The 57,671-nt window shown below is 67.8% G+C and carries 48 protein-coding genes and 1 tRNA gene (1 of these 49 running past the window's edge); 22 read left to right on the plus strand and 27 right to left on the minus strand.

The features are described from left to right. Together ACOGW9_RS11365 and ACOGW9_RS11370 are read right to left on the minus strand one after the other, a co-directional pair. On the minus strand, window positions 1–503 hold a 503-nt coding region (locus ACOGW9_RS11365; protein ID WP_419911308.1), incomplete at its 3' end, for a DNA-formamidopyrimidine glycosylase family protein. A gap of 6 nt (window positions 504–509) precedes the next feature. Further along, on the minus strand, window positions 510–968 hold the full coding sequence (locus tag ACOGW9_RS11370; RefSeq protein WP_419855182.1) for a hypothetical protein: 459 nt from the start codon (window positions 966–968) through the stop codon (window positions 510–512). A gap of 240 nt (window positions 969–1,208) precedes the next feature. Here ACOGW9_RS11370 and ACOGW9_RS11375 point away from each other — a divergent pair, with 240 nt between their 5' ends. Both ACOGW9_RS11375 and hemB read left to right on the plus strand, forming a co-directional pair. After that, complete coding sequence (locus tag ACOGW9_RS11375; RefSeq protein ID WP_419911311.1) at window positions 1,209–1,502, plus strand: hypothetical protein; 294 nt, start codon at window positions 1,209–1,211, stop codon at window positions 1,500–1,502. A 9-nt stretch (window positions 1,503–1,511) separates the two neighbouring features. Further along, window positions 1,512–2,492 carry a porphobilinogen synthase gene (hemB, locus tag ACOGW9_RS11380; protein WP_419911313.1) on the plus strand — a complete coding sequence of 327 codons (981 nt, stop codon included), beginning with the start codon at window positions 1,512–1,514 and terminating at the stop codon, window positions 2,490–2,492. Window positions 2,493–2,516: 24 nt separating this feature from the next. Here hemB and ACOGW9_RS11385 read toward each other — a convergent pair whose 3' ends face one another. The 8 genes from ACOGW9_RS11385 to dnaE form a co-directional block, all read right to left on the minus strand. Next, on the minus strand, window positions 2,517–3,191 hold the full coding sequence (locus ACOGW9_RS11385; RefSeq protein ID WP_419911315.1) for an aquaporin: 675 nt from the start codon (window positions 3,189–3,191) through the stop codon (window positions 2,517–2,519). Between the two features lie 154 nt (window positions 3,192–3,345). After that, the gene (locus tag ACOGW9_RS11390; protein ID WP_419911317.1) at window positions 3,346–3,732 is read right to left on the minus strand and encodes an AbrB/MazE/SpoVT family DNA-binding domain-containing protein; all 387 of its coding nucleotides are present in this window, start codon (window positions 3,730–3,732) and stop codon (window positions 3,346–3,348) included. Continuing rightward, window positions 3,614–4,477: a hypothetical protein gene (locus ACOGW9_RS11395; protein WP_419911319.1), complete on the minus strand. Its 864-nt coding sequence runs from the start codon at window positions 4,475–4,477 to the stop codon at window positions 3,614–3,616. Before ACOGW9_RS11395 ends, ACOGW9_RS11390 begins: the two co-directional genes overlap by 119 nt. Continuing rightward, entirely contained in the window at window positions 4,474–4,857 is a 384-nt protein-coding gene (locus ACOGW9_RS11400; protein ID WP_419911321.1) for a RusA family crossover junction endodeoxyribonuclease, read from the minus strand. Before ACOGW9_RS11400 ends, ACOGW9_RS11395 begins: the two co-directional genes overlap by 4 nt. 105 nt (window positions 4,858–4,962) lie before the next feature. Then, a complete protein-coding gene (locus ACOGW9_RS11405; protein ID WP_419911323.1) occupies window positions 4,963–6,138 on the minus strand; it encodes a zinc-dependent alcohol dehydrogenase in 1,176 nt (391 codons plus the stop codon). Continuing rightward, window positions 6,135–8,171, minus strand: coding sequence for a threonine--tRNA ligase (thrS, locus tag ACOGW9_RS11410; protein ID WP_419855187.1), 2,037 nt, complete (start codon window positions 8,169–8,171; stop codon window positions 6,135–6,137). Before thrS ends, ACOGW9_RS11405 begins: the two co-directional genes overlap by 4 nt. A gap of 171 nt (window positions 8,172–8,342) precedes the next feature. Next, window positions 8,343–8,522, minus strand: a complete 180-nt coding sequence (locus tag ACOGW9_RS11415; RefSeq protein ID WP_323671611.1) for a hypothetical protein — start codon at window positions 8,520–8,522, stop codon at window positions 8,343–8,345. Between the two features lie 168 nt (window positions 8,523–8,690). Further along, window positions 8,691–12,251 (minus strand): DNA polymerase III subunit alpha, encoded by a 3,561-nt coding sequence (gene dnaE / locus ACOGW9_RS11420; RefSeq protein ID WP_419855188.1) that lies wholly within the window; start codon window positions 12,249–12,251, stop codon window positions 8,691–8,693. Between the two features lie 155 nt (window positions 12,252–12,406). On the opposite strand from dnaE, the gene ACOGW9_RS11425 reads away from it, so the two are divergent. The 5 genes from ACOGW9_RS11425 (at window position 12,407) to ACOGW9_RS11445 (ending at window position 16,402) form a co-directional block, all read left to right on the plus strand. Then, on the plus strand, window positions 12,407–13,237 hold the full coding sequence (locus ACOGW9_RS11425; protein ID WP_419855189.1) for an HDIG domain-containing metalloprotein: 831 nt from the start codon (window positions 12,407–12,409) through the stop codon (window positions 13,235–13,237). A 77-nt stretch (window positions 13,238–13,314) separates the two neighbouring features. After that, on the plus strand, window positions 13,315–13,536 hold the full coding sequence (locus ACOGW9_RS11430) for an AbrB/MazE/SpoVT family DNA-binding domain-containing protein (protein WP_419855190.1): 222 nt from the start codon (window positions 13,315–13,317) through the stop codon (window positions 13,534–13,536). After that, a complete protein-coding gene (locus tag ACOGW9_RS11435; RefSeq protein WP_419855191.1) occupies window positions 13,533–13,901 on the plus strand; it encodes a type II toxin-antitoxin system VapC family toxin in 369 nt (122 codons plus the stop codon). Before ACOGW9_RS11430 ends, ACOGW9_RS11435 begins: the two co-directional genes overlap by 4 nt. A gap of 612 nt (window positions 13,902–14,513) precedes the next feature. Further along, entirely contained in the window at window positions 14,514–15,389 is an 876-nt protein-coding gene (locus ACOGW9_RS11440; RefSeq protein WP_419911327.1) for a Fic family protein, read from the plus strand. Between the two features lie 176 nt (window positions 15,390–15,565). Beyond that, entirely contained in the window at window positions 15,566–16,402 is an 837-nt protein-coding gene (locus tag ACOGW9_RS11445; protein WP_419855193.1) for a TerC family protein, read from the plus strand. Window positions 16,403–16,411: 9 nt separating this feature from the next. Here ACOGW9_RS11445 and ACOGW9_RS11450 read toward each other — a convergent pair whose 3' ends face one another. From ACOGW9_RS11450 to ACOGW9_RS11460, 3 genes are all read right to left on the minus strand, one after another. Beyond that, on the minus strand, window positions 16,412–17,872 hold the full coding sequence (locus ACOGW9_RS11450) for a flotillin family protein (protein ID WP_419855194.1): 1,461 nt from the start codon (window positions 17,870–17,872) through the stop codon (window positions 16,412–16,414). 36 nt (window positions 17,873–17,908) lie between these two features. Beyond that, window positions 17,909–18,457: a hypothetical protein gene (locus ACOGW9_RS11455; protein WP_419855195.1), complete on the minus strand. Its 549-nt coding sequence runs from the start codon at window positions 18,455–18,457 to the stop codon at window positions 17,909–17,911. A 94-nt stretch (window positions 18,458–18,551) separates the two neighbouring features. After that, complete coding sequence (locus ACOGW9_RS11460; protein ID WP_419911330.1) at window positions 18,552–19,043, minus strand: pyridoxamine 5'-phosphate oxidase family protein; 492 nt, start codon at window positions 19,041–19,043, stop codon at window positions 18,552–18,554. A gap of 67 nt (window positions 19,044–19,110) precedes the next feature. Here ACOGW9_RS11460 and ACOGW9_RS11465 point away from each other — a divergent pair, with 67 nt between their 5' ends. Next, window positions 19,111–20,550: a PQQ-dependent sugar dehydrogenase gene (locus ACOGW9_RS11465; protein WP_419911332.1), complete on the plus strand. Its 1,440-nt coding sequence runs from the start codon at window positions 19,111–19,113 to the stop codon at window positions 20,548–20,550. 89 nt (window positions 20,551–20,639) lie between these two features. On the opposite strand, the gene ACOGW9_RS11470 is transcribed toward ACOGW9_RS11465, so the two are convergent. From ACOGW9_RS11470 to ACOGW9_RS11495, 6 genes are all read right to left on the minus strand, one after another. Then, window positions 20,640–23,063, minus strand: coding sequence for a hypothetical protein (locus ACOGW9_RS11470; protein ID WP_419911334.1), 2,424 nt, complete (start codon window positions 23,061–23,063; stop codon window positions 20,640–20,642). Between the two features lie 52 nt (window positions 23,064–23,115). Further along, the gene (locus ACOGW9_RS11475; RefSeq protein ID WP_419911336.1) at window positions 23,116–25,458 is read right to left on the minus strand and encodes a hypothetical protein; all 2,343 of its coding nucleotides are present in this window, start codon (window positions 25,456–25,458) and stop codon (window positions 23,116–23,118) included. A gap of 61 nt (window positions 25,459–25,519) precedes the next feature. Continuing rightward, the gene (locus tag ACOGW9_RS11480) at window positions 25,520–26,281 is read right to left on the minus strand and encodes a succinate dehydrogenase/fumarate reductase iron-sulfur subunit (RefSeq protein WP_419856349.1); all 762 of its coding nucleotides are present in this window, start codon (window positions 26,279–26,281) and stop codon (window positions 25,520–25,522) included. Window positions 26,282–26,334: 53 nt separating this feature from the next. After that, a complete protein-coding gene (locus ACOGW9_RS11485; RefSeq protein WP_419911338.1) occupies window positions 26,335–28,290 on the minus strand; it encodes a fumarate reductase/succinate dehydrogenase flavoprotein subunit in 1,956 nt (651 codons plus the stop codon). Between the two features lies 1 nt (window position 28,291). Beyond that, entirely contained in the window at window positions 28,292–29,131 is an 840-nt protein-coding gene (locus tag ACOGW9_RS11490; RefSeq protein WP_419911340.1) for a succinate dehydrogenase cytochrome b subunit, read from the minus strand. A 101-nt stretch (window positions 29,132–29,232) separates the two neighbouring features. Next, complete coding sequence (locus ACOGW9_RS11495; protein WP_419911342.1) at window positions 29,233–30,486, minus strand: hypothetical protein; 1,254 nt, start codon at window positions 30,484–30,486, stop codon at window positions 29,233–29,235. A gap of 122 nt (window positions 30,487–30,608) precedes the next feature. Between ACOGW9_RS11495 and ACOGW9_RS11500 the strand changes: the two genes are divergently transcribed. From ACOGW9_RS11500 to ACOGW9_RS11510, 3 genes are all read left to right on the plus strand, one after another. Further along, window positions 30,609–30,679: transfer RNA gene (locus tag ACOGW9_RS11500), tRNA-Tyr, on the plus strand. A 160-nt stretch (window positions 30,680–30,839) separates the two neighbouring features. Beyond that, on the plus strand, window positions 30,840–32,279 hold the full coding sequence (locus ACOGW9_RS11505) for a sigma 54-interacting transcriptional regulator (RefSeq protein WP_419911344.1): 1,440 nt from the start codon (window positions 30,840–30,842) through the stop codon (window positions 32,277–32,279). 8 nt (window positions 32,280–32,287) lie between these two features. Next, window positions 32,288–34,324: a hypothetical protein gene (locus ACOGW9_RS11510; RefSeq protein WP_419911346.1), complete on the plus strand. Its 2,037-nt coding sequence runs from the start codon at window positions 32,288–32,290 to the stop codon at window positions 34,322–34,324. Between the two features lie 19 nt (window positions 34,325–34,343). Here ACOGW9_RS11510 and ACOGW9_RS11515 read toward each other — a convergent pair whose 3' ends face one another. Further along, window positions 34,344–35,054: a TetR/AcrR family transcriptional regulator gene (locus ACOGW9_RS11515; RefSeq protein ID WP_419911348.1), complete on the minus strand. Its 711-nt coding sequence runs from the start codon at window positions 35,052–35,054 to the stop codon at window positions 34,344–34,346. A 152-nt stretch (window positions 35,055–35,206) separates the two neighbouring features. Between ACOGW9_RS11515 and ACOGW9_RS11520 the strand changes: the two genes are divergently transcribed. From ACOGW9_RS11520 to ACOGW9_RS11535, 4 genes are all read left to right on the plus strand, one after another. Continuing rightward, window positions 35,207–36,331 carry an LLM class flavin-dependent oxidoreductase gene (locus tag ACOGW9_RS11520; RefSeq protein WP_419911350.1) on the plus strand — a complete coding sequence of 375 codons (1,125 nt, stop codon included), beginning with the start codon at window positions 35,207–35,209 and terminating at the stop codon, window positions 36,329–36,331. A gap of 18 nt (window positions 36,332–36,349) precedes the next feature. Next, window positions 36,350–36,718 carry an STAS domain-containing protein gene (locus ACOGW9_RS11525; protein WP_419911352.1) on the plus strand — a complete coding sequence of 123 codons (369 nt, stop codon included), beginning with the start codon at window positions 36,350–36,352 and terminating at the stop codon, window positions 36,716–36,718. 77 nt (window positions 36,719–36,795) lie between these two features. Beyond that, complete coding sequence (nhaA, locus tag ACOGW9_RS11530; protein ID WP_419911354.1) at window positions 36,796–38,169, plus strand: Na+/H+ antiporter NhaA; 1,374 nt, start codon at window positions 36,796–36,798, stop codon at window positions 38,167–38,169. A gap of 112 nt (window positions 38,170–38,281) precedes the next feature. After that, on the plus strand, window positions 38,282–40,390 hold the full coding sequence (locus ACOGW9_RS11535; RefSeq protein WP_419911356.1) for a sodium-translocating pyrophosphatase: 2,109 nt from the start codon (window positions 38,282–38,284) through the stop codon (window positions 40,388–40,390). A gap of 12 nt (window positions 40,391–40,402) precedes the next feature. On the opposite strand, the gene ACOGW9_RS11540 is transcribed toward ACOGW9_RS11535, so the two are convergent. The 5 genes from ACOGW9_RS11540 to ACOGW9_RS11560 all read right to left on the minus strand — a co-directional run bounded on the left by ACOGW9_RS11540 (window position 40,403) and on the right by ACOGW9_RS11560 (window position 45,121). Then, window positions 40,403–40,801, minus strand: a complete 399-nt coding sequence (locus ACOGW9_RS11540) for a type II toxin-antitoxin system VapC family toxin (protein WP_419911358.1) — start codon at window positions 40,799–40,801, stop codon at window positions 40,403–40,405. Next, complete coding sequence (locus ACOGW9_RS11545; RefSeq protein ID WP_419911360.1) at window positions 40,801–41,112, minus strand: type II toxin-antitoxin system Phd/YefM family antitoxin; 312 nt, start codon at window positions 41,110–41,112, stop codon at window positions 40,801–40,803. Before ACOGW9_RS11545 ends, ACOGW9_RS11540 begins: the two co-directional genes overlap by 1 nt. Window positions 41,113–41,180: 68 nt before the next feature. Then, window positions 41,181–41,918 (minus strand): hypothetical protein, encoded by a 738-nt coding sequence (locus tag ACOGW9_RS11550; RefSeq protein WP_419911362.1) that lies wholly within the window; start codon window positions 41,916–41,918, stop codon window positions 41,181–41,183. A 106-nt stretch (window positions 41,919–42,024) separates the two neighbouring features. Then, window positions 42,025–44,016 carry an ABC transporter permease gene (locus ACOGW9_RS11555; protein WP_419911364.1) on the minus strand — a complete coding sequence of 664 codons (1,992 nt, stop codon included), beginning with the start codon at window positions 44,014–44,016 and terminating at the stop codon, window positions 42,025–42,027. A 13-nt stretch (window positions 44,017–44,029) separates the two neighbouring features. Beyond that, window positions 44,030–45,121, minus strand: coding sequence for a quaternary amine ABC transporter ATP-binding protein (locus ACOGW9_RS11560; protein WP_419911366.1), 1,092 nt, complete (start codon window positions 45,119–45,121; stop codon window positions 44,030–44,032). A gap of 68 nt (window positions 45,122–45,189) precedes the next feature. On the opposite strand from ACOGW9_RS11560, the gene ACOGW9_RS11565 reads away from it, so the two are divergent. After that, complete coding sequence (locus tag ACOGW9_RS11565; protein ID WP_419911368.1) at window positions 45,190–45,879, plus strand: TetR/AcrR family transcriptional regulator; 690 nt, start codon at window positions 45,190–45,192, stop codon at window positions 45,877–45,879. Here the strand turns inward: ACOGW9_RS11565 and betA are convergent. Both betA and ACOGW9_RS11575 read right to left on the minus strand, forming a co-directional pair. Further along, the gene (gene betA / locus ACOGW9_RS11570) at window positions 45,795–47,504 is read right to left on the minus strand and encodes a choline dehydrogenase (RefSeq protein ID WP_419911370.1); all 1,710 of its coding nucleotides are present in this window, start codon (window positions 47,502–47,504) and stop codon (window positions 45,795–45,797) included. The genes ACOGW9_RS11565 and betA overlap by 85 nt on opposite strands. A 130-nt stretch (window positions 47,505–47,634) precedes the next feature. After that, entirely contained in the window at window positions 47,635–48,717 is a 1,083-nt protein-coding gene (locus ACOGW9_RS11575; RefSeq protein ID WP_419911372.1) for a glycine betaine ABC transporter substrate-binding protein, read from the minus strand. A 209-nt stretch (window positions 48,718–48,926) separates the two neighbouring features. Between ACOGW9_RS11575 and betC the strand changes: the two genes are divergently transcribed. The 6 genes from betC to tmk form a co-directional block, all read left to right on the plus strand. After that, window positions 48,927–50,420 (plus strand): choline-sulfatase, encoded by a 1,494-nt coding sequence (gene betC / locus ACOGW9_RS11580; protein ID WP_419911374.1) that lies wholly within the window; start codon window positions 48,927–48,929, stop codon window positions 50,418–50,420. Window positions 50,421–50,593: 173 nt separating this feature from the next. After that, window positions 50,594–51,967 carry an ammonium transporter gene (locus ACOGW9_RS11585; protein WP_419911376.1) on the plus strand — a complete coding sequence of 458 codons (1,374 nt, stop codon included), beginning with the start codon at window positions 50,594–50,596 and terminating at the stop codon, window positions 51,965–51,967. A gap of 304 nt (window positions 51,968–52,271) precedes the next feature. Beyond that, window positions 52,272–53,168 (plus strand): DUF368 domain-containing protein, encoded by an 897-nt coding sequence (locus ACOGW9_RS11590; RefSeq protein ID WP_419911378.1) that lies wholly within the window; start codon window positions 52,272–52,274, stop codon window positions 53,166–53,168. Between the two features lie 111 nt (window positions 53,169–53,279). Next, window positions 53,280–56,039 carry a type I DNA topoisomerase gene (topA, locus tag ACOGW9_RS11595; protein WP_419911380.1) on the plus strand — a complete coding sequence of 920 codons (2,760 nt, stop codon included), beginning with the start codon at window positions 53,280–53,282 and terminating at the stop codon, window positions 56,037–56,039. Window positions 56,040–56,073: 34 nt separating this feature from the next. Next, the gene (locus ACOGW9_RS11600) at window positions 56,074–57,552 is read left to right on the plus strand and encodes an MFS transporter (RefSeq protein WP_419911382.1); all 1,479 of its coding nucleotides are present in this window, start codon (window positions 56,074–56,076) and stop codon (window positions 57,550–57,552) included. Beyond that, a protein-coding gene (gene tmk / locus ACOGW9_RS11605; RefSeq protein ID WP_419911384.1) for a dTMP kinase crosses the window boundary here: on the plus strand, window positions 57,549–57,671 show its start. Its footprint extends 636 nt past the window's final position; only the first 123 of its 759 coding nucleotides appear in the window; the start codon lies at window positions 57,549–57,551; its stop codon lies off the right edge, out of view. The genes ACOGW9_RS11600 and tmk overlap by 4 nt, the downstream gene beginning before the upstream one ends.

A 57,671-nucleotide genomic window follows, 5' to 3' on the forward strand; every position in this document is an offset into this window, starting at 1 on the left:
CGCAGGAAGTTGTGCAGGCGGGCTGAGTGCGCCGCCATGAGCTCGGCCATCGCTGCGGCATCCACCTCGGTGGCTTCGGGCCCCAGGCGGGCGAGCGGTTCGGCCTCGGCGGGATCGCTGGCGATCACCCACACGCCGGCCCGCTTCTGCGTGCCCGGTTCGGTCAGCAGCAGCCCCAGCCCGCTCTCGAACTCGAAGCGGGCCAGCCCGTCACGGGGCCGGCGCGGCCGCTTGGCACCCGGTTCAAGCACCCGCAGCCGCCCGCCCTGCATGAGATGCACCACAAACGTCAGCCCATCCCCGGCATCGGGCGCGAAGCGCAGCAGCAGGAACTTGGCCCGCTGGCTGACGCTGCGCAGCGGCCAGCCGACGGCGTCATTCGGTGACGGGCTTGCAGTCTTGAGCGCAGTGAACGACAGCGGCTCCACCCGCTTCAGCACCTCGCCCGCAGCCAGCGCCTCGAGCCGTTCAGCGTGCGCCCGGATCTCAGGAATCTCCGGCACGAAGCGTCAGCCCCCGCAGTCGTCCGGCCCGCCGCCGGAGGCACTGTCTTCCTCCTCGGCGAGCGCTCGCCCCAGCGCCGTGTTCACCAGCGCCAACGCCTCGGAAGCCGCGATCAGCACCCGCACATCACCGCTCACCTTGATGAGCCCGGCCTGCAAGGCGGCCAGTGCACCCATGTCTCCCCGCCGCACGGCCTCTGCCGTCTCCCGGGACTGGCTCATTACAACCACGCCGTCATCACTGACGTCGAGACTCTCGCTTTTGCCGCCCGCCGCGTCAGCAGCATCGGGTAGCACCGGTTCGAGATGCGCCCGACCGCCGTCGATCACCAGCCGGTAGGCCACGACAGGCCCCCCGTTGCCGTCGCCGATCCGCTGCTCCACCGTGGCCCGCACCTCGGGCAGATTCACATCCGCCAGCACCTCGGACATCGCAGCGCACCAACCCTCGGACCCGATCTCCACGCCAGCGAACCTATGCCGCCCGCCACCGCATGTCACGCCAGCGGTCTGCCAACAAGCCACTGCGAGCGATCCGGGGACACGTCCGACTCGGCGATGCACGATGGGCCTGAAATTCAGTGGCGACGGCCCGCGGGCGCTCGCTACGGTGCACCGCAACGCATCAATGCGTACCCGTATCGCTGGCAGTTCGCCGGTCTCTGGGCGGAAATCCCGCCTGTTACCGTTCCGAAAGGAAGTCCTATGGACGCGAACTCATTCGTCATTCTTGCTGCAGTCGTGACGCTGTTCAGCTTCAACCTCACGGCCAGCCTGATGTGCTGCCGCTCACTGGGCCGGCGAGTCGACCGACTCGAACACCGCCTTGACCGACTTGAAGATCGCATGGATCGCTTCGAGCAGGTGCTCATGCAGCTGGTGGTGGACATGACGTTGGTCAAAGCGAAGCTGGGCATCGAGACTGCCACGCCCTCCGCTGTGCCGCAGCCTGCGCTTGCACCCCCGTCGGGCGGTTCTTCTGGCGCGGCAGCGCAATAGCATGGCGGGGTGACCTTTCCGGCTCGCCGCCTTCGTCGGTTGCGTCGCACCCCGGCGCTGCGCCGGCTCGTTGCGGAAACAACCGTCACGCCCAGCGATCTCATTGCACCGCTGTTCGTGCGCGAGGACGTCGCCGAGCCGCAGCCGATCGTCTCGCTGCCCGGCATCATGCAGCACAGCCAAGAATCGCTGCGCAAGGAAGTCAACGAGCTGGCCAACCTCGGCATCAGCGGGGTGATCCTGTTCGGGCTTCCTGCCCGCAAGGATCCGTTGGGCTCTGAGGCTTGGAATCCCGACGGCGTGGTGCAGGTGGCGTTGCGCAACCTGCGTGACGACCACGGCTCGGAGATGGCGATCATCGCCGACCTGTGCGTCGACGAGTACACCGACCACGGCCACTGCGGCGTGGTGACCGACAACGGCGATGTCGACAACGACGCCACGCTCGAGCTGTACCAGCGGGTGGCGCTGGCCCAGGCCGAGGCCGGGGCCGACATGGTGGGCCCCTCGGGGATGATGGACGGTCAGGTCGGGGCGATCCGCCAGGCGCTGGACGTCAATGGCCACGAGGATCTGCCGATCATGGCCTACTCGGCGAAGTACGCATCGGCCGAGTACGGACCGTTTCGCGATGCCGTGGACGTGACCATCGCCGGCGGGGGCGACCGCAAGGGCTACCAGCAGGATCCGGCTAATGCCCGCGAGGCCATGGCCGAGATCGAGCTCGACATCGCCGAGGGCGCCGACATCATCATGGTGAAGCCGGCGCTGGCGTATCTCGATGTGATTGCGGCGGCCCGGGCCCGCTTCGACCTGCCGCTGGCGGCGTACCACGTGTCGGGCGAGTACGCGATGCTCAAGGCGGCTGCCGCCAACGGCTGGATCGACGGGGCCGCCACTGCGGTCGAGCACCTCACGGCCATCAAGCGGGCCGGAGCCGACCTGACTCTCACCTACCTCGCCCGAGAGTTCGCCGAGACCCTCCAATAGCCGCCGGCCCCGGCCGCAGCCGGCTCAGCGGGACGGATGGGTCACCTGGGCGACGGCGATGGCGCCGAGTGCGCCGATGAACTGCGCCACGATGAACAGCGGTGCGCTGGCCGGGGCGATGCCGGCGAACGTGTCGGAGAACATGCGACCGACCGTCACCGCCGGGTTGGCGAAGCTCGTGGACGACGTGAAGAAGTACGCCCCGCCGATGTAGGCGGCCACGGCGAAGGCCACGAACTGGGTCTTGCCCGAGCGCACCACGCCGATGATGACGATCACCAGCCCGAACGTGGCGATGGTCTCGGACAGGAAGGCGGCCCCGCTGATGCGGTCCTTGGTCGACCAGAACACAGCGTCGAGCTCGAAGATCACGTTGGCGGCGATGACTCCCAGGATCCCGCCCGCAACCTGCACCACCACGTACAGCCCGGCCATGCGGTTGTCGAGGTCGCCGGCGATGCGCGCCCACAGCGTCACCGCCGGGTTGAAGTGCGCCCCCGACGTCGACCCGAACAGCAGGATCAGGCACGTCAGCGCACCCGCCGTGGCGATCGAGTTCTCGAGCAGCTGCAGGCCGACGTCGTCGGGGCTCAGCCGCTCGGCCATGATCCCCGAGCCCACCACGCTGAGCAGCAGGAACCCCGTCCCCACGAACTCCGAGGTCAGTCGGCTCGCGGTCGTATCCCGCAGGGCTGTCACCGGGACAGCCTGCCAGCTATGCGTGAACAGACACTGACTCGCGGGTGAACACCCGGTCCACACGGAGATCGAGATTCTTGACGCGGCCTACCGGCGGTGCACTAAGAGTCGTCGTAGACGTGACGGCGAACGAGCACGTTGGAGTCGATGGCGATCACGCTGAAGTGGCGCCCCTGGCGATTGCCTCGTCCATCTCTTCTAGCGTCACCGCAGGACCGTCGAACTGCAGCATTCCAAACAGATCGCTGACCGGCCGCACGGCCACGACCCGAACTGAATCGTCGTCGATGATGTAGCGCACCCTGTCGCCGGGCTGCAGTGACAAGCACTCTCGAACCCGGCGAGGCAACGTCGTTTGGCCCTTCGAAGTAATGGTCGACTCAGGCAAGCTGCCATCGCCAGATGCCTTACAGATAGAGAAATCACCCATTGTCGCGGCGGGCCCATACGAAGCTGTCGTCTTGGACGATCCTGACAGCTTCATCGATGTCTGCGCCGAGGGCGTCCTCAAATCGATCGCGCAGTACTTCTTCCGCGTCATGGGGGCCGTTGCCTTCGAGCCAGAGATATTCCCCGAGGTCGCTGACGAACGGGACGCCAAGTTCCTCGGGCGACGCGTAATTTTCCCTGAACCAGACAATCATGTCGTGTAAGTCCGCGTGGCGGCCTTCGGCGAGAGCAAGGGCGAATCGGCCGAGCCAGTCGAACTTCTCCGGAGTGGGAGCATCGGCGCACATTCCGTGTGCGATCGCGTCTCTCCGGCTTGCAAAGTCCTTGAGTTCAGCCGCTTGGTTGTCACTGAGCACACCATCGATCGTGAGTTGCTGAACCAGACCGCGTGGCGGTAGTGAGCGCTCGGGAGCAATCATCCGTTGATGAGCTACTGATAGCAGGGCGCCCTCCATGGCTGACCACAGCACCAAGCAGGCCGCATCGGGTGAAACCTCGGCCAGTTCCTGCGCCTCGCGCACCCGGCGATTCACAAGTGCGAGGTCCGGCTCAGGCGGCGGCCCCTCACGTTCATACGTAACGACGTCGAGTCGCCATCCGCAGTCGTCAGCAAAGGTCTTCTTGAGTCGTTCGAGCCGGCGGCTGGCATCGTCGCTCATGGGGGCCGCCTTTACTTCGACAACCACGAACTCATCATCCCTGCGAGCAACCGCATCCGCGATGAATGACTCGAACGGCTCCGGCAAGCGCTCGTTGAGGCTGACGTCGTAGCCATCCGCCTCGTACCTTGCGCGTGCACTCATGAGTGCCATGTGTTCAGCAGCCCTCACCGTCATGAGAATGTCACCTCGGGGTGGGCCGCTCCGACCCGGATGTAGACGAAGTCGCCCGTGGTCGAATTGAGCGCCGTCTCGAGCGTCGCTGGAGCGTCGATGACCGGCGGTGGACTCAACCGGTCGAGTTTGCGGGAACAGACGTCAACGACGGACTCATCGTCGTCGTAGACGACGTGCTGGAGAGCGTCTTGGATCGGTTTGATGATGTTGTCGGCGTCCAGATCTGTCGCACCTTCGAAGAAGAAATCGATGCGTAGACGGAGTGGCCCAGCGAGCAATGCAGTCTGCGCCGGCGCCGCGTTCCTCACCCTGGCTTGCCACTGCGGCCGCGAATCGGCGCGGTGGTTTCGCGGTGTTCCCTCAACGACGAACTCGATCATGGACGCGGGTGCCTACTCGCCATGAGGCGTCATCGTATGCAGCCTCGCTTTCGAGTTCATGTGAATTAATGGGCCTCATGCCCCAGGGCCGCTCTGTGAGGGCAGCTACGACTCGCGGAGGTCGAAGGCGATCTTGACCGAGCCTCGGGAGCCGGCGTTGGCGGCGTGTTCGAGGGCGTTGCGGTACTCCCCCAGCGGGTACAGCTCGGACACCAAGCGCTCCAGGTTGCAGTCGCGTACCAGCTTGATCGCGGCTTCGAAGGTGTGGCCCCCGTCGAGCCTCGGCTCGGTGCCATAGCAATAGGCGCCAACCAGCTCGGTCTCGCGGTGCCACAGGGCGGACAGGTTGAGCTCGACGTTGGCGGGCATGCCCAGCACCACCACGCGGCCTCGGGGGCGGGTGAGGGCGATGGCGTCGGTCAGCGATTCCGACGAGGCCACGGCGTCGATCGTTACGTGTGTGCCCGAGCCGAGCGTCTCGCCGATCACCCGGGTGCCTGCGGCCCGGCGCACGGCCCGGCCCAGCTCGTCGGGCGACACTGCCAGGTCGGCACCGAGCTCGCGGGCCAGGCGACGCTGGTGGCTGTAGCGGGCGCCCACCACGATCGCCGCGACACCGGTGCACTGGCGCAGCGCAGCCACCGCCACCAGGCCCATCGTGCCGGCGCCGATCACGGCCGCGGTGCCGCCGTCGGTCACGCCCGACCGCAGCGCAGCGTGAACGCCCGCCGCCGTCGGTTCGATCATCACCGCGGCCTCGTCGGACAGGTCGTCGGGCCCGAGCGAACCCAGCGAATGCAGCTGGGACTCGTGCGCAGCGAACATCTCCGACCAGCCGCCCCCGGTGGACACACACGAACCGGTCTGCAGACCCGCCTCGATCTGGCCCCCGATCAGGTGGCTGTAGTCGTCGCCGTCGGCGGGAGCAGCGTCGGGCCACGGCGGGGCATAGCCGTGGGCCTCGTGACCGAGCACCGCCTCGAGAACCACCCGTGTGCCGTCGTCGGAGTGGCCCACCACCTCATGGCCCGGCACGAACGGGAACGACACCAGCGGCTCGAAGTAGCGCGAGACCTTCCCATCCACCGTCGCCAGGTCAGACCCGCAGATGCCCGACAGGGTGGGTCGCACGTACTGCCAGCCGTCGCCGGGCAGCTCCGGCGGATCCATCTCGGTCAGCCGCAGCGGGCCGACACCCGCACCCGATCCCGGCTTCAGCTTCCCCGCAGCCATCGCCGCGGCAAACCGCAGCTCCTTGCGCTCGAAAACCAGCGCCTTCACGTCACGTCGCTTGCGAAACCCACATCAGTGGTCTTGTTGTCTACTTCGTCGGCCAGTCGGGCGATGAACTCAGCCAGCGGCACGTCGCGCCGTACCTTCTGGCCGCGGGGGTTCACACCCACCGTTCCCGCCGCCACGTCGTCGTCGCCCACCACAAGCACGTAGGGCACCTTGTCGAGCTTGGCCCGCCGGATGCGCGCGCCCAGCGGGTCGTCTGCCGGCACGGTCTCGGCCCGGAAGCCCGCCTCGCCGAGCTGGGCCGCCACCGACTCGGCAAACGAGTCATGGTCGGCCCGCACGCCCATCACCACCGCCTGCGTCGGCGCCAGCCACGGCGGGAACGCACCCGCGTAGTGCTCCACCAGCACCCCGAAGAACCGCTCGATCGAGCCGAACAGCGCCCGGTGGATCATGATCGGCCGGTGCACCTCGCCGTCGGCGCCGGTGTAGCGCAGGTTGAATCGCTCGGGCAGGTTGAAGTCGACCTGGATGGTGGACAGCTGCCACGAGCGCCCGATCGCATCGGTCACGTCGATGTCGATCTTCGGCCCGTAGAACGCGGCCTCTCCCGCCGCCTCCAGGTAGTGATGGCCGCGCCGATCCAAGGCATCCCGCAGCGCAGCCGTCGCCTGTTCCCAGCCCTCGTCGTCGCCCACGTACTTGTCGGGATCCTGCGTGGACAGCTTGAACTCGAAGTCGTCGAAGCCGAATGCGTTCAGCACCGACAGCACGAAGTCGAGAAGTCGTTCGATCTCATCGGCGAGCTGCTCAGGCGGCACATATATGTGACTGTCGTCTTGGGTGAACCCCCGGATCCGCATCAGCCCGTGCAGCGTGCCCGAGCGCTCGTAGCGGTACACGGTGCCCAGCTCGAACAGCCGCAGCGGCAGCTCCCGGTACGAGCGCTGGCGCTGGCCGAAGATCAGGCAGTGCATCGGGCAGTTCATCGGCTTGGGGTAGTAGACGCCGTTGTCCATCTCCATCGGCGGGTACATGCCCTCGGCGTAGAAGTCGAGGTGCCCTGAGGTCTCGAACAGCTTGGCGTTGGCCAAGTGCGGTGTGTAGACGAACTCGTAGCCGCCCGCCTCGTGGCGATCGCGGCTGTAGTCCTCCATGAGCTTGCGGATCACTGCGCCCTTGGGGTGCCACACGGCCAGCCCGCCGCCCAGCTCCGCAGGGAAGCTCAGCAAGTCCAGCTCGGTCACGAGCCGCCGGTGGTCACGTTTGGCGGCCTCTTCCAGCCGCTCGAGGTGCGCAGCCAGCTCGGCCTTCGAGCCCCACGCGGTGCCGTAGATGCGCTGGAGCATCTGGCGGTTCTCGTCGCCCCGCCAGTACGCGCCCGCCACCCGCATCAGCTTGAAGTGAGCCAGCCGCCCGGTGTCGGGCACGTGGGGGCCGCGGCACAGGTCGACGAACTCGTCGGTGTTGCGGTAGGTGGTGATCACCCCGCCTTCGGGGCCTGACGCGGGGTCGTCGGCCTCGCCGTCGAGGATTTCGATCTTGTAGGGGTGCGCGGCGAACAGCTCATCGGCCGCTGCCCGGCTGACCTCGGCGCGGATGAACGGCTGACGAGCGGCCACGATGGCGCGCATCTCGTCCTCGATGGTCTCGAGATCCTCGTCGGAGAAGGTGCGCGCCCGCCCGATGTCGTCGAGGCCCAGGTCGAAGTCGTAGTAGAAGCCGTCGGTGATCGGCGGCCCGATCGAGAACGTGGCGCCCGGGTACAGCCGCAGCACCGCCTGGGCCAGCACGTGGGCGGTGGAGTGGCGCAGCACCTCGAGCCCCTCGTCCGACGACCCGAACACCAGCGACACCGAAGCGCCGTCGGGCAAGGGCCGGTTCAGGTCGAGCTGCTCGCCGTCGGCAACGGCGATCAAGGCGTCCTTGGCCGCCCGCCGTCCCAACGACGCAGCAAGGTCGGCGCCGGTCGCACCTGCAGCCAGCTCCCGGGTCTGCCCGTCGGGCAGCACCACGGTGACCGCGGCACGCCCGCCGCTCGCGTCACCTGGGTTTGCGCCGTTGTTGCCGCTCATATGGACAGTTTCCCTGTCTCGGTGCCGCGTCGTCCAAGGAATTTCAGCATGCGGCGTTCTGCGCGGGCGTGATTCGTGCTCACCGACAACGATGGCCATCGGTCGCAGCCGGCTGAGCTCGAGGCAACAGCGCAGGCGACGTCCGTGGAGCGGGTGACATGCAGCTGGCGACTAGCCCCCGGTGCCGCCGGAGAAGACGATGTTGATCAGGATGATCAGGAAGAGCAACCCGCCGAGCACCCAGAGCTTGTCTGCGAACTCGAAGCTCTTGAACTTCGCGAACGGCACCATCATCTTGTGCGGGTCCTCGAGCGTCTTTCCGTCGACCTTGCGGGTATCGGCGTCGCTCATGCGTTCTCCTGAAGAAGCTGTTCAGCGGCCGATGCCGCGGCTCGGGGGACCGGCTGCTCGCGCAACCAACGGGCAAGACTAGTGGTCTGACTCGGTCATGGCTGAGGGATTGCCGACGGAATCCTGACGCTTGTGCACCGGTTGAGCGAGACCGCTCCACGCCGCCGGCTAGGTGCGCACGGCATCCGCGCCCAACAGCTCCCGCATCGGACCCGCCAGGGTGCGGGCATCCACCCAGCGCGACTCCGGAAGCTGCACCACCGAGTCGCCTACCCGGATGTGCACCGGCGCATCGCCGGGGTAGTCCGACAGCATCCGCTCGAACGCCTCCAGCCAGTGATCGTCGATGTCGACCCGCTCCACGTCGAGCGACACCGGCACGGGTCCCTTGCGCAGCTCCAGCGCCTCCACCTCGTTGGCCAGGAACGCCGTCTCGCCCTCGCCGCGACGATCGGGCCGGCCCCGCACCAGCACCACGGCGTCTTCCGCCAGCGTGGCGCCGGCGGCGGCGAAGCCCTTGGGGAACAGGGTGACCTCGATCGAGCCGGACAGGTCTTCGAGCATGAACCGGGCCATCGGGTCGCCGCCGCGCGTGTAGCGGCGCTGCAGGCTCTGCACCACGCCGCCCAGCGTCACCCACTGCTGGCCGCCGTCGGGGTTGGGCGGCAGGTCGCCCAGGCCGCTGATCTGGCAGTCGGTCGCGCGCCGAAGCTGCGCCTCGCCCCCGCGCAGCGGATGGTCGGACACGTACAGCCCGAGCAGCTCCTTCTCCCACGCCAGCGTGTCGCGCTCGGAGGCCTCGACGTCGGGCACCTCGATGCGCTCGTCGAACCCCGGCTCGCCGGCGTCGCTGCCGCCGCTGCCATTGCCGTTGCCGCCGCCGAACAGCGACTGCACCCCGGCGGCTGCCTCCTCACGCCGTCGCAGCGCGAACTCGACGATCTGCTCGAACACCCGGAGCAGCCCGCCCCGGCTGTGCCCGCACGTCTCGAAGGCGCCTGCCTTGATGAGCGACTCGGTGAACCGCTTGTTGAGCACCTCGCGCGGCACGCGCATGCAGTAGTCCTCGAAGTCGGCGAAGGGCCCGTTGGCGTCGCGCTCAGCGAGGATCGGCTCGGCCACCTTCATGCCCACGTTGCGCACCGCCGACAGCCCGAAGGGGATGGTGCTCCCGTCGGCGGTGAAGTCGAGCTCGGAGCGGTTGATGTCGGGCACCAGCACGTCGATCCCCGACTGGCGGCAGTCGGCTAGGTACACGCCCGCCTTGTCGATGTTGCGCTTCGAGCCGGTCAGCACGGCCGCCAGGAACTCGGTGCGGTGATTGGCCTTCAGGTAGGCCGTCTGGTAGGCGATCAGCCCGTAGGCGAAGGCGTGGCTCTTGTTGAACGCGTAGTCGGCGAACGGCTCGATGATGTCGAACAGCTGCTCCCCGAGGTTCTCGCCGTATCCCTTCGCCGCAGTGCCGGCGATGAACTTGGTGCGGTGCTCGGCGATCTGCTCGCGGTTCTTCTTGCCGCAGGCCTTGCGCAGGTCGTCGGCCTCGGCCATCGAGTAGCCGGCGATCTCCTGGGCCACCCGCATCATCGACTCCTGGTAGATCATCAGCCCGTAGGTCTCTTCGAGCAGCTCGGCGAGGTCGGGATGCGGCGGCGTGGCGGGCTGGCGGCCGTTCTTGCGGTGCGCGTAGCTGTTGTGCATGTCGGCGGCCATCGGGCCGGGCCGGTACAGCGCCACCAGCGCGCAGATGTCCTCGAACTGTGTGGGGCGCATCGACTGCAGCAGCGACCGCACCGGCGTCGACTCGAGCTGGAACACGCCCATCGTGTCGCCGGCGCACAGCAGCTTGAACGTGGCGGCGTCGTCGAGCGGCACCGCGTCGATGTCGAGCGCCGCGCCAGTGGTGCGCTCCACGAGCCGCACCGCGTCGTCGATGATCGACAGCGTCCGCAGCCCCAGGAAGTCCATCTTCAGCAGGCCCAGGTCTTCCACGCCGCCCATGTCGAACTGGGTGACGATCGGTGCCTCTTCGGGATCGGTGCCCGACTCGGGCTTGCGCTGGATGGGCAGGTATTCGGTGAGCGGCTCGGGGCTGATCACCACCGCGGCGGCATGCACCGAGTCCTGCCGGATGAGGCCCTCGAGGCCGCGGGCCACGTCCACCACCTCGCGCACGTCGTCGTCGGTGGCGTACATGGTGCGCAGCTCGGCAGCCGCTGCGTACCCGTCGGCGTGCTTCTCGTCGGGTTCGAGACAGGCAACCAGCGGGGTGTCGCGGCCCATGATCAGCGGCGGCATGGCTTTGGAGATGCGGTCTCCCAGCGCGTACGGCTTGCCCAGCACACGTGCCGCGTCGCGCACCGCCGCCCGTGCCTTGATGGTGGAGAAGGTGATGATCTGCGCGACGTGGTCGTGGCCGTATTTGCGGGCCGCGTAGCGGATCATCTCGTCGCGGTAGCGGTCGTCGAAGTCGATGTCGATGTCGGGCATCGAGATGCGTGCCGGGTTCAAGAACCGCTCGAACAGCAGGCCGTACTTGATCGGGTCGAGGTCGGTGATGCCCAGGCAGTAGGCCACCACGCACCCCGCCGCCGAGCCCCGGCCCGGCCCCACCCGGATGCCGCTCTCGCGGGCATGGCGGATGAGGTCCCACGTGATCAGGAAGTAGCTGCTGAAGCCCATGTCGGAGATGACCCGCAGCTCGTACGCGATGCGAGCAGCAGTGTCTTCGGACACGTTCGAGCCCCAGCGCCGTTTCGCTCCCTCGAATGCCAGGTGCCCCAGGTAGGCGTCGGCATCGGCGTGGGGAGCGGGCACCTCGAAGTGCGGCAGCAGCACCTGCCCGAATTCGATGTTGGTCTCGGCCCGATCGGCGATCGCCAGCGTGTTGTCGCACGCCTCGGGGAACTCGCTGAACAGCTCCCGCATCTCGGAGGCCGTCTTGAGATAGTGATGATCGCCGTGGAACTTGAAGCGGTCGGCATCGCTGCGCAATGACCCGGTCTGCACGCACAGCAGCGCGTCGTGCGCGAGGGCATCGTGCTGGTGCGTGTAGTGCAGGTCGTTGGTGGCGAGCAGCGGCGCGTTGAGGTCGTGGGCGAGCTGCAGCAGATGCGGGTTGTTGTCTCGCTGGGCGCCGATGCCGTGGTCCTGCAGCTCGATGTACAGCGAGTCGCGGCCGAAGATGTCCTGCAGGCGTCCGGCCCGGCGGCGGGCCTCTTCGTAGTCGTCGTTGAGCAGCGCCTGCTGCACGACGCTGGCGAGGCACCCGGTGGTGGCCGTGAGCCCCTCGGAGTGCTCGGCGAACAGCTCCCAGTCCATCCGGGGCTTGTAGTAGTAGCCCTCGAGGAAGGCCCGGCTGGCCAGCTTGAGGAGGTTGCGGTAGCCGGCGTCGCTGTGGGCGAGCAGCGTCAGGTGGTAGTAGAGCTTGCCGCTGCCCTTGCCGTCGTCGCCGGTGTCGTCGAGCTTGGCGTTCTTCGCCCGGTTCTGCTTCGGGCGCTCGTGGCGGCTCTCGAGCGCCATGTAGGCCTCGGTGCCGATGATCGGCTTGATGCCGAACGTCTTGCAGGCCCGGTAGAAGTCGAGGACGCCGTACATGTTGCCGTGGTCGGTGATGCCCAGCGCCGGCTGGCCGTCGGCCGCGGCCGCCGCGACCACCTCGTTGACGCGCGCCGCGCCGTCGAGCAGGGAGTACTCGGTGTGGGTGTGCAGGTGCACGAACGACGCTGCCACGCTGCCTCTCGCTTTCGTCTGAATCGGCCCGTCTGTCGAACATAGATCGGTCGGCCGGCTGCGCCATGAATGCCCGCGAGACTCGCCCGGCCGCGCAGCGAAACTCCCAGAAAATCGGGTTGGACGGACGCTCGCGGGGCTGCATCATGGAGGCCATGGCCCACCCGTCGCGCGCGCTGCCAGCACACGTCGCCGACGAGCTGGAGCTCGACGCCGGCGCTGTGCTGCCCTGCGACGAGCTGAATGCCGTGCTCGTGGTCGACGATCCGCGCCCGGGCCTGTGGGAGCTGGTCGACAGCGGCTGGGCCGACGAGCACCTTCCCGAGCTGCCCGCGCTGGCGCTGGAGCAGGACCCGATCCACCGCCACAAGGACGTGCTCGCCCACACGATCGCTGTGGTGGCCCAGAGCCCGCCCCGCCTGCGGGTGCGCCTCGGCGCCCTGTTCCACGACATCGGCAAGCCGCTGACTCGTGAGATCACCCCCAGCGGGGTGACGTTCCGCAACCACGAGGCCGTCGGGGCGAAGATGACCCGCCGTCGCATGCCCGAGATGGGCTACAGCGCTGACATCACCGAGGAGGTCGCTCGCCTGGTGCACCTGTCGGGCCGTTTCAAGGGGTACGACACCGGCTGGACCGACGCAGCAGTGCGCCGCTACGCCCGCGACGCCGGCCCGCTGCTGGGCGACCTGAACGACCTGGTCCGCAGCGACTGCACGTCGCGCAACGTGCAGCGGATCGAAGCCCTGCACGACGCGCTCGACCGCTTCGAGGTGCGCATCGCCCGGCTAGCCCGCGAGCAGGCCCAAAAGGAACTGCGCCCCGAGCTGAACGGCGACGAGGTGATGACCCACCTGGGACTGGCACCCGGACCCGACGTGGGCCGCGCCATGAAGTTCCTGTTGGAGCTGCGCCGAACCGAGGGCGAACTCGGCGACGCCGAGGTGCGCCGTCGCCTCGACGCCTGGTGGGCCGCCCAGCAGTGAGAGTCGCGAAAATCTTGTTCCCACACTAATCAACTCATTGGTACAATTGCCCTATGAGTGGGACATACACTATCGTTATGGGCAACCGCGGACGCATTGTGGTGCCGTCGGAAGTACGTGCACGTGCCGGTCTTGCGGAGGGGACGCCGATGGTGCTGGTGGAGTCCTCCGACGGTCTGGTGCTGCTGACGCGAAGTCAGCTGAAGGAACGTGTGCGGCGGAATCTGGCCGGGCTGGATCTGGTTGAGGGGTTGCTCTCGGAGCGCCGACGCGAAGCTGCACAGGAAGATGCGGCGTGAGCGCTGTGCTGGACGCATCTGCGCTCTTGGCATTCGTGCAGGACGAGCCCGGGGCAGATGCCGTGGAGGCGGCGCTGGACGACGCACCCTGCTGCGGCGCCGCCAACTGGTCGGAAGTGGCCCAGCGCGTCGTCTCCGCCGGCGGCGACTGGGATCTGACGAGAGCACTGCTGCTGAGCTACGACCTGCGCGTCGAGCCGGTGACTGCATCCGATGCCGAGTGGGCTGCGTATCGGCATCGTCGGGGCGAGGGCCTGTCGCTCGCGGATCGTCTTTGCTTGGCCCTCGGCGAGCGCTTGGGTCTGACGGTGCTCACCGCAGACAAGGCGTGGGGGTCCGCTGGGAGCATCGTGCAGATCCGCTAGCCCGCCGAACTACACGCCTGACATACCAATTGAGTTACAATTGATGTCAAATTAGTAGTTGGCTCATCCGCGTTGCGCCGATGCTGCCCTTCTTGTCCCGACGAAAGGCGCGCCGTGAAGATCCCACAGACACCTCCCGCTGCAGGCGCACTGCTGGAAGAGGTTCTGGCAGATGGCAGAGCAGACGGATTTCACCGGATCGTGGAGCAAGGCAGGCCCACAGACGCCAAAGGCCGTTACCTCCACTGGGACGAGATGCGCCGCAGGAAGCCGCCTGACGGACTCACGCACGAAGACTGGTGGCTGAGTATGTGGTTGAGCCGACGTGCCCTCTGGCGGCCCATGCCTCTCACGGGCATCGATGGAACTGAGTTTGGCATCTGCATGGTCGACGCCGTCTGGGAGTCGTTGCACCGCATAGATCAGGCCGCGGCAGGAGATGTACTGGCAGATGAGCCTTCTGTAGCCGCTGGGAATCGAGACCGGTACATCGTCAGCTCGCTCATCGAGGAAGCGATCGCTTCGAGTCAACTCGAGGGAGCCAGTTCGACTCGCTCTGAGGCGAAGCGAATGCTGCTCACCGACCGTCCGCCCCGTGATCGCAGCGAGCAGATGATCCTCAACAACTACCGAGCGATTTCGCGAGTGCGTGATCTGGCCCGGGACGAGCTGCCCCTGACGACCGAGACGATCTGCGAATTACACCGGGTTCTTGTCGTGGACGCCATAGACGATCCCGCAGACGCAGGTCGTATCCAGAGAGAGGACGAGACTCGCGTCTGGGTGTCATGGCCGGACGGCTCGCACGATGAGCAGCGACTGCATACTCCGCCTCGCGCAAGCGAATTGCCTGGGCGAATGGAGGCAATGTGTGCATTCGCCAACGGCGAGTCGGATGACGGATTTGTGCATCCAGTCGTGCGCGCCATCGTTCTGCACTTCTGGCTCGCCTACGACCATCCCTTCGTCGATGGAAACGGTCGACTAGCTCGTTCGCTCTTCTACTGGTCGATGTTGCGCTCGAAGTACTGGCTCGCCGAATTTCTCACGGTCTCCTCGATCCTGCGCCTAGCGCCAGCCAAATACGCACGGTCATTCCTGTACACGGAGACTGACAGCAACGACCTCACGCACTTCGTGCTGTACCAACTCGACGTCATTGAACGTGCAATCAAGGAGCTCCGCACGTATCTGCAAGCCAAGCGAGAAGAAGTCCGTGAGGTCGAAGAGATGCTCGCCGGGAGAGCCGAAGTCAACCACCGACAGCGTTCCGTGCTGGCGACGGCGCTGCGCGATGCCAACGCCGATTTTCTGATCGCAGGACATCAACGGAAACAGTCCGTCACGTACCAGACGGCCCGAACCGATCTGCTCGGACTCGCCGAGCTCGGCCTCCTGGCCATGCGGCGCGACGGCAAGTCGTACCGATTCCTGCCCGTGCCTGACTTAGTCGATCGCATTCGTGGCCTTGGCAAGTCTGAAGACTGACGGCAACGCGATTCCGGTCGAGTTGACTGCGGCGAATCACATGTGTGAAATACCAATTGATTTACAATTGATGTCAAATTAGTAGTTCATGGCTTGATAAGAGTCGACCGGTGCATCGAGTCGGGATCCCTGAGTAGCTGCGGGCGCGTCGGGCGCTCGCTCTAGCGTGTGCGCTCGTGGAATGGGTCGCGAATCCTGAGGTCTGGATCTCTCTGGTCACGCTGACGGTGCTCGAGATCGTGCTCGGCATCGACAACGTGATCTTCATCTCGATACTTGCCGGACGGCTGGGCGGGAAGGAAGCCGAGCGCGCCCGGGTGGTCGGCCTGTCGCTGGCCATGGGGATGCGGGTGCTGTTGCTGCTGGGCATCTCATGGATCGTGCGGCTCACGACGCCGCTGTTCTCGGTGTTCGGCCATGAGCTATCGGGGCGCGACCTGATCCTGCTGGGCGGCGGGCTGTTCCTGCTGGGCAAGGCCACGTTCGAGATCCACCACAAGCTCGAAGGCGACGGCCACGATGATGCGGGCGACCGGGCAGGCGCCACGTTCACCAGGGTCATCATCCAGATCCTCGTGCTCGACTTGGTTTTCAGCCTCGACTCGGTGATCACCGCGGTGGGCATGGCCGATCGGGTGGGCGTGATGATCGCCGCGGTCGTCATCGCCGTCGGCGTGATGCTGTGGTCGTCAGGACCGGTGATGCGCTTTGTGGGCAAGCACCCGACGGTCAAGATGCTGGCGCTGGCGTTCCTGCTGCTCATCGGCATGTCGCTCGTGGCCGAGGGCGCCGAGTTCCACATCCCGAAGGGCTACATCTACTTCGCCATGGGCTTCGCCGTGCTGGTGGAAGCGCTCAACCTGCGGATGAAGCGCAATCGCCAGGCCCGCACGCCGCCCGTCGAGTTCCACGAGCGCCGCATGCCCGAGTTCGCACCTGCTGAATCGGCACCTGCTGAAGACGGGGGCGACGGCGCCGACACGGCGCCCGGTGATCCAGGGGACGCTCCCTAGACGCGCTCCCTAGATGTCGGCGTCGCTGCCGCCGTCATCGGCCACCTCGGCCTCGGTGACGTGTGCGCCCGCTGAGCGTTCACGAAGCTGCTCAGCGATCTGACGCAGCTGCTCGACGGTGTCTGCGTTGTCGAGCTCGCCCAAGAATTCAGGCAGCCGGATGCCCGCCTGGCTGGCAACTTCGTGCAGCGGGGGGAGCGCCCCGATCAGACTGGAGATGAAGTTGGCGGTGGTGCCGTTCTCGCCATTGGGACCGCCGCCGGAATCCCACACGGTGATCTTGTCGATCTGCAGGTTCGAGATGGCCTTCACCTGCTCGGCCACGAGGTTCGGCAGTTGCTCGGCAACCAGCAGCAGCGCTGCTTCTGGCGCTGCACCGCCGCTGGCAGTCACCAGCGCGCCCAAGCCCTCGGCGCGGCGGGTCAGCAACGCCAGCAAGCCCAATGCCTCGGCTTCCATCAGCAGTCGCTGACCGTCGGCCTCGCCGGCCTTGACCAGCCTGATGCGGTCGGCCTCGGCCTCGGCCAGCGTGCGGACTCGCTCGCGTTCCACCTGAGCGGGCACCACGATGTCAGCGTCCTGCGCGGCCTTGTCGCGCTCTGCGCGCACCCGCTCGGCTTCTGCCTCAGCCATGAACGATTCCTGTTCGGCCTGGGCCTGGCTGACGCGTTCGGCAGCGTTGGCGGCACGTTCGGCTTCTGCTTCCTTCTGGCGCCGCTCGCTGGCAGATTCGGCGATCACCACGTGCGATTCGTTCTCGCCTTCGGTTGCAATGGCGTTGGCCTGTGCCACACGGATGCGCTGCTCGCGCTGGGCCTCGGCGGCGCCGATGTCGCCGTCGCGCTCCTGCTCGGCCACCTTGACCTTCGCCTCGCTGATGGCGCGGGCCGCTGCTTCGCGGCCGAGGGCGTCGATGTATCCCGATTCGTCGGTGATGTCCTGGATGTTGACGTTGATGAGGCGCAGCCCGACCTTGCGAAGTTCGAGCTCGAGCGACTCGGTGATGTTGGTGATGAGCTGCTCGCGGTCGGCGTTGATCTGCTCGATCGGCATCGTGGCAATCACCACGCGCATCTGGCCGAAGATGATGTCGCGGGCCAAGTTCTCGATGTCCAGCAGCGACAGGCCCAGCAGCCGCTCCGCAGCGTTCTGCATGACACCGGGCTCGGTCGAGACACCGACCGTGAACGTTGCTGGAGTATTGACCCGGATGTTCTGCTGGGAGAGCGCTCCCTGGAGCTTGATCTCGATGGGGATAGGCGTCAGGTCCAGGTATGCGTAGCCCTGCACGATGGGCCACACCATGGCTCCGCCGCCGTGCAGGCACCTCGCCGACTCGCCTTCCCCGCCGACGCGTCCATAGACCACGAGGATCCGGTCGGATGGACAGCGCTTGAAGCGCGACGAGATCCACAGCAGGGCGATGAGCAGGATGGCGAAGATGCCACCTGCGAGGGCGATGACGGCCATATTTGCCTCTCGTAGTGAGTGGTGGGGAAAGTCAGGCTAGTGAGGTGCCACGAGCACGGTCGAAGGGTCGACGACGCCGACGACGGTGATGGCAGTCTGCGCCGGCAGGCTCTCGTCGGACTCCGTCAGGGCATTGATGACCCGCATGCGTCCCTGCACCATCACTTCGACTTTGCCGGGTTTCGAACGGTTCGCAGCAACCGTGAGATAGACGGTGCCGTGTGCGCCCACGGCGGACTGGTAGTCGACCGAGCCGCTCTCGCCGAGCTTCGCAAACGAGCGCCACAAGAAGCCCACGGCAAGGAACACTGCGAGGCCGGCGGCGATGGCGACGCCGACTGACAGGGCTGTGGAGCGGTCTGCCTGCTTCATGAGGACGCCCGTCCAGCCGAATGCAAACGAGAACGCGGTCAACGTCCGGATCGAGAGGAACCCGCTGCTCGGGTCCTCGTCGCCGATGTCGACATCCGCTCCGATGCCGAATGCCAGCAGCGCAATCTGCACCAGCAGGAAGAAGCTGGAGATGAATGCGATCGCATAGAAGATCTGCAGATCGCCGGTCAGAGCCTGCCACCAGTCGCCCATGAACTGCCTCCCTGCGGGAACTCTACGTGTCGATACGGGCCGCCTGTCTGCGCGGATTGCCGCAGACGGTTCTGGCGGGAGGCGGGGGGAGGTTCTAGCTGAGGCGGCGTTCGGTCAGGCCGCCTGCGGGGGTCCACGTCTCGATGACGAGATGCTGGCCGTCGACGCGCACGAGCACGGCGTGAGCGATTCTCACGGTGAACAGGGCCATCGGAGTCGCGTCGTCGATCTCGTGATGGTGCCCGCGCATGAAGGTCTCGAGCTGGTCGGCGTCGGCCGGCACTGCCGTGCCTTCGATACGGGCATCGCCTGCTTTCAGCTCCCCGCTCTCGGGCGCTGAGTGCAGCCCGAACCTCCGATCGCGCCGCAGATCGGCGGCCTTGCGCGAGTTGCGGTCCATCCCCAGCCAGAGATGGCCGTCGCGGATCGGGGCTTCCATGCCGGACATGCGCGGCGAACCGTCGGCACGGATCGTCGCCATGACCGCGTGCAGGTGGCTCTCGAAGCGGCCCTGGATGCGTGCGGCCAGTGCCGGGCTGGCCTCCGCGAACGCTCCCCAGCTCGTCTCAGTGTCAGCCCCGCTCATCTGTCGGCCACCTCCGCTGGTTGCCCCGCGCGATTCTGCACCAGCGCTGTGGGTACGGTCAGCCACCGTGAGGTCGGCACGTGCGACGGTGACGCTGTTTGCGGCGACGCTCTTGGCGGGCGCGTGCGCGATCACGTCCGGCGATCCCGACGGAAGAACCGTCGTCGAGCAGGTCGACCCGGCGTTTGGCGGAACGACACCGGTCGTGACGGCGCCGCCGGCGCTGCGGACCGTCCCGCCCACCGGCACGACGGGCGGAGCGTCCGCCACGATACGTCCGGCGAGCACCGCGCCCAGCACCGACGGCACGGCCGGCATAGACGGCAGCGACGCCGCGGGCACCGCAGGCACGCAACCCGGATCGACGACACCGCCGCAGACGAGTGCGCCATCAGCCGACGGCAATGTCCCTTCGCTTGCTGAGACACGGTTCGAGTTGGTGCCGGTGGCCGAGATCGACTCGCCGGTCGCGCTAGCTGCTCGGCCCGGGACCGGCCAGCGGTACGTTGCGACGCTGACCGGGCAGGTGTGGTTGCTGGACCCCGCAGTTGGTCGCGACGACGATGGCGGCGCTGCCGCCGGGACCGCTCCGCAGGTCGTGGCCGACATCGGATCGAAGGTCAGCCAGGGCTGCGAGAACGGGCTGCTGGACATCACGTTCTCGCCCGACGGCGAGCAGCTCTATCTCAGCTACACCGACACCGCCCGCAACAGCCGGATCGCCGTGATGCCGATGACGGGCGAGACGCCACAGACCGGCAGCAGCCGGATCCTGCTGGCCCTCGATCAGCCCGCCTGCAACCACAACGGCGGCGAGGTGACCTTCGGCCCCGACGGAAACCTATGGATCGGCTTCGGCGACGGCGGCGGCGCGAACGACATCTTCGATCAGGGCCAAGACCGCGACACGCTGCTGGGCGCCATGCTGCGCATCGACCCCGACCCGCCGGGCGGCCGTGGCTACGGCATCCCCGCCGGCAACCCGTTCCCCTCCGGCAGCGCGCCCGAGGTGTGGGCGTATGGCGCCCGCAATCCGTGGCGCTTCTCGTTCGACCGGCTGACCGGCGACCTGTGGATCGCCGACGTGGGCCAGAACCGCATCGAGGAAATCCACGTGCTGCCCACCGCCGACGGCTGGTCGCCGGGGGCCAATCTGGGCTGGCCGCTGTTCGAGGGCAACGAGCGCTTCAGCGGGAGCGAGACGCCCGCCGATCTCGTCTTCCCCGTCTACACCTACACCCACGACGACGGCTGCTCGGTGACCGGCGGCTACGTCTACCGGGGCAGCGCCATCGCGGCGCTGGCAGGCACCTACGTGTTCGGCGACTACTGCACGGGCAATCTGTGGGGCCTCGTCCGCGGCCCCGACGGCACGGCCGAGCACATCGATCTGGGCGTGTCGGTGCCGCGCAACACGCTCGTGTCGTTCGGCGAGGACGCCGACGGCGAGCTCTACGCGCTCAGCGTCGCCGGCACTGTGTTCCGCCTAACGGCCGTAGAGCCCTAGAGGCCACGGCTTCGCCCTGCCTTTCCGCTCTAGTTCCCCATCCTCATGCGATTGGCCTCGCGGGCCGCTCGGGCCCAGGGCTCAACCTCCTACTCGGCGTCGGCCTCAGCCTCGGTCTCCGGCTTGATCTCGGGCTGCCAGTCGCCCCAGGTCACATCGGTGATCAGGCGGTGCATCCATCGGGGCTGGCCGGTCTCGATGCCCCACACGTTCACCCCGCGCCCGCGGTCGCGGAACCAGCCGATCAGCGACTCGATCGAACCCGAGGCGTAGATCAGGTGGCTGTCGGTCGGCGACCAGATGGCAACCCGCGTCGGCGCGGGCAGCTCACGCACGAGCTCCACGTCGCCGTCCGGCGAACCCGGTGTGTGCAGGTACAGCGCCTCGCGCTCGGGCACACCGTCGCCGTCGTCGTCGTGCTGGGCCACGTAGGCGACACGGTCGTCGTCGGACCACGCGAGCGAGCTGCCCGCCTCCGCCAGCGTCGTCACCTCGCCCGTGCCGTCGGCTCGCTCGGCGCGGGCGGCCAGGCCCACCACCTCGCCATCGTCGTCGCGCAGCATCTCGGTGTAGGAGATGTACGTGCCGTCGTGCGACCAGAAGATCCAGCCGTACACAGACGGGGAAACCTCGCCGATGAAGCGCTTCGAGCTCCCGTCGCGATGGGCCACCCACGACAGCTCGGGCAGGATGAAGTCGGTCACCGGCCGGTCGGTCTCTTCGCCGTACTCGAGGTAGTTGCTGTCGGGCGACCATCCCAGGAACTCCACGTTCTCAGCGATGCTCACCGGCTCGCCGTCTCCGTCCACCGAGCTGATGCGCAGCTCCGTCGAGCAGTCGTCGGGATCGAGTGCCTCGTACGCGAGGTGTTTCCCGTCGGGCGACCACAGGTTGACGATGAATATCTCCCAGGCGTGGTGGTGGATCGGGCCGATCTCACGTGTCTCGCTGCCGTCGGCAGACGCAAGCCACAGCACCCAGCTCTCATCTGCGGGGTCGGCGGGGCATTCGTGCGGTGTGGCGTAGAGGAGATGCCTGCTGTCGGGCGACCAGCGCACGATGATGGCGTCGTCGGCCAGCGTGACGGGCGGGGTGCTGCCGTCGGTGGGCTCGATGCGCGCCTGGTTGATCTCGTCGCCGGTCTCGGGATCGGTGTGCTCGGTGACGTACGCCATGTAGGCGCTGTCGCGCGACCAGAAGAAGTCGCGGAGGTCGCCGTACCGCCAGGTGTGCGCATCCATCTGACCCAAGCTCCGCTGCGGCGTACCGTCGGCGTCGAACAGCAGAGCCTCGAAGGAATCGAGGAGATTGTTGTCGTTGGTGTCGGCGTTGTTCCAGACGAGCAGGTGCTTGCCGTCGGGCGACCGCCACGGCCACGTGCCCTCGGGCACCGCCAGCTCAGCTTCGCCGTCGGGCGCTGCCACCAGCACCTGCTTCTCATCGTCGGCCCATGTCAGCCGCCCGTCGCTGTCGTGCCATTCCCAGCCGTTGTGGTCGACGGTGCGGAGCATGCGTTCGCTGCCGTCGGCCCGAACCGTGAACAGCGTGGAACCGATGCCCCGGATGCCCGATGCCTTGGTGAGCGCCAGGAACGGCGGCGGTTGGCTCCCCTCAGCGGCGGCGGGCAGGACCCGCTCGCCCCTGCTGATGGCTTCGAAGGTCGTGCGTGCAGCGCTGTTGAGCGTTGCCACCTCCACGGCAGGAGACGGTGCGTCGGTTGCGAGCGCAACGCGCTCCACCGAGACATCGGACTCGATCTCCTCCAGCACTGCCTCGACCGCTGCCTCCGCAGCCATGCCCGCTTCGTCGGCGAGTCCGGCGAAGATGATCCGCGCCGGCCGGTAGTCGGTGATCAGTGACACGGTGGCGTCAGACAGCCCGTCGGCGATGGTGCCGGGCGAGAAGTAGGTGACGGCGACGTCCTCGAAGCCTGCGGCGAACTCCCTCGCAGTGTCGATGTCGGCATCGTTCCAGCCGTCGGCCACGATCAGCACGACAGTGTCGAGTCCGACGCGGTCGGGCAAGTCCAGCCCGATGCGAGCGGCCGCAGCCGACGTCTCGGCGCGGGTAGCCCCGTCGAGCTGCTGCAGCACGCCCCACCGGTAGGCCGAACGCACTGCTGCGGAGAACTCATCCATCACCGCCGGCGGCACGGCGTCGGGGCCGCCGAGGACCATCACGCGATCGGGTGCAAATGTGGCGATGAGCTCTGAAAGCTCTTCGGGCACGCCGTCGGAGCTCAGGCATGCCGCGGCCGCGTTGCGGGAATGCCGGGCCAGCTCCACCGCTGCTGTCGTGTCGGCCGAGCTTTCGCAATTCGCGACCACCAGCGTCAGGTTGGGCCCGCTGCGCACGTAGTTCGCCGGCGGTTCCTGTGCTGCGGCGGGCGTCGCCAGCACGACCGCACCCAGCAGGGTCGCGAGCGCCATCGCCGCAGCGGCAACTCGTGCCCGCCCCCCGTGTCGCCGACCCGACAGGGCGTGCGGACTGGCTATTGCATGAGGCATGTTCATCGGGGCGGAATGCTACCGCTGGGTCGATTGACTACTGCTGCACTGCCAGCGCTCAGCGGGGCTGCCATTCACCCCAGGTGACATCGGTGATCAGGCGGCGCGTCCAGAGCGGTTCGCTGGTGGCCACCACCCAGGCATCCGACCCGCGCCGGCGGTTGATGAACCAGTCCAGCAGCAACTCCGTCGGACCCGAGACGTAGCCGAGATATTCGCCGCCCGGCGACCATCTCGCTCCCAGCGTGATATCTGTCAGCTCGTAGACGAGCGTGACGTCGGCGTCGGGCGATCCCACCGTGTGGATCCGCAGCGCTCGACGGTCGATCTCGCTGTCGCCGTCGGGGTCGTAGTGAGCGACGTAGGCCAGACGGCCATCGATAGGCGACCATGCGAGCAAGTTGCCTATCTCGGCGAGCAGGGTCGGACCGCCGATCCCGTCGGTTCGCATCACCACGGGCCGGGTTCCGCTGGGCTCACCCTCGGCGTCTCGCAGCACCTCGGAGTAGGCGAGGTGTTCGCCGTCGTGCGACCACAGCACGTGGCCGAAGACCGTCGGACGCGCCTCGCCGAGCTCGCGCCGGTCGCTGCCGTCGTGGCGCACCACCCAGGCGTGCTCTCGCAGCGGCACCCCCTTGCCCGCGATGCCGACCGTGATGCCGAATGCCAGGTGGGTGCCGTTGGGCGACCAGCCCATGAGCCGCCCGCCGTCCACCGCGCCGAGCGGTGAGGCCTCCCCGGTGGCCGATTCCACCTTCAGGTGTGTCGAGCAGTCCGACGGATCGAGCGACTCGTAGGCGAGGTAGCGGCCGTCAGCAGACCACAGATGCACGAATCGCCACTGGATGCGATCGATCGGACCCACCTCGCGAGGTGCGGCGCCGCCGGTGCCCGACACCCACAGGATCTGGCTGTCATCGCGCCCGTTGCCGTCGCAGTCGTTCGGCGTGGCATACGCGAAGCGGGAGCCGTCAGGCGACCAGCCGAGGAACGTGACGTCATCGCCGAGCGTGATCGTCGGCGCCGATGCATCGGTCGACCAGATGCGGGCGACCGATGTCGTCTCACCGGCCTCGCCTTCGGCGACCAGCTCGACATAGGCAAAGTGCTTGCCGTCGGGCGACCATGACGACAGGGGCAAGTCGGCATAGAGGAACGTGCGGTAATCGACAACGCCAATTCGCCGGAGACCGCGCCCGTCCGCGGTGGCAATGTGCGCTGTCGTGCGATTGCGGGCACCGAATGCGGAGGGTCCGGCGAAGCTGAAGGTGACGACATGGCTGCCGTCGGGTGACCAGGCCGGGTACTGGCCCGGCTCGAACAGGACGCTCTCGTCGCCGGCGAGCTCGGAGACTCGCAGCCGCCCGTCGAGGCCGGTCCAGCTCAATTGGCCGCTGTGGGGGTTCCACGCCCAGCCTCGGTGTTCTGTCGAGTGCAGCTGGCGCCCCGAGCCGTCAGCGCGAACCGTCCAGAGTCGGTGTCCGCGCCCTGAGCCCAGGGGGCCGCGCGCCGAACTCGCCGCCAGGACCGGTGCTTGCTCGCCGGTCACCGTCGTGCGCCGGTGCGTGCCCTCGACGATGGACGTGAAGATCTCGCGGGCCCGCTGGACCGATGGCGATGCCTCGGGCGTGAAGAAGCGAGGCTCGCCGGCCGCAGCGATGCGCTCGATCTCGACGACCAGATCGTTCGCGTCGAGCGCTGCAGCCAGCGCCATCTCGGTGGCTGCGCCGATCTCGTCGGGACGGCCCACCACGACGACGCGCGCCGGCCGGTAGTCGGCAAGAAGCGACGCTGTCGCGGCGGGGAGACCCTCGGTGATGGTGCGAGGCGTGATGTACGCAACAGCGGCATCGCCCGTGACGCCCGCTGCATCAGCAGCCGTGCGCACGTCGCTGCCGTTCCAGCCGTTCGCAACGAACAGCGTGACGGTGCCCGGGCCCGCGACCTCGGGCGATTCGAGGGCGGCGCGCGCCGCCAGCGCGGCGGTCTCGATTCGCGTGGCGCCGTCAAGGCGCTCGACGACCGTCCAGCGATATGCAGCACGTGCCGCTTCCGTCAGCTCGTCCATCGCCGCCGCCGGTATCGCCGTCTCGCCGCCCACCACGATCACACGGTCGGGTGCGAACTCGGCGATGAGCGCGGCGGTGTCCGGCGACAGGCCGCTCGGATCGACGCACACTTTCGCTGCGTTGCGAGCGTGGGCCGCCAGCGCCTCGGCGACCGCGTTATCGGCCGGAACTGGGCAGCTCGCCACGACCAGCGTCAGATTCGGCCCGCTGCGCACGAAGTTCGACGGCTGCTGTGCAGCAGCCGGGAGCGCAGGCACGGCGATTGCCAGCGCCGCAAGCAGCGCCACCGCCGCCTTGGCGGTTCTGGAGCGGGGCCGGTTATGGCGCGTCACGGGCGAAGTCTCTCCACGAACGCGGCACGATAGTCACGCGTACGATCAGCGCCTGACCGGCTCAGCTCTGGCCAGCAAGCTTGCGGTTCTTGATCTTGGCCTTGACGTAGTCGCGGTTCATGAACGCGATGAAGTCGAGGCTGATCTCCTTGGGGCAGGCCTCGGTGCACTCGCCGTGATTGGTGCACGAGCCGAAGTACTGCTCCATCGTCTCCACCATCGCCTCGGTGCGTTCCCAGCGCTGGGGCTGGCCCTGGGGGATCAGGTTGAGATGCGCCAGCTTCGCCGAGGTGAACAGCTGCGCTGCCGAATTCGGGCAGGCCGCCACGCACGCCCCGCAGCCGATGCACGCCGCTGCGTCCATCGAGGTGTCCGCGGCTTCCTTCGGCACCGGCGTCTGGTTGGCGTCGCCGACCGCCCCGGTGTTGACCGAGATGTAGCCGCCGGCCTCGATGATGCGATCGAACGAGCTGCGGTCCACCACCAGGTCGCGCACCACCGGGAATGCCTTCGCCCGGAACGGCTCCACCGTGATGACGTCGCCGTCGGTGAACTTCCGCATGTGCAGCTGGCAGGTGGTGGTGGCCAGCTCGTGCCCGTGCGCCCGGCCATTGATCATCAGGCTGCACATGCCGCAGATGCCCTCGCGGCAGTCGTGGTCGAACTCGATCGGGATGCCGCCCTCGTCGATCAGCCGCTCGTTGATGATGTCGAGCAGCTCCAGGAACGACATGTCCTCGCTGATATCCGGGGCGTCGAAGGTGTGGAACCGTCCCGGCGCATCGGGTCCGTCCTGGCGCCAGATGCGCAGCGTGAGGCTCAAGGTGCCACCGTGCGCCGGCTGGCTGGCCTGGCCGTTCTGGCCGTTGGTCCCGCTCACTTGTAGCTCCGCTGTGTCAGTGCCACTTCTTCGAACTCCAGCTCCTCGACGTGACGGGTCTGCACGGTGCCGGTGTCGTGCCATTCCCAGGCGGCGACGTGGGCGAAGTTCTCGTCGTCGCGTTGCGCCTCTCCCTCGGGCGTCTGGTGCTCGGCCCGGAAGTGCCCGCCGCAGCTCTCCTCGCGCAGGAGCGCATCACGGGCCATCAACTTGGCCAGCTCGAAGAAGTCGGCCACCCGGCCGGCCTTCTCCAGGCTGGAGTTCAGCGTTGTGCCCAATCCGGGCACCCGCAGATCGGCCCAGAACTCGGCCTCCAGCGCCGGGATCTCCGACAGGGCCTTCTCGAGGCCCTCGGCGGTGCGCTCCATGCCGATGTAGTCCCACACGATCTTGCCCAGCTCCCGGTGGAACCAGTCCACCGAGCGGGTGCCGCCGATCGACAGGAACTGCTGCGTGGCGTCGTTCACCTCCGACACTGCCTGGGCGAACACCGGGTCGCTGAGCGGCACCACCGGCTCGCCCAGGCGGGCCGCCAGGTCGTCGCCGATCGTGTACGGCAGCACGAAGTAGCCGTCGGCCAAGCCCTGCATGAGCGCCGAGGCGCCCAGCCGGTTGGCCCCGTGGTCGGAGAAGTTGGCTTCGCCGATCGAGTAGCAGCCGGGCACCGTGGTCATCAGGTGGTAGTCGACCCACAGCCCGCCCATCGTGTAGTGGATGGCCGGGTAGATGCGCATCGGCACTGCATAGGGATTCTCTCCCGTGATGTGCTCGTACATGTCGAAGAGGTTCCCGTACTTCGCCGCCACGGCGGGGTGGCCGTCGCGCTCGATCACCTCGGAGAAGTCGAGGTACACGCCATTGCGCAGCGGGCCCACGCCCTTGCCCTGGTCCACCACGGTCTTGGCGTTGCGGCTGGCCACGTCGCGCGGCACCAGGTTCCCGAAGGCCGGGTACTTGCGCTCGAGGTAGTAGTCGCGCTCCGACTCCGGAATCTGGTCCGGCGAGCGGGCGTCGTCGAGCTGTTCGGGCACCCAGATGCGGCCGTCGTTGCGCAGCGACTCCGACATCAGCGTCAGCTTCGACTGGAACTCGTCGCTGGCGGGGATGCAGGTGGGATGGATCTGCGTGTAGCAGGCGTTGGCGAAGTAGGCGCCGCGCCGGTGTGCCCGCCACGCGGCGGTGACGTTGCAGGCCATGGCGTTGGTGGACAGGTAATAGACGTTGCCGTACCCGCCGGTGGCCAGCACCACCGCATGGCCGGTGTGCGCTGCGATCTCGCCCGAGATGAGGTCGCGGGTGATGATGCCGCAGGCCCGCCCGTCCTTGGTGACGAGGTCGAGCATCTCGGTGCGCGTGTACAGCTCGACACCGCCGGCCGCCACCTGCTTGGCGAGCGCTTGGTAGGCGCCCAGCAGGAGCTGCTGGCCCGTCTGGCCGCGGGCGTAGAACGTGCGGCTGACCTGCGCTCCGCCGAACGAGCGGTTGTCGAGCAGGCCGCCGTACTCGCGTGCGAACGGCACGCCTTGGGCGGCGCACTGGTCGATGATGTTGAGCGACACCTCGGCCAGGCGATGCACGTTGGCCTCACGGCTGCGGTAGTCGCCGCCCTTGACCGTGTCATAGAACAGCCGGTGCACCGAGTCGCCGTCGTTGGTGTAGTTCTTGGCCGCGTTGATGCCGCCCTGGGCTGCGATCGAGTGCGCCCGGCGGGGCGAGTCGTGGAAGGTGAACACCTTCACCCGGTAGCCCAGCTCCGACAGCGATGCAGCCGCCGAGGCGCCCGCCAGGCCGGTGCCCACCACGATGATCTCGAAGCGGCGCTTGTTGTTGGGGTTGACCAGCTTCATGGAGAACTTGTGGTCGGTCCACTTGTCGGCCATCGGGCCGCCAGGCACGCGGGAGTCGAGCACGCCGTTGGATGCACCATTCGGGCCGCTGTGTGATTCAGCCATGTCAGTGCGCCTCCGCAGCTTCGCCCAGACACTCCAGGCCGGTGGTGTCGTTGACCGGGCAGTCCCGGTTGTCCTCGTCGACCAGCCCGGCCTGCACCAGCACCGGGAATGACAGGTTGCCCACGAGCACCACGCCGGCCAGCGCCGTGGCCAGGTTGCGGCGCAGCCCGTTGTAACGCGGGTTGTTCACGCCGAGGCTCTGGAACATGCTCCAGGTGCCGTGAAAGATGTGGACGGCCAGCGCCACGTTGGCCACGACGTAGATGATCGCCACCGGGATCGACGACAGCGACTCCACCACGTTGTGGTACGGATCGCCCCGCACGTAGGCGTCGCCCAGCCACCAGCCCCACGTCAGGTCGGCCAGGTGGAACAGCACGTACAGGCCCACGATGGGACCCGTCCAGCGCATGGTGCGCGAGGCGTAGTTGGCGGCGATGTAGTCGCGCTTGGATGCGTACTTCTTGGCGCCGCCCACAAAGCCCGCTCGCTCCGAGGCCAGACGGCTGCGCTCCTTCAGCGTGTAGGCCGAGTGCAGGTGCACCACGAACATCGCCAGCAGCCCGACCCGCATGATCCACAGCAGCAGCGTGCGGGGCAGCAGCCCGCCGCCGAGATCGCGCAGCGTCTCGGCGTACTCGTACATCCGCGACGGGCCCTCGTAGAGGTGCAGGTTGCCGATCATGTGGACGATGACGAAGCCCAGCAGCCCGATGCCGGTCCAGGCCATGACCCACTTGCGGCCGATGGCTGACTGGTAGATGTTCAGCGGGAATGGCAGCGGACGCTTGGACTTGAACACCGGTGCAGACCCGGCGGCCTGCGTGGCAGTCGGCGCCATGTGTTCCTCCCGTGCGTGGCGTTGTGCGGCGATCGGCGCGGTGAGCCCCGGGGGGCTGGTCGCGCCAGAGCCGTACGGTACTTGCGCGCCTGCCGCACTGCTCAGGTGAGAACGGGGCGGGTGGGGTCGGCTGCCTGCATGGCTTGGCGCACGGTGCGATCGGTCCATGAGCCGCGCCGTGGTGTGCGACGCCGGCTGCCGGGTGGATGCACTGGTTGCCAGGCGGCGACGCTGGGGTGGTGGCCTGCGTGATCGGCGGCTACTGCGGCGGCTTGTGCGGCGAGGGCGCGCAGGCCGCGTTCGGCGCCCATGAACACGCTGGGATCGAGTGTGACCTGCTGGCACAGCAGCTTGCCGTCGGCGTTCGCTGATTCGTAGACGCCCCGATGGCCCAGTTCGTGCTTGGCAACGCGCAGCGCGTCGAATCCGTCACGGAGCGGTTCGCCGTTCACTGCCAGCCTGCCGCGGCGGACCGACACGGTCCGGATGCCCGTCGAGAGCCTGACTGCGTGGCTGGACCGTCCGTCGATGGCGACGTCGATGTCGATGCAGTACAGCGCTTGGTTGCCCAGCCCAGCGGGCCACCACAGCGATGGCCGCTCGAGCGCGACCAGCCATTCCAGCTCGTTGCGCCCGCGCGCCAGCACAGGCTCGGACACGGCCAAACCATCGCCCGGCACAGCGTCTTCGCTCGCCGGTGTACCTGCCGCGGTACCTGCCGAACCCACCTCTGCCGGATCCGTCCCCGCCGAGGCGGTCCGCAGCACCGTGGTGGTGACTTCGCATCGATGCGTGCCGGCGCTGTCGACAGTTGCGGCGATGCGCAGCACTGCCCGGTCGGGGCTGGCCTCGATCACCAGCGCACGCACACGCTCGATGCGTGCCGGTCCGGTGCGGCTGATCCGTACCTGCGCGTCGTGGCTCTGGGGCACCCGAACAGCGCCGTGCGATGCCTCGACTGCAGTCAGATGCTCGCTGCGGCTGCGCAGCAGATGGCTCACCTCGAACGTGTGCTCGATGTGGCGTCCCCGCAGATCCCCGAGGTACGCGCCGTCGAGCCAGAAGTGGCCGAGCTCGCACAGCCCGCTCGCCACCAGCCACCAGCGCACCTCAGGATGCGCACCGGCATCGAGCTGTGACGCGAGATCAGCGGGCAGATCGAAATGACGCCGGTAGAGCACGCCGACCTCGTCGCCCAACTCGGGGTCGAGCCACCACCGGCCGGGACTCAGCGTGACCGCCCAGCCCCGCTCGTCGAGCGCCTGCTCGGCCACCGTGCGCCACTCGCCGGCCCCTGCGGTCCGCACCAGCCAGTCGCCCGTCAGCGCCCGGGCGTCTCCGCCCTCGGAGGTCAACGTGAAAATCACTGAAAGATATCGAAAAGAGCAAAGGAGAAAAATGCGAATATCATGCGAGACCCCCGCCCAGCTAGCCGAGCGGGGGTCTTCGAGGAGCGGAGCTGTACGGCTTCGTTCCAGGGGGCAGCCGGGTGGCCGGGAGGGGCTGTAAATCCATTCCCGAGGGGTTCGATTCCCCTTGCCTCCACCAGTCACGCTATGCGGGACAAATTGGAGGCGCAACCGGGACGGACTGCAAAACCACTCCCGAGGGGTTCGAGCCCCGCGCCTCCACCGTTCACGCTACGCGTAGGGAACTCACCGTGCAACACACCTGCGCGGCCCCGGAACGGGCGGGTAGGTTGCCCGCCATGACCCAACCCACCACGCTCGGCGAACTGCGCAAGATCGGCTGGGTCTCCCGGCCGGTCAAAGAGGAGATGCGTGCGAATGCCGCCAAGGCCATCGCCGCGTCCGAGCCGTTGTTCGACGGGGTGCTGGGCTACGAGAACACGGTGCTGCCCCAGCTCGAGAACGCCATGCTGGCCGGCCACGACGTGGTGTTCCTGGGAGAGCGGGGCCAGGCCAAGACCCGCATGATCCGCTCGCTGGTGAACCTGCTCGACGAGTGGATGCCCTACATCGAGGGCTCGGAGATCTTCGACGACCCCTACAACCCGGTGTCCCGCCACGCGCTCGATCTGGTTGCCGAGCACGGCGATGACACGCCGATCGCCTGGGCGCATCGCAGCATTCGCTACGGCGAGAAGCTGGCCACGCCCGACACGTCGATCGCCGACCTGATCGGCGAGGTCGACCCGATCAAGGTGGCCGAGGGCCGGTACCTGTCCGACGAGCTGACACTGCACTACGGGCTGGTGCCGCGCACCAACCGCGGCATCTTCGCCATCAACGAGCTGCCCGACCTGGCCGAGCGGATCCAGGTGGGCCTGCTGAACGTGCTCGAGGAACGTGACGTTCAGATCCGCGGCTACAAGATCCGCCTGCCGCTCGACGTGCTGCTGGTGGCCACGGCCAACCCCGAGGACTACACCAACCGGGGCCGCATCATCACGCCGCTGAAGGACCGCTTCGGCGCCCAGATCCGCACCCACTACCCGCTCGATGTCGACACCGAGATGGACATCGCGTCGGCGGAGGCCCGCCCGCTCGACCTCACCGAGATGGGCGAGGGCGTGGTGGTCACGCTGCCCGATTTCATGGCCGAGATCGTGGCGACCTTCAGCCATGTGGCCCGTGCCAGCAGCCAGGTCAACCAGCGCTCGGGTGTGTCGGTGCGCATGACCGTCACCAACACCGAGACGCTCGCGGCCAACGCCACCCGGCGGGCGCTGCAACGCGGCGAGCGGCATGTGGTGCCCCGCGTCAGCGATCTGGAATCGCTCATGAGCTCCACCGCCGGCAAGATCGAGATCGAGTCGATGGAGGAGGGGCGCGACGGCAAGATCGTGGAAACCATGCTCAAGGCAGCCGTGCTCGAAGTGTTCAAGAATCGCTTCTCGCCCGACGAGCTGACCGATGTGGTCGCCAGCTTCGGCGAGGGCAAGGTGGTGCACACCGGCGACGACCTCGGCTCGGAGGCCTACATGGAGCTGCTCGCCGGCAACCAGGCGCTGGCCGTCGCCGCGGAGTCGCTGGTAGCCGCTGCGGCCGAACCGCAGTCGGACGAAGGCGCCGCGCCCGCAGTGCTGGCTTCGGCGGTCGAGCTGGTGCTCGAAGGCCTGCACCTGTCGAAGCGGCTCAACAAGGAGCATGTAGGTGCGCGAGCTACCTACCGCTCGCGTGGTTGAGTGAAGCAATGAAGATCCGTTGGCGTCGGGCACGCCGCGAGGGCGCCCGGTTCCGCTACTCGGCGTGGGACGGCACCCAGACCGGCTTCGACTTCGACGCGGAGAGCCTCTTCGCCGAGATGACCGACGACCTGCTGTATCACGGTGATCTCAATGCCGCCCTGCGCCGGCTCATGCAGCAGGGCTTCACCGACTCCGAGGGCAACCGGCTCGAAGGCCTGCGCGAGATGATCGAGCGGCTGCGCGACCGGCGCAAGGAGATGCTCGAGCAGTTCGACCTCGGCGGCGTCTACGACGACATCGCCCGCGAGCTCGACGAGATCACCGACACCGAGCGCGAGGCGCTGGAGGAGTTCGCGCAGGACGCGGCCGACAGCGGTGACGAGCGCCGCGAAGAGATCGCCCAGTCCAGCGCGGCGGAGCGCAACCTGCAGCTCGACATGCTGCCCCCCGACCTGGCCGGGAAGATGCGCGGCCTGCAGAGCTACGACTTCGAGTCGCCCGAGGCCCGCGAGCAGTTCAACGAGCTCGTCGAGCGGCTGCGCCAGGAAGTCGCCCAGAGCTACTTCGACCAGATGACCGGCGCCATGGGCAACATGAGCCCCGAGGATCTGGCCCGCACCAAGGACATGATGGCCGAGCTCAACCAGATGCTCGAGCAGCGTGCCCGCGGCGAGGAGCCCGACTTCGAAGGGTTCATGGACCGCTACGGCGACTTCTTTCCTGAGAACCCCCAGACGCTCGACGAGCTGCTCGAGATCATGGCCAAGCGCATGGCGGCCATGTCTTCCATGCTCAACTCGATGACGCCCGCCCAGCGTCAGCAGCTCGCCGACCTGGCATCGCAGCTCATGGACGACATGGACCTGCAGTGGCAGGCCCAGCAGCTCGCACAGAACCTCCAGCAGGCGTTCCCCGACATGGGCTGGGACCGGGGCTACCAGTTCGGCGGCGACGACCCGTTGTCGATGTCCCAGGCGGCCGATGTGCTTGCCCAGCTCGGCGATCTTGATGCGCTGTCGGAGATGCTCCAGGGTGCGGTCAGTCCCTCGGCGCTGGCCGAGGTGGATCCCGAGCGGGTGCGCGAGCTGCTCGGCGACCAGTCCGCCGAGGCGCTCGAACGGCTCAGCGAGATGGCGCGCATGCTCGAGGAATCAGGCCTCGCGCAGCACACCGAAGGACGCTTGGAGCTGACGCCGCGTGCGCTGCGGCGCATCGGTCAGAACGCGCTCGGCGACCTGTTCAACCGCCTGATGGACGACAAGGTCGGCAGCCACCAGGTGCGCAAGTCGGGCGTCGGCCACGAGTTCGCGTACGAGACCAAGCCCTACGAGTTCGGCGACACGTTCAACCTGAACATCGAGCGCACCGTGCGCAATGCCGTGGCCCGCCAGGGCACCGGCACGCCGGTGAGCCTGACGCCGGACGACTTCGAGATCGAGCGATCCGAGCTGCTGTCGCGGGCATCCACGGTGCTGATGCTGGACCTGTCGCTGTCGATGCCGATGCGCGACAACTTCCTGCCCGCCAAGAAGGTCACGATGGCGCTGCATTCGCTGATCTCCACGCAGTTCCCGCGCGACTACCTGGGCATCGTGGGCTTCGCCGAATCAGCCTCCGAGCTGACCGCCGCGCAGCTGCCGGAGGTGTCGTGGGACTTCGCCTACGGCACCAACATGCAGCACGGTTTCATGATCGCCAGGCGCCTGCTGGCCCGCCAGACCGGCTCGAAGCAGATCATCATGATCACCGACGGCGAGCCCACTGCCCACCTGGCGCGTGACGGGCGTCCGTACTTCGCCTACCCGCCGGTGCGCGAGACCATCGAGGCCACGCTGCTCGAGGTGGCCCGGGCTACCCGCGAGGACATCCGCATCAACGTGTTCATGCTCGACCCGAACAGCTACCTGCGGGCGTTCGTGGAGAAGATGACCGAGATGAACGGCGGCCGGGCCTTCTTCACCAGCCCCCACAACCTTGGCGACTACGTGCTGGTCGACTTCCTCGAGCACCGCCGCAAGCTCATCACCAGCGGCCGCCTGTAGCTGCTGCGTTCCCGGTGGCTCAGTCGGGAGGGTGCAGGCCGTCGAGGACCATGTCGGCGAACTGTCGGGCGAGGTCTTCGAGACGCAGTTCGCCACCGGGGCGGTACCAGCTGGCCAGCGAATTCAGTCCGGAGATCATGATGCGGGCGAGGACCTTGGCGTTGGCGCCGGCTCGCAGCGAACCATCGGCCTGACCCTCGGTGAGCAGGCCCACCCAGAGATTGGCGAACTCGCGCAGTGGCACCGCCAGGCTCTCGCGGGTCTGCGGGGGCGATTCGTTGAAACAGCGGATGTTGGCGACCGTGAAGTTGCTCTCGGCGACGATGCAGTTGACGTAGGCGACGATGGCCTCGGCCAGGCGGTCGGAACCTCGCGCTTCGGGACCCAGCGCTTCCAGCGCTGCGTTGATGGCAGAGCGGGCATGGTCGATGCCCACGCTCAGCACCTCTTCGACGATCGCGTCCTTGGAGTCGAAGTGGTAGTAGAGGCTGCCGGCCTGCATCTCGGCCGCGGCGGCGATGTCGGTCAGCGTGGTGGCGGCATAGCCACGGCACGAGAGCAGGCGCGCGGCGGCATCCAAGATGCGCATACGGCTGCGCTCGCCCTTGCGGATCCGGCGGCCATTGCCGTTCCCGATGTCGTCGCTGCTGGCGTCGTCATTGCCGTTGCCGGGCGAATCGCCGGCTTCTGCGGGAACGGGCTCTAGATCGGCTGCATCGGTGCTGCTCATGCCGCAGAAAAACCTAGTCCTGAACAGGCGTTCATGCAGTGGTCGGCGGCCGAAAGGTGCGTGCGGGGCTCTCGGGACCCTCCGCAGGACGCTCACCTACACTCCGCAGTGAACCCCGGATCGTGCCGGGGAGCGAGACAGCGGGAGCCAGAGTGAAGTTCAGCTTGTTCATGTACTGCACGATCGGCCGCCGGCATGAACTCGAAGCCGGCCTCGCAGGACTGAATAACGATTACTACCAACGGATGCTCGGCGAGATTGCCGAGATCGCGCGTTTCGCCGACAACAACGGCTGGTACGGCTTCGGCCATCCCGAGCACCACCTGCAGATCGAGGGCTTCGAGATCTCCAACGACTTGAACCTGATGGCGAGCTGGATCGCCCAGCACACCACCCGGCTGCGGCCGATCGCTTGCGGTTACGTGTCGACCACGCACAACCCGATGCGTGTCGCCGAGCAGGTGGCGACGCTCGACCACATGACCGGCGGGCGGCTGTGCTTCGGCGTGGTGCGCGGTTACCAGCACCGCTGGGTGGACCAGTTCAAGATCCGGCCTGACCTCGCAGCGGTCGGCAAGTGGAACCGCGGCACCGACGAAGATGCCTACAACCGCCGCTTCTTCGAGGAATTCGTGGATGTGGTGCTCACCGCCTTGCGCAACAACACGTTCTCCTACGAGGGCGAGTTCTGGCGGTTCCCCAACGACAACCTCAACCCGCACACCCACACCGTCTATTCCGACTACGGCGCCGGGGTCGACGCTGACATGACGATCCACGAGGTCGGCATCGCCCCGCGCCCGCTGCAGTCGCCGCACCCGCCCCTGTACGGCGGGTTCACCATGTCGATGGATTCGGCGGTCTTCTGGGCGCGCTACGGCGGCACGCCGATCGTGCTCAGCGACAAGATGGACTTCTGCGAAGCGCTGTGGAAGGCGTACCGCACCGAGGCTGCGCAGCACGGCGTGACCAAGCCCCGCGGCCACGAGTGCGGCTGGGGCGGCGTGGCGGTATGCGCGCCTACCGACGCCGAGGCGTGGGAGCTGTTCGCCGACATGGAGTGGTTCTGGAACCAGTGGGCCATCCAGTTCGGCCAGGGCATGCCGCTGCAGCTCGTCGGCAGCCCCGACACGATCAGCCGCCAGATCGAGGAGGCGCAGACGGTGCTCGGCATCGAGGAAGCGTTCTTTTTGGTGCCCCAGGGCATCCACTCCGCCGACCAGATCAACGCGTCGCTCGAGCTCATCAGCGACAAGGTGATGCCGCGTTTTGCCTGAACCGCGTGAGCGCTTGTCGTGATCTCCGGCATCTCTGAACGGACGGTCACTGCGCCCGACGGCTCGCGGGCAGTGGTGGTGACGCCACGCGGTGAGCTCGATCTGGCTGCCATCGCGTCGCTGGACAGCGCGCTGCGCTCAGCGCTGGCGACTGCGGGATCGGTGCCACGGCTCGTCGTCGACCTGTCCGACGTCGATGTCCTGCAGCCGGTAGTTCTCGGCGTCTTGCTCGACGTCCGCCGGCGCTGCCGGACCGTCGACGTCGATTTGGTGCTGCTGGTGACAACGCCCGGGGTGGCCTCAACCTTGATCGAGAACGAGGTCGATTCGCTCTTCGACACAGCCTCCGGGCTGGAAGCAGCGATTGCGGGGGTGACCGGTCGCTGAGCCTCGCCGCAACTAGGCGGGCGACAACCCAGCGCCGCACGGCACCTCTTGTAGCTGCACCTATCCTGTGCGGCGATATGGCGGGTCCGGAGTACCTGTTCCAACGCGAGACATTCGCAGGCGGCGACAGGTGGTTGGCCCGGTTCGTGGCCCAACCGATCCTCAGGTTCGTCCATCGCGAGGTCGCCAGCGGCGTGCTGCTGCTGGTGGCCGCGACCACGGCGCTCATCTGGGCCAATTCGCCGTGGAGCCAGAGTTACTTCGACTTCTGGCACACCGAGATCGACCTGACCGTCGGCGGCTACCACGTCCACCCGCTGAGCTTGGAGGCGTTCGTCAACGACGGCCTCATGGCGATGTTCTTCTTCGTGGTGGGACTCGAGATCAAGCGCGAGCTGGTGACCGGATACCTCTCGAGCGTTCGTGCCGCGACGCTGCCGGCGATCGCCGCCATCGGCGGGATGGTCGTGCCCGCGCTGGCCTATGTCGTGTTCAACCCATCAGGGGAAGCCGCTTCGGGCTGGGGCATCCCGATGGCCACCGACATCGCATTCGCAGTGGGCGTGGTGGCGCTGCTCGGGTCTCGCGTGCCCCCAATCCTCAAGTTGTTCCTGCTGACGCTGGCCATCGTGGACGACATCGGGGCCATCGCGGTGATCGCGATCTTCTACGCCGGCGATCTGGACCTCAGATGGCTGGCAGTCGCCATCGGGCTGACCCTCGTGGTGCGGGCCCTTGCGCTGATGAAGGTGTGGGCGCTCGAGGTCTACTGGGTGCTGGGCCTCGTCATCTGGTACGCCACGCTGGAGTCGGGTGTGCACGCCACCATCGCCGGCGTGGTGCTCGGCCTGCTGACGCCCGCCAAGCCGCTGCTGGACCGTGCGAAGGCCCAGGACATGGTGGATCATCTCCCCGACGATCCCAGCGTCGAGCAGGTCCACCAGGCGTCATTCCTGGTGCAGGAATCGGTGCCGGTGACCGAGCGGCTCGAGTCGCTGCTGCACCCGTTCACGGCGTTCTTGATCGTGCCGATCTTCGCGCTCGCCAACGCCGGGGTGCCGCTCTCGGTCGACACGGTGACCGAAGCCGCCGGCTCGCCCGTCACCTGGGGTGTCATCTTGGGACTGGTGGTCGGCAAGCCGCTCGGCATCGCGCTGTTCACCTGGGTGGCGACCCTGTTCGGCTTCAGCCTGCCCGAAGGGATGAATTGGCCGCAGTTCGTGGGCATGGGCTTCGCCGCCGGCATCGGCTTCACCGTGTCGATATTCATCACCGGGCTGGCTTTCGACGACGGCGGCATCACCGATCTGGCCAAGATCGGCATCCTGGTCGCCTCGGGTGCTGCGGGCGGGGCTGCGCTGGCGCTGCTGTGGTTCTCCGGCAAGCGCGGTGCTCACACCGAAGTCCCGCCCACCGAGCACCACTCCCACGACGGGACTTCTGCATCCTGACCTTCGGTCCGGCATACTCCCCCGAGCCATCCCGACGTGACCCGGTCCTGACTCGACCTGATCCTGATCTGACCTGACTTGACCTGACTCCGATGTGCCCCTGGAGGCCCATGTGACTGCTGTTCCGTATCTGGCCCTGATCGCTTCCGTGCTGGCGCTGCTGCTGGCGTACTACTTCGCCAAGGTGGTGCTGCGGGCCGACCAGGGCACCGAGTTGATGCGCGAGATCGGCGCAGCCATCCGCGAGGGGGCCATGGCGTTCCTGCGCCGGGAGTACCGGTGGGTGTCGGTCTTTGTGGCAGCCATGTTCGTGCTGCTGCTGATCGTGCCCATCGACGGCCGCCCCGCAGCCAGCTTCGCCTACCTGATGGGCGCGGTGCTGTCGTCGGTGGCGGGCTTCATCGGCATGCGCATCGCCACCGCGGCCAACACCCGCACAGCCAATGCCGCCCGCGAGGGTGCTGCGAAAGCACTGCCGCTGGCGTTCAAGGGCGGGGCCGTCATGGGCTTCAGCGTGGCCGGCCTGGCGCTGCTGGGCATCTCGTTCAACTACCTGCTGTGGGTGAAGTGGCTGGGCGTTGACCAGGCCTTCCAGGTGGTGGCCGCGTTCGGGCTGGGTGCCAGCTCGATTGCGCTGTTCGCCCGCATCGGCGGCGGCATCTACACCAAGGCAGCCGACGTCGGCGGCGACCTGGTGGGCAAGGTGGAGGCCGGCATCCCCGAGGACGATCCCCGCAACCCGGCCACCATTGCAGACGCGGTCGGCGACAACGTGGGCGACGTGGCCGGCATGGGCGCCGACCTGTTCGAGTCCTACGCCGGGTCGATCGTGGCGCCGGTGGTGCTGGCCTCGCTGCTGGTGCCGGTGTTCCTCGAAGGCGACAGCCTGGCCGGCAGCTTCGGCGACGCCGAAGGGCTGCTGATGTACCCGATCCTGATCGGGGCGCTCGGGATGATCGCCTCGATCATCGGCGCGCTGTTCGTGCGCGGCCGCGAAGGCCGCAGCCTGTCGGGGCAGCTGCACACCGGTCAGCACGTGGCCATGGCGCTCACGGTCGTCTTTGCCATCGTGGGCACGCTGGTGCTGTTCAGCGGCAGCCCGACGATCGGCAGCTACGAGCTCAGCGCTCCCATCTTCCTGGCGTTCACCATCATCGTGGGACTGCTCGGCGGCTGGGCCATCGGCTTCACGTCTGAGTACTTCACCTCCGAGCACTTCCGGCCGGTGAAGGGCATCGCCCAGCAGTCCGAGACAGGCCCCGCCACGGTCACCATCGAGGGCATCGCGCAGGGCAAGCTCTCGACGCTGCCTGCCGTCGCACTGGTGGTGACGATGATCGGCCTGTCGTACCTGTTCGGCGGGCTGGCGTTCGGCGAGGCCGGCGATGTGATCGGGCTGTACGGCGTGTCGCTGGCGGCCATCGGCATGCTGGCGGTGACCGGTGTCATCGTGGCCGTGGACGCCTACGGGCCGATCGCCGACAACGCCGGCGGCATCGCCGAGATGGCCGAGCTGCCGCCCGAGGTGCGGGGCGTCACCGACAGCCTCGACTCGCTGGGCAACACCACCGCAGCGGTTGCCAAGGGCTTCGCGGTGGGCTCGGCTGCGGTGACGGCGCTGGCGCTGTTCAAGTCGTTCAGCCTGACCGCCGGCGACCAGGTGTTCCTCGACATCAACGACACGGCGGTCACGATCGGCCTGTTCCTGGGCGCCATGACGCCATTTATTTTTGCCGCGCTGACCATGTCGTCGGTGGGCCGGGCGGCGCAGGCGATGATCGTGGAGGTTCGCCGCCAGTTCGCCGAGATCCCCGGGCTGCGCGAGGGCGAGCCAGGCGTGAAGCCCGACAGCCGCCGCTGCGTGGACATCTCCACCCAGGCGGCGCTGCGCGAGATGCTGCTGCCGGGCGGCCTGGCGGTGGTGCTGCCGCTGGTGATCGGCTTCATCGACGTGAACGCGCTCGGCGGCTTCCTGGCCGGCGCGGTGGTGACCGGTTTCCTGATCGCGATCTACATGGCCAACTCGGGCGGCGCCTGGGACAACGCCAAGAAGTACATCGAGGCGGGCGCGCACGGCGGCAAGGGCACCGATGCCCATGCGGCAGCGGTGGTCGGCGACACCATCGGCGACCCGTTCAAGGACACCTCGGGCCCGGCGATGAACATCCTCATCAAGGTGATGACCATCGTCAGCCTGGTCTTCGTCCCCGCTTTCCTCTAGGCGGCGAAGCCGTCAGGCGCCGAGGACGGCCATGCCGATGGCGCGGGCCGCTTCTGCCTGACGCCGGTCGAACGTCAGCACGGTCGCATTCGGGCTCGCCCGTCGGGCAGCCGCCAGGTGGATCGCGTCGAGCGAGCGGCACAGCGTCTCCTCAGCAATCCGGGCTGCGTCCTCGAGTACGTGTTCGTCGAGAGCCACGATGTCGAACGCGGTGAGATGAAGTCGAAAGTCGCGGCGCTTGTCTGTCAGCTCTGGCTCGGCCAGAAGGCGCACGAGATTGCGGCGCACTTCGACTTCGGCAAGACGTGAGGTCACGAGCGTCGGTTCAGCGTCCATGGACCGCAGAGCGATGTCAGAGTCCGGTTCGGCCACGTAGCGCTTGACGAGAGCGCTCGATTCCACATAGAGCATCAGTCGCCGCGGTCCTCGTCGAGTACCTCCATGATGGTGAGTCCTGAACTGGACGGGACTGGCTGTGGCGGATCGAAGTGCTTGAGGCCGCCGCGCCGCTTGGCGGGCGTGATCCAGCCTTCGGCGACGCCCTGCTCGATGCGTGCCAGGTCGTCGAGCGTCGAGGGGTCCAGCGGGGTGAGCTGCGCCACCGGCCGGCCCCGGTCGGTGACGATGAGGCGCTCGCCGCCGGCAGCCCGCCGCACGCACTCCGACAGCTTCGCCTTCAGCTCCCGGATGCCGATGCCCGTGCTCGCTGCCTCACTGCTCATGTGACCACACTAGCAAGTGATGAGGTCACAGTGTGAACAAATTGTGACTACATCAAGTCAATTTGTGGTCACGAAGCATCGTCGCTGCCATCTGTGTCATCTGCTGCGGCGGCCTGAGCCTCGCGGTGGCGGCGCAGCGTGACAAGAGCCGCGAGGGCCAACCCGACCCCGGCCACGATCGCTCCGATTGCCGCCGGCCCCAGTCCGCTGCCAGGCGCCGTTTCTGCGTAGAGCGCCTCGGGAAGCTCGTCCAGGTTCTCGAAGTCGATCTCCCACGTGTACCTCGATTGACTGACCGAGTCGGCGTTGTGCTCCACGGCATCGCCGGGCAGCGTCACGGAAATCGCCAGCGTGGGAAAGTCGAAGCCCATCGCCGTGACCATCTCGAGATCGTCGAGCGAGAGCTCATCGTCCTCGAGCGAGCCAAGGTCCATCTCGAAGCGCCAGCCGCCGTTGTCGAGGCGGCGGATGTCAGGGCCGTCGTCTTCAGCGAAGGAGGCCAGGATCACTTCGGATTGGCTTGCATCCCACGTGGCGGTCATTGTGGTGACACAACTCCCGTCCACGACGCCCACTTCAGCACTCGAATCGAGGCTGCTGAGGCCGAGACCGAACATGTCGTCGGCGTCCATATCGTCGAGCATCTGTTGGCAGAGGCTTTCGGCAGTACCGCCTTCTTCGAGGGCCCCGAACTCGAGTAGTGCCTCGTCGATGCGCATCGTCATGGTCACCGACCCCGAGCCGTCGTCGTGGACGAGAAAGTCCATCTCCATGTCGAGACATGCGGTCGCCAGCAGGGCCAGCACGCAAACAGCAACCGCCTTCTACATCATCGACCGCCAGTGTGAGGAACTGCGCGGACAACGATGCGAACCAATCATGACGACACCGTAGTCGTGGGCCGCTTGCTGCTCAGGCGGCAGGTGGGGGGCGGAGGCGGTCGGCGACGCCGCGGGTGAGGCGGTCCAGGATCCCCGCCAGCAGCACGATCGCTATGCCTGCCTCGAAGCCCCGTCCCACGGCGTCGCTGCGGCGCAGTGCGTTCACCGTCTCGAGACCGAGGCCACCGCCGCCGACCAGACCGGCGATCACCACCATGGCCAGTACCAGCATGATCACCTGGTTGACCGCCACCATCAGCTCAGGTGCCGCGAGCGGCAGCTCGACACGCCGCAGACGCTGACCCCGGGTGGCGCCGAAGCTGGTGGCCGCCTCGTGCACCTCGGCAGGAACCCGCCGCAAGCCCAGGTCGGTGTAGTGCACCGCAGCCGGCAGCGCATAGACGACCGAGGCGATGATGCCCGGGATGCGGCCGACATGGAACAGGGTGATGACGGGCACCAGCAGCACGAAGCTGGGGATGGTCTGCAAGAAATCCAGCACCGGGTCCATCAGTCGCTGGAAGCGGTCGCTGTGGGAGGCCTGAATTCCCAGCGGCACGGCGATCACCAGCGTGACGGCCACCGCCACCAGCGTCTGGGCCAGCGTGTCCATCGACAGCTCCCACATGCCCAGCCACCCGATCAGGAACAACGCGATGCCGATGCCGAGCCCCAGCGTGACGCCACGCGCCAGCAGGCCGCCCAGCACGCCAAGCCCGATCATGGCCGGCCAGGGAATCCCCGACGAGAGCAGCTCCCGCAGCGGCGTAACCATATAGAGAGTGATGAAGTCGCTGAGCGGCCCGGTTCCGATGCCCGAGTTGCCGATGTCGTAGAGGTTGTCGCGAGCCCACGCCGTGATGTCGTTGATGTACGGCGCGTAGTGCCATTGCAGCCATTCAGGGAACTTGTTGTGACCCACGATGCCGCCCACCAGCGCCACCAGGGCCGTTGCGGCCGCGATCGAGCGGATCGCCACCGTGTCGGCGGCCCGTAGCGAGCCGTCTGCATGCGCATTCGTGCGGGGGCCGCGGCCGCGCTCGCCCAGCGTGGCGATGCCCCGCGTGAAGCGATCCAGGATGATCGCCATGATGACGATGGCGATGCCGGCCTCGGAGGCCTCGCCGACGTCGATGTCGCGCATGGCGCGCAGCACGTCCTGGCCGAGACCACCCGAGCCGATGAACGCGGCGATCACCACCATGCTCATGGCCAGCATCGTGGTCTGGTTGGCGCCGGCCAGGATCGCCGGCCGAGCGGCAGGGATCCTCACCAGACGCAGCGTCTGGCGATCGGTGGCGCCGAACATCTCCGAGGCTTCCACCATCGGCCCGGGCACATTGCGCAGACCGACGTCGGTGAGCCGCACGACCGGTGGCAGGGCAAAGATGACCGTCGCGATCAGCGCCGGCACCCGACCGATGCCGAACAGCAGCACGAACGGGATGAGATAGACGAACCCGGGCATGGTCTGCATGGCGTCGAGCGTCGGGCGCAGCACGCCGGCGAACCGGTCGTTGCGCCAGGCGGCGATGCCCAGCGGGATGCCCGCCAGCAGCGACAGGAACACCGCCATGCCCATCAGCGCGAGCGTGGCGAAGCCCTGCTGCCACAGATCGGTCATGCCGATGAGCACGACGCCGCAGAAGCCGAGCGCGCCCGCCACCCGGCCGCGCACACGCCACAGCCCGAGGCCGCAGAAGACCGGGTACACGTACCACGGGAACCACCGCAGGATCGCCTCGAGCCGGCGGATGCCGGCATCGGCGAGATCGGTCAGCGGGTTCAGCAGCACCGTGTACAGCCAGTGGGACGTCTGGTTGTTGATGAGCCAGCGCCGTGTGCGATCGATGGGGTCGGCTAGGCCGAAGTTCCACGACTCGGGAAAGGCGCCGACCGATGCGACGAAGCCGACGATCACGAGCGCGAGCGCGGCGGCTGCCAGGCCCACGGCGAGCGGCGACCGTCGCCGGACCACTCCCGGCGGGGCTGCCGCGGGCTCCGCCTCGGCCGTCTGGCTCACCGCAGGTTCTGCCTCATCGCAGGTTCTGCTCCAGCACCGCTGCCACATCGTCCTGGTGCAGCAGGCCCAGGGGGTCGCCGTCGGCGTTGCAGACCACGACCGGTCGGTGCTCCGACAGCAGGAACGGCAGGGCCGATTCGAGCGTGGCGGTCTCGGTCGTGCGGGGCCAGCTCTCGGGGACGGCGCCGTCGCCGAGCGGCCGCATCAGCGAGCACGCAGGGAGCACCTTGGCGATCGGCGCATCCTGGGTGAACGCCCGCACGTAGTCGTCGGCAGGCTGGGTCAAGATCTCGAGCGGCGTCCCGACCTGAGTGAAGGCCCCGTCTCGCATGATGGCGATCCGGTCGGCCAGACGCAGAGCCTCGGCGAAATCGTGGGTGATGAACACGATGGTGCGCTGCAGCTCGAGCTGCAACGCCACCAGCTCGTCCTGCATGTCGCGCCGGATGAGCGGGTCCAGCGCCGAGAACGGCTCGTCGAAGAACAGCACCTCAGGCTCGACCGCGAGGGCTCGCGCCAGGCCCACCCGCTGCTGCATGCCGCCGCTGAGCTGTTGCGGGTAGTGGTGTTCCCAGCCGTCCAAGCCCACGGTGGCCAGCACCTCGTGGGCTCGTTCATGGCGCTCATCGCGGCCGACGCCCTGCATCTCGAGGCCGTAGGCCACGTTGTCGACGACTCGACGATGGGGGAACAGCCCGAAGTGCTGGAACACCATCGCGATCTTGTGGCGGCGCAGCTCGCGCAACGCTGCATCGCTCGCGTCGGCCAAGACGGTGCCGCACACCTCCATGTCGCCGAAGGTGGGTTCGACCAAGCGGGAGATGCAGCGCACCAGCGTCGACTTGCCCGAGCCAGACAGGCCCATGACGACGAAGGTCTCGCCTGCGTTCACGTGGAAGCTGACATCCCGCACCGCCACCAGGCAGCCGGTCTCGGACCGGATCTCGTCGCGTTCGGCTCCGGCGACGGCCATGTCACGAGCGGCCTCGACTTTGCGGCCGAAGATCTTCCACAGATCAGCGACCCTGACCGTCGCATCGGCACCCGCGACAGCAGCGTCCCGGGCGGCCTCGTCCGGCGCAGGATCGGGAGAGATCTGATCCATGGGAGCCTCCGCTGGCCGCATTACCGTCCAACCGGACGGGTACGAGGTCTCGGTACGCTGTGCTGACTGTGGCACGAACTCGGCCCCACAACGCGACACCTGCCCGCACCCCTGCTGCGAGCACCCATGCCGAGGCGACCGGCTCGCGATCCGGTCCCGTGCAGGAACGAGCGGTGCAGACCCGCGAGCGCATCCTGCAAGCCGCCATTGAGGTCATCCAGACCGACGGCGCAGCCAACCTCACGCTCGATCGCGTCGCGCTGAAGGCCGGGGTCAGCAAGGGCGGATTCCTGTATCACTTCGGCTCGAAAGATGCCCTCATGGCCGGCCTGCTCGACGAGACGCTGGCCGTGCTCGACGACGAGCTCGACGACCGCGAGGCCCGCTTCCGAGACAACGATCCCGGCGCCCGCGGCACCTTCGCGCTCGCCTATCTCGACTACGTCCGCGAGCCGTACAAGGCGGCAGACGACACCTCGGCGTCGATCCTGGCGGCGGCGGCACTCGACGACGAGCTGCTCGCGAACACCCGGGCGACGTTCGAGCGCTGGCAGGAGCGCCTGCTGCGCGACGACGGGCTGGCCGAGACCACCGGTCTGCTGGCGCGCATCGTCGGCGACGGCCTGTGGCTCATCGATCTCTTCGGCCTCGCGCCGCCGACCAAAGCAGAGCGTCACGAGGTGCTCGACCTCGTCTCGGCGATGATCTCGGCCGACGGCGGCAGCGACGCCGGTGGCGTCGCGCCAGACCGTCCGTAGACCGGCACGTCGAGCGGCGCCAGCGGCTCGTTGCCCAAGAGAAGATCGGCGGCCTTCTCGGCGATCATCATCACCGGCGCGTAGATGTTCCCGTTCGTGACCGTCGGCATCACCGAGGCATCCACGACGCTGAGGCCCGAGGTGCCGTGCACACCCATGGTGGCCGGGTCGGTCACCGCCGCATCGTCGGTGCCGAGCCGGGCCGTGCCCGCGGGGTGCAGCGCCGTCTCTGCATCGCGCGCCACCCAGTCCATGATCTCGTCGTCGGTCTCGGTGGCGGGACCTGGCGACAGCTCGCCGTCGTTGTAGGGCTCGAATGCCGGCTGGTTCATGATGCGGCGAGTCACCCGCACGGTCTCGATCCACTCGCGCCGGTCCTGGGCAGTGGACAGGTAGTTGAACCGGATGGCCGGCTTGGCCGCAGGATCGCGCGAACGGATCCGCACCCAGCCGCGGGCATCGGAGTACATCGGTCCGACGTGGACCTGGTAGCCGTGCTTGCTGACGGGTGCCGAGCCGTCGTAGCGCACGGCCAGCGGCAGGAAGTGGAACATCAGATTCGGGTAGGCCTCGGCGGTGTTGCTGCGCACGAAGCCGCCTGCCTCGAAGTGATTGGTGGCACCCGGCCCTCGCCGCGCCAGCCACTGCAGGCCGATCCACGGATGCCGCCGGCGGCGCAGGTGCGGCTGCATCGAGACCGGCAGCTTGGAGGCGTACTGGATGTAGACCTCGAGGTGGTCCTGGAGGTTCTCGCCGACGCCGTCGAGCGGCGAGACCGCATCGATGCCGTGCCGGCCGAGCAGCGCCGGCGGCCCGACACCTGAGAGCTGCAAGAGCTGGGCCGAGCCGAATGCGCCCGCACACAGGATGACGTGCTTGGCGCGGGCGACGTGCAGGCGGCCCTTGCGGCGGTAGCTGACACCGGTCGCACGGCTGCCCTCGAACAGCACCTGTCCGATGAGCGCACCGGTGCGCAGTTCGAGGTTCGGACGGTCCAGCACGGGGTGCAGGTACGCCTGCGAGGCAGAGAGCCGCCGGCCGCGGTGGATGTTGCGGTCGAACGCTGCGAAGCCTTCCTGGCGGAATCCGTTCACGTCGTCGGTGAGCTCGAAGCCGGCTTCCCGCACGGCCGCGAAGAACGCCTCGAACAGGGGGCTGGCGGCCGGGCCACGCTCGAGCACCAGCGGTCCCTCGCCGCCGCGCCACTCGTCGGCGCCCGCCAGGCATGTCTCCATGCGCTTGAAGTACGGCAGGCAGTGGCGATAATCCCAGGCCTTCATGCCGGGCCGGTCGGCCCACTTGTCGTAGTCGGCGGGATTGCCCCGCTGGAAGATCATCCCGTTGATGGAGCTCGACCCGCCCAGCACCTTGCCCCGGGCGTGGTACACCCGCCGGCCGTCCATGTGGGGCTCGGGCTCGGTCTCGTACTTCCAGTCGTAGAAGCGATTGCCGATCGGCATCGCCAGCGCCGCCGGCATGTGGATGAGCACATCCCAGCGGTAATCCCGGCGACCGGCTTCGAGCACGAGCACCTTGATGCTCCGATCGGCGCTCAGCCGGTTCGCGAGCGCGCAGCCAGCCGATCCGCCGCCGACGATGACAAAGTCATACACGGGATCGTCCATCGACCGAATTGTTCACGATGTCATGCACAGATGTGCGCTCTTGGGGCGTGAGAAGGGAGCCCCGCCGGCGCCGACCCGGATGGGCCGGCGCCGACGGGTCAGCGTCTCGCTGGGGACATATCCTGCGGGGCTATTGGAGCCAAGCGCTCCAGGTCGCCTCGTTGTCTGCGATCCACTGCGCAGCGGCGTCGTCGACCGACATGCCTTCGCCTTCGACGGCAGCAAGCATGGCGATCTGGTCGGCGCTGTCGTAGTTCATCGCTCGCAGGAATGCATCAGCTGCGGGGGCGTTCTCGGCGAGACTCGCGTCGATGATCTTGAACAGGACGTCGGCGGGATAGTCGCAATTCACGCCGCCGGCGTCGGCCGTGTCGTAGCACTCCTGGCTGTACTCGGGCAGCAGCACGTTGGTGAGGTCGTAGCTGTTGAACGCCGAGTGCGGCGTCCACAGATACACCAGGATCGGATCCTCCCGGCTGTAGGCAGCGTCGACGGCGGCCAAGATCGCAGCCTCCGACCCGGCATACACCACCTGCATCGGCAGGCCGAGGTTGTTGATGATGTCCTCGTCATACTGGACGAAGCTCGGATCACCGCCCAGGAACTGTCCCAGGTCGCCGGTCTCCGCTGTGGCATACAGGCCGGCCAGCTCCGGATCGGCGAAGCCCTCCCACGTTGCCAGCTCCGGATGGCGCTCGATCATGTACGTCGGCGTGAACCAGCCGATCTTGCCGATCGGCCCGAGCAGGCCGGCATTGTCGACGTTGGCGTCTGCATTGTCGATGAAGTCGATCACATTCTGAGCGTGACCCGACGGCCAGACCTCGAGCGAGGCGCTGATGTCGCCGGTGTTGATGGCCGCCCACTGGGCGTTCTCGTCGATCTCCACGATCTCGACCTCGTAGCCGAGTTCGCTCTCGAGCAGCTGTGCGGCGACCGCCACGTTCAGTGCCGAGCCGTTCCACGGGTTGGATGCCAGCGTGATCGTGGTCTGCGAGCCCAGGTCCGGACCCTCATCGGCCGGCGGCTCGGTGGGAGCCGGTTCCTCCATTGCCTCGGTCGTGGCGACAGGCTCATCGGCTGCGTCGTCGTCGCTGCCCGTGCAGGCCGCTGCGAGCAGCCCGAGCGCTGCGAGGAGCGCGATGAGCAGCTTCCAGCTGCTCATCGGTTGGCGCCGGCGAATTCGCTCGCCGGACTTGCGTTCTTCGGACATGGGCACCCCCCGGTGTGTTTCCCCCGTCTGTCGCCGGCATGTGCCGGCGGCCCTCCCCGAGAGCGATCGGCCCACTCCGGGCTCGGCCCCCTGACCTTCCCCCAGTAAAACAGGCCGTTTAGACGGTTTTAGCTAGGCTAGCACGCCCAAAATCTGCCCTGACCGCGCACTGGTGCGCGTTGGACTCGGGTACGCGTACTGTTCGACTGATGACGGTTCCCAATGTGCTGCTGGTGATGGCCGATCAGCTCGCGCCGCACTTCACCGGCACCTACGGCCACCCGGTCGTCCAGACGCCCGCCATGGATGCGCTGGCTGAGCGGGGCGTGCGCTTTGATGCCGCGTACTGCCCGTCGCCCCTGTGCGCGCCGTCGCGCTACTCGATGATGACCGGCCGCCTCCCCTCCCAGATCGGCGCGTGGGACAACGCCGCCGAGTGGAGCGCGGCGGCGCCCACCATGGCTCACTGGCTGAACCTGGCGGGCTACCGGACCGTGCTGGCGGGCAAGATGCACTTCGTCGGCCCCGACCAGCTCCACGGCTTCGGCCGGCGTCTCACCACCGACATCTACCCGGCGAACTTCGCGTGGACGCCCAACTGGGATGCCGCTGGCGAGCGGATCGGCAAGTGGTACCACAACATGGACAGCCTCTCTGAGGCCGGCCAGGCGCTCGCCACCTACCAGATCGACTACGACGACGAGGTCGGATTCGCCACACGCCGCTGCCTGTACGACCTGGCCCGCGAGCCCGACGACCGCCCGTTCTTCCTGGCAGTGGCGTTCATCCACCCCCACGACCCCTATGTGGCACGGCCCGAATGGTGGAACCTCTACGACCACGACCAGATCGACCTGCCGGGACCGGTGCCCGACCAGTTCGATCCGCACACTGTGCGCATCCGCGCCGGCATCGAGGCCGACACCCGGGGGTGGACCGAGGAGCAGTGCCGCACTGCGCGCCACGCCTACTACGCCAACACGAGCTACTTCGACTGGTGGCTGGGCGAACTGCTGGGCGTGCTGGACGAGACCGGCCGCGCCGACGACACCGTGGTGATCGCCACCAGCGATCACGGCGACATGCTCGGCGACCGGGGATCTTGGTTCAAGATGTCGTTCTTCGAGCGTTCGGCCCGCGTCCCGCTGGTGATGGCCGGGCCCGGTATCGCCCAAGGCACCGTGCCCAACGTGTGCTCCCTGCTGGATCTGGCCCCCACGCTGATGGACATCGCGGGAGGCCCGCAGGCGGAGCTGGGCGCACCGCTCGACGGCCGCAGCCTCTGGCCCGCGGCGACCGGGGGCAGCGATCCGGTCGACGAGACGGTCGGCGAGTACATGGGCGAGCTGACCTCGCATCCCCTGTTCATGATCCGCCGCGGCCGCTACAAGTACATCCACTGCGACACCGACCCGCCGCAGCTGTATGACATCTCGGCCGACCCGGCCGAGCATCAGAATCTTGCCGGAGCGACCGAAGCGGCGGATCTCTCGGCTGGCTTCGCCGCGGAGGTCGCTCGACGCTGGGACTCTGCGGCGATCCGCGAGCAGGTGGTGGCCTCCCAGCGGGCCCGCCGGGTCGTACACGCTGCTGCCGGCGAGGGCTGGGACTACCTGCCGCCGCGGGATCCCGCCAACGAGTACATCCGCGACCACATGGACTGGGCCGAGGCCGGTCCGAAGCTGCGCTACCCCGCCAGATAGACGGCGATCGTCTCAGCGCGGCGCAGTTCGCAACGCGGCCGAAACATCTCGGCAACAGCGCCGACCCGCGCTGTGCATCGAGCGGTCATGTCGGGGTGACCCTCGCGCAACACGCCATTTCTAGGTTCGGCACATCAGCCATACATCGGGAGCCGAGTCCTAGGAGATTGGCCATGAAACGCAAGCTATTCGTCGTTGTCGCGGGCGCCCTCGGCGGCCTGTTCCTGTTCGCCGGTCCAGCCGGCGCACAGGACGACACCATCACAGCCGAGGTCGTCAAGGCTGTCATGGACAACCTGTGGGTGTTCATCGCCGGCGTGCTCGTCTTCCTGATGCAGGCCGGCTTCGCCATGCTCGAGTCGGGCCTGACCCGCTCGAAGAACGTGGCCAACATCATGGCCAAGAACCTCGCCGACGCCTCCATCGGGATCCTGGCGTTCTTCCTGGTCGGCTACGGCTTGGCCTACGGGGGCGACGGCAACAGTGCGTTCGGCTGGGGCTCGTTCGCCCTGTCGGGTGTCGATCTGTTCAACATTTCCGAAGGCCTGTCGGGTTCTACCGACTTCTTCTTCCAGGCCGTCTTCGCCGCCACGGCGGTCACGATCGCCTCGGGCGCCATGGCCGAGCGCACCAAGTTCAGCACCTACCTGATCTTCAGCCTCGTGACTACGGCCATCATCTACCCGATCGTGGTTCATTGGACCTGGGGCGGCGGCCTCATCGCCAACATCTCGATCGGCGATGCCGTGTACAGCGACTTCGCTGGCTCCACCATCGTCCACAGCGTGGGCGGCTGGATCGCTCTCGTCGGCGCCTGGATGCTCGGCCCCCGCATCGGCAAGTACGCAGCCGACGGGACATCCCGCACCATTCCCGGCCATAACGTGACGCTCGCCATCCTGGGCGTGTTCATCCTGTGGTTCGGCTGGTTCGGCTTCAACCCCGGCTCGGAGCTGGCAGCAAGCGCAAACGTGATGTTTGTGGCGCTCAACACGGTGCTGGCCGCATGCGCCGGCACCATCGGCGCCACGGCGCTGAACTGGCTGCGCACCGGCCGGCCCGATGTGCCGATGGCTGGCAACGGCGCGCTGGCGGGCCTGGTCGGCATCACCGCCGGCTGCGGCACGATGGAGCCTTGGGGCGCCATCGTCACCGGGTTCATCGCCGGGCTCATCGTGGTGGGCGTCGTCGGCTTCGTGGATCGCAAGATGAAGATCGACGATCCGGTCGGCGCCTTCGCCGTGCACGGCGCCGCGGGCATGTGGGGCACGCTCGCCATCGGCCTGTTCGCCCGCTACGACGATGCGTTCCTGGGCCGCGAGAACGCCGGCCTGTTCTACGGGGGCGGCATCGAGCAGCTCGTCGTGCAGTTCCTGCTGGTGGTGATCGTGGCCGCGTGGGTGATCGCGACCGCCGCGATCCTGTTCGGGGTGCTGAAGGCCACGATCGGGCTGCGAGTGTCGGCAGAGGAGGAGATGGTGGGCCTCGACGTGTCCGAACACGGGGGGCCTGGCTTGGCGCTCGACGACGTGGTCTCGAGCGGCTGACACTCGGCCATGGGCTGAGTCGTCGGGCGACCGCCTGCTCTGTTGTCAGCGGAAGTCCCCGGGCTGCGGCCCGGGGACTCTCCGCGTCTACGAGAACGCGCTGCGCCCGCTGTGGCGGCGACAGGACCCTCTGCTCCCGCGATCCAGCAGGTGAGAGATCGGAACCGTTCCGCATTTCTTGGCTTGCGTCATCGACAACTTCACGGTGCACCCGCTAGGGACTGGTCGCAACGTCGCAGAGTTTCCTGCCGCCGCCACAGCTCGTTCATCTGTGCGTCTCGGCGCATGCCGTAGCTTCGGCCGTGTGGCTCGGCGCGTCATTGCGAACTTCGCGCGGGGGTTGGCGATGGGGGCCGCCGATGTCGTGCCGGGCGTCTCGGGCGGCACGATCGCCCTGCTGCTGGGGATCTACGACCGGCTGGTGCGCCAGATCGCGCTGCTGAGCAGCGCCGCCGGCCAGCTGCTGCGAGGCCGGCTGCGGCAGGGGCTCGCCACTGCCCGCCGGGCGGAGTGGGCGTTTCTGGCGAGCTTGGTCACCGGCATCGCCATTGCGGTGCTGGGCCTGGTCGAACTGGTGCGATTGGGCATCGACCGCCAGCCGGTCGCACTGTCGGCAGCGTTCTTCGGGCTCGTCGCCACGACCGTGGTCACGACGCGCCGCGAGGTGCGCCAGTGGCGCCCGGGGCTCGCGGCGGTCGCCGTCGCCACGGCCGTCGTCGTGTTTGTCCTGCTCGGCGTGCGGCCGGGCAGCGTCGCCGACCCGGCCGGGGCGGTCCTCATCGGCGCCGGCGCATTGGCGATCTGCGCCATGATCCTGCCCGGCATCTCGGGCGCGTTCATCCTGCTGCTGCTGGGCCTGTACGACCCGATCACCGAGGCGGTGGCCGACCGGGACATCGCCGCCGTCGCGCTGTTCGCGCTGGGCGCCGTGATCGGGCTGGGGCTGTTCTCGCGCCTTCTGCAGCGCCTGCTGGAGCGCCGACGCAACGTCGTCATCGCGGTGCTCATGGGCCTCATGGCCGGTTCGCTGCGTGTGCTGTGGCCCTGGCCGGTGGGCGACCCCGAGGCGGAAGGATTCGGCAATTCCGCACTCGGTGCACCGGTTGCGGACGATGCGGCGGTGGCCATCGTGGCCGCCGGTGCCGCTGCGCTCGTTGCCTGGGCCCTGCACCGGCTGGGCTCACGGAGAGATCCTCTCTAGAGCGAACCCACCACCGCACGCCGAGCCCGTTCCGCTACCGTCCGGCGCGGACCGCTCCGGCGCCGTTGGACGCGGCACACCCCGAGCGGACGCTGCCCAAGTCGGAGGCCCATGGCCAGTTCTCTCGTCATCGTCGAGTCGCCCGCGAAAGCGCGCACCATCTCGCGCTTCCTCGGTGACGACTACGTGGTCGAGTCCTCCGTCGGCCACATCCGGGACCTGCCGCGCAACGCGTCGGAGGTGCCGGCGGCCTTCAAATCCGAGCAGTGGGCGACGCTCGGTGTCAACCCTGACGACGGCTTCAAGCCGCTGTACGTGGTGACCGCCAAGGACCAGGTGCGGCGTCTGAAGTCGCTGCTGCGCAACGCCGACGAGCTGTATCTCGCCACCGACGAGGACCGCGAGGGCGAGGCCATCGCCTGGCACCTGCTCGAGGTGCTCAACCCCCAGATCCCGGTGCGCCGCATGGTCTTCCACGAGATCACCGCGGCAGCGATCCGGGAGGCCATCGACAATCCCCGCGATCTCGACCGGCGCCTCGTCGACGCGCAGGAGGCGCGCCGCATCTTCGACCGGCTGTATGGATACGAGGTCTCGCCGGTGCTGTGGCGCAAGGTGGCGCCGAAGCTGTCGGCGGGACGCGTGCAGAGCGTCGCCAACCGCCTCATCGTCGAGCGCGAGCGCGAGCGGATGGCGTTCCGGGCGGCGGAGTACTGGAGCTTGGTGGCCACGCTCGACGCTGCCGCCGAACCCACCGGAGCGGCCCGGCCGGGGCAGTTCGACGCCTCGCTGGCATCGCTGAACGGTCGTCGCATCGCCACCGGGCGGGACTTCGACCAGCAGGGCGAGCTGCGCACCGACGGGGTCGCCGTGCTCGACGGCAATGCTGCGGCCGCGCTGGCCGATGATCTCGACGGCGGGCAGTTCGCCGTGGTGTCGCGCGAATCCAAGCCCTACCGCCGCCGCCCCCCGGCACCGTTCATCACCTCGACGCTCCAGCAGGCGGCGGGCGCGCGGCTGGGCTTCTCTGCTTCACGGACGATGGCGGCAGCCCAGCGGCTGTACGAGAACGGCCGCATTACCTACATGCGCACCGACAGCACCACGCTGTCCGACCAGGCACTGGGCGCGGCGCGGCGGATCGTGGCCGCACGCTTCGGCGCCGAGAACTTGCCGCCCAAGCCGCGCATCTACACCCGCAAGGTCAAGAACGCGCAAGAGGCGCACGAGGCCGTCCGCCCCGCAGGCGAGAACTGGCCCGAGCCCGGCGGAGTCACCGATCTCGGCGGCGACGCCGCCCGCCTGTACGACCTGATCTGGCAGCGCACGATCGCCAGCCAGATGATCGACGCCACCGGCGAGACCGTCACCATCCGGCTGGCGGGAACGGCGAACTGCGACCTGGCGCCGGAGCTGGCCGGCGGCGCCGGCGCGCCCGGCCCGCACGACGTGGAGCTCTCCGCCGCGGGAACCGTGGTCACCAGTCCCGGGTTCCGGCTGGTGTACGTGCCGGCAGCGGCGGGCACTGACGAGGAGCCCGAGCGCATCCTGCCCGACATCGACGCCGGCGACGAGGCGACCGCGGTGGCTCTCGAGGCGTCCGAGCACAGCACCAGCCCGCCGGCCCGCTTCACCGAAGCGTCGCTGATCCGGCGCCTCGAGGAATTGGGCGTCGGTCGCCCCAGCACCTACGCGAGCATCATCGAGACGATCCAGGCACGCGGGTATGCGTGGAAGAAGGGATCGGCGCTCGTGCCGGCCTTGGTGGCGTTCGCCACGGTCGGGCTCATGGAGCGCCACTTCGACCACCTCGTCGACTACGCGCTCACCGCCCGGATGGAATCCGACCTCGACGAGATCGCGAACGGCGATCGCGACGCCGAGCCGTGGCTCACCGCGTTCTATTTCGGAAACAAAGATGCCTCGACGCCCGAGGCAGCCGGCGGCCTGCGCTACCTCGTCTCGGATGATCGGCTCGCAGACATCGACCCTGCAGAGATCAACAGCATCCCGATCGGCGTCGATGCCGACGGTGAGGCGGTGATGGCCCGGGTGGGGCGCTTCGGCCCGTACCTGCGGCGCGGCGACGCCACCCGCCCGCTGCCCGACGACCTCGCACCCGACGAGCTCACCTTGGACCGGGCGCTCGAGCTGCTGGACGAGCCCACCGAACGGGTGCTGGGCACCGATCCCGGCACCGGCCTCGACGTGATCGTGCGCCCCGGCCGTTTCGGCCCCTACGTCTCGGTCGGCCGGCCCGACGAGACCCCCGAGCGTCCCCGTACCGCCTCGCTGCTCTCTGGCCAGACGCCCGAAACCGTCACGCTGGCAGATGCGCTGCAATTGCTGACGCTGCCGCGCACTGTCGGCGTCGACCCCGCCGACGGCGCGGAGATCACCGTGCAGAACGGGCGCTACGGTCCCTATCTCACCAAGGCGCCTGCGGGCGATGCGAAGGCCGAGAACCGCAGCCTCGAGTCGGAGGACCAGCTCTTCACGCTCACCTTGGACGAGGCGCTGGCGTTGCTCGCTCAGCCCCGACGCCGCCGAGGCCAGCAGGCGGCGAGCGCGGGCCGCGAGATCGGTCAGGACCCCGAGAGCGGCAAGCCGATGGTGCTGCGGGACGGCCGGTTCGGGCCGTACGTGACCGACGGCGAGTACAACGCGTCGCTGCGCCAGGGCGATGATGCCGAGACGCTCACCGCCGAGCGTGCGGCGGAGCTGCTGGCTGAGCGACGGGCCAAAGGCCCTGCGAAGAAGCGTGCAGCCAGGCGCACATCGCCGGCAAAGAAGAAGTCAACTGCCCGCAAGAAACCGGCGGCCCGCAAGCGCGCCGCGAAGAAATCGCCTGCCAAGAAGAAACCGGGATAGCAGGGAGCGTCCGGCTCCTAGCCTGCTGAGTGCCATGGGTTCGGATCGTTCGTCGCAGTCGTGCGGGGGCTCGGAAGCTCCCGACGCCGCAGACGGCGCTGGCGCTGAGGCGGAGGTGCCGCAGCCGGGATTGTTCGCATCCCCGGGTTTCTTGCGCCTGTGGATCGCTCAGGTGGTGAGCTCGTTCGGCGACTGGATCGGGCTGCTGGCGATCCTCGTGGTCGCAAATCGCGTCGGCGGCGATCAGCCCGGCGCAGCCATCACACTCGTCATCACGGCACGGATCCTGCCGGGGTTCTTCCTGGCATCGGCGGGCGGCATCATCGTGGACCGCTTCAACCGCAAACGGCTCTTGGTGGTCTGCGACATCGTGCGGGCCAGCGTGCTGCTGACCATCCCGTTCATCGATTCGGTGTGGGCCCTAGTGCTGGCATCGCTGGCGCTGGAGCTCGCGACGTCGCTGTGGAGCCCGGCCAAGGAGGCCATCGTCCCCAACATCGTGCCGGCGCGGCACCTGACGGCGGCCAACTCGCTCGGCATGGTTGCCGCTTACGGCACCTTCTTCGTAGGAGGGCTGGCATTTGCCGGCATGGCGAAGCTCGGGGCTGCGTTCGGCTGGACCGATGTCGGGCAGGTGGAAATGGCCCTCGTCGTCGACTCGGCGACGTTCTTGGTGGCTGCAGTGCTGATCGCCACGCTGCCCCTGGCGCCGCATGTCACCGCAGCGCATCGCAGGCGCGACACCGGCCGCCGCATCGACTGGAGCCAAGGTTTTCGCGACCTGCGAGAAGGCTGGGACTTCATCTTTCTGAGCCCGCAAGTCAGAGCGGTGCTCGTGGGTTTGAGCACCGGCATGATCGCGGGCGGCATGCTGATCCCGCTCAGCGTGGTGTTCAACGACGAGATTCTCGGCGCGGGAAGCGCCGGTCACAGCACGATCCTCGTCGTCATGGGCGTCGGTGCCGGAGTGGGCGTCAGTCTCGTCACGCTCCTGCAGAGCATCGCCACCCGGCGGAGCGAGCGCACGGGCAGCGAACCGCTGGGTCGAGCACGGCAGTTCGTGACCTCGTTGTTCGTCGCAGGCGCAGCGCTCGGATTCGCCGCGACGATCTCGATCTCGCTCGTTGCGTACGCGGCCGTGCTGATTCTCGGCGTGGCCGCCGGCGCGGTGTACGTGACTGGCGTGACGCTGCTGCACGAGAACGTAGAGGAGGTGCTGCGCGGGCGGATCTTCGCCGCGATGTTCACCCTCGTGCGGTTCTTCGTGCTCGTCGGCATGGCGATGGGCGGCTTCCTGTCCGACGGATTCAACTGGCTGTTCGATGAGCTCTTCGACAACCGCATCGCACTCGGAGACTGGGAGCTGGCGCTGCCCGGTGTGCGCGGGGCGCTGTGGCTCGGCTCGCTGCTGATGCTGCTGGCCGGTGCTCTGGCCGCTCTGTCGCTGCGCAGCAAACGTGGCGCCGGGCGGCGTGCGCCGCAGTCCGCGGGAACGGCCGAGGACACGACATGACTCGGCGCGGCCGCTACATCGCGCTCGAAGGATTCGACGGCAGCGGCAAGTCCACCCAAGCAGCCCTGCTGGCGGCCGCACGAGACGCGGTGCTCACCCGCGAGCCGGGAGGGACGCCG

It is taken from the genome of Candidatus Poriferisodalis sp. (genome assembly GCF_965203655.1).
GTDB lineage: Bacteria > Actinomycetota > Acidimicrobiia > Acidimicrobiales > Poriferisodalaceae > Poriferisodalis.

Excerpts from the sequence above, each read along its gene's own strand:
- ACOGW9_RS11375 (WP_419911311.1), top strand. The coding sequence starts at position 1,209 with ATGGACGCGAACTCATTCGTCATTCTTGCTGCAGTCGTGACGCTGTTC.
- ACOGW9_RS11390 (WP_419911317.1), bottom strand. The coding sequence starts at position 3,732 with ATGACGCGGAAGAAGTACTGCGCGATCGATTTGAGGACGCCCTCGGCG.
- ACOGW9_RS11395 (WP_419911319.1), bottom strand. The coding sequence starts at position 4,477 with ATGACGGTGAGGGCTGCTGAACACATGGCACTCATGAGTGCACGCGCA.
- ACOGW9_RS11400 (WP_419911321.1), bottom strand. The coding sequence starts at position 4,857 with ATGATCGAGTTCGTCGTTGAGGGAACACCGCGAAACCACCGCGCCGAT.
- thrS (WP_419855187.1), bottom strand. The coding sequence starts at position 8,171 with ATGAGCGGCAACAACGGCGCAAACCCAGGTGACGCGAGCGGCGGGCGT.
- ACOGW9_RS11415 (WP_323671611.1), bottom strand. The coding sequence starts at position 8,522 with ATGAGCGACGCCGATACCCGCAAGGTCGACGGAAAGACGCTCGAGGAC.
- ACOGW9_RS11425 (WP_419855189.1), top strand. The coding sequence starts at position 12,407 with ATGGCCCACCCGTCGCGCGCGCTGCCAGCACACGTCGCCGACGAGCTG.
- ACOGW9_RS11430 (WP_419855190.1), top strand. The coding sequence starts at position 13,315 with ATGGGCAACCGCGGACGCATTGTGGTGCCGTCGGAAGTACGTGCACGT.
- ACOGW9_RS11440 (WP_419911327.1), top strand. The coding sequence starts at position 14,514 with ATGATCCTCAACAACTACCGAGCGATTTCGCGAGTGCGTGATCTGGCC.
- ACOGW9_RS11450 (WP_419855194.1), bottom strand. The coding sequence starts at position 17,872 with ATGGCCGTCATCGCCCTCGCAGGTGGCATCTTCGCCATCCTGCTCATC.
- ACOGW9_RS11455 (WP_419855195.1), bottom strand. The coding sequence starts at position 18,457 with ATGGGCGACTGGTGGCAGGCTCTGACCGGCGATCTGCAGATCTTCTAT.
- ACOGW9_RS11460 (WP_419911330.1), bottom strand. The coding sequence starts at position 19,043 with ATGAGCGGGGCTGACACTGAGACGAGCTGGGGAGCGTTCGCGGAGGCC.
- ACOGW9_RS11470 (WP_419911334.1), bottom strand. The coding sequence starts at position 23,063 with ATGAACATGCCTCATGCAATAGCCAGTCCGCACGCCCTGTCGGGTCGG.
- ACOGW9_RS11485 (WP_419911338.1), bottom strand. The coding sequence starts at position 28,290 with ATGGCTGAATCACACAGCGGCCCGAATGGTGCATCCAACGGCGTGCTC.
- ACOGW9_RS11490 (WP_419911340.1), bottom strand. The coding sequence starts at position 29,131 with ATGGCGCCGACTGCCACGCAGGCCGCCGGGTCTGCACCGGTGTTCAAG.
- ACOGW9_RS11505 (WP_419911344.1), top strand. The coding sequence starts at position 30,840 with ATGACCCAACCCACCACGCTCGGCGAACTGCGCAAGATCGGCTGGGTC.
- ACOGW9_RS11510 (WP_419911346.1), top strand. The coding sequence starts at position 32,288 with ATGAAGATCCGTTGGCGTCGGGCACGCCGCGAGGGCGCCCGGTTCCGC.
- ACOGW9_RS11515 (WP_419911348.1), bottom strand. The coding sequence starts at position 35,054 with ATGAGCAGCACCGATGCAGCCGATCTAGAGCCCGTTCCCGCAGAAGCC.
- nhaA (WP_419911354.1), top strand. The coding sequence starts at position 36,796 with ATGGCGGGTCCGGAGTACCTGTTCCAACGCGAGACATTCGCAGGCGGC.
- ACOGW9_RS11540 (WP_419911358.1), bottom strand. The coding sequence starts at position 40,801 with ATGCTCTATGTGGAATCGAGCGCTCTCGTCAAGCGCTACGTGGCCGAA.
- ACOGW9_RS11545 (WP_419911360.1), bottom strand. The coding sequence starts at position 41,112 with ATGAGCAGTGAGGCAGCGAGCACGGGCATCGGCATCCGGGAGCTGAAG.
- ACOGW9_RS11560 (WP_419911366.1), bottom strand. The coding sequence starts at position 45,121 with ATGGATCAGATCTCTCCCGATCCTGCGCCGGACGAGGCCGCCCGGGAC.
- betA (WP_419911370.1), bottom strand. The coding sequence starts at position 47,504 with ATGGACGATCCCGTGTATGACTTTGTCATCGTCGGCGGCGGATCGGCT.
- ACOGW9_RS11575 (WP_419911372.1), bottom strand. The coding sequence starts at position 48,717 with ATGTCCGAAGAACGCAAGTCCGGCGAGCGAATTCGCCGGCGCCAACCG.
- betC (WP_419911374.1), top strand. The coding sequence starts at position 48,927 with ATGACGGTTCCCAATGTGCTGCTGGTGATGGCCGATCAGCTCGCGCCG.
- ACOGW9_RS11585 (WP_419911376.1), top strand. The coding sequence starts at position 50,594 with ATGAAACGCAAGCTATTCGTCGTTGTCGCGGGCGCCCTCGGCGGCCTG.
- topA (WP_419911380.1), top strand. The coding sequence starts at position 53,280 with ATGGCCAGTTCTCTCGTCATCGTCGAGTCGCCCGCGAAAGCGCGCACC.
- ACOGW9_RS11600 (WP_419911382.1), top strand. The coding sequence starts at position 56,074 with ATGGGTTCGGATCGTTCGTCGCAGTCGTGCGGGGGCTCGGAAGCTCCC.